Origin of the sequence: Sphingobacterium sp. UBA7625 (assembly GCF_002484085.1) — a bacterium.
In the GTDB taxonomy this organism is placed as follows: Bacteria; Bacteroidota; Bacteroidia; order Sphingobacteriales; family Sphingobacteriaceae; genus Sphingobacterium; species Sphingobacterium athyrii.
In genome coordinates this window covers 1-49,330 of the sequence record NZ_DLJD01000034.1, presented here as the reverse complement: position 1 = coordinate 49,330, position 49,330 = coordinate 1, and the positions used below count along the sequence as shown (strand labels likewise).

At 38.4% G+C, this 49,330-nt stretch carries 45 protein-coding genes; 24 read left to right on the top strand and 21 right to left on the bottom strand.

Annotated features, from left to right (window positions below; all coding sequences use genetic code 11):
- Nucleotides 1–133 precede the first annotated feature (133 nt).
- Entirely contained in the window at nucleotides 134–538 is a 405-nt protein-coding gene (locus B4G94_RS16025) for a DUF5675 family protein (protein WP_286860091.1), read from the bottom strand.
- A 4-nt stretch (nucleotides 539–542) separates the two neighbouring features.
- On the bottom strand, nucleotides 543–1,304 hold the full coding sequence (locus B4G94_RS16020) for a hypothetical protein (RefSeq protein WP_286860090.1): 762 nt from the start codon (nucleotides 1,302–1,304) through the stop codon (nucleotides 543–545).
- Nucleotides 1,305–1,686: 382 nt separating this feature from the next.
- Here B4G94_RS16020 and B4G94_RS16015 point away from each other — a divergent pair, with 382 nt between their 5' ends.
- Nucleotides 1,687–1,887, top strand: a complete 201-nt coding sequence (locus tag B4G94_RS16015; protein ID WP_286860088.1) for a hypothetical protein — start codon at nucleotides 1,687–1,689, stop codon at nucleotides 1,885–1,887.
- Between the two features lie 98 nt (nucleotides 1,888–1,985).
- Here the strand turns inward: B4G94_RS16015 and B4G94_RS16010 are convergent, their stop codons facing one another.
- Nucleotides 1,986–2,822, bottom strand: a complete 837-nt coding sequence (locus B4G94_RS16010; protein ID WP_286860086.1) for a hypothetical protein — start codon at nucleotides 2,820–2,822, stop codon at nucleotides 1,986–1,988.
- Between the two features lie 318 nt (nucleotides 2,823–3,140).
- On the opposite strand from B4G94_RS16010, the gene B4G94_RS16005 reads away from it, so the two are divergent.
- The 3 genes from B4G94_RS16005 to B4G94_RS15995 all read left to right on the top strand — a co-directional run bounded on the left by B4G94_RS16005 (nucleotide 3,141) and on the right by B4G94_RS15995 (nucleotide 4,575).
- A complete protein-coding gene (locus B4G94_RS16005) occupies nucleotides 3,141–3,515 on the top strand; it encodes a hypothetical protein (protein ID WP_286860085.1) in 375 nt (124 codons plus the stop codon).
- 10 nt (nucleotides 3,516–3,525) lie between these two features.
- Complete coding sequence (locus B4G94_RS16000; RefSeq protein WP_286860083.1) at nucleotides 3,526–4,065, top strand: hypothetical protein; 540 nt, start codon at nucleotides 3,526–3,528, stop codon at nucleotides 4,063–4,065.
- A gap of 288 nt (nucleotides 4,066–4,353) precedes the next feature.
- Nucleotides 4,354–4,575, top strand: a complete 222-nt coding sequence (locus tag B4G94_RS15995; RefSeq protein WP_286860081.1) for a hypothetical protein — start codon at nucleotides 4,354–4,356, stop codon at nucleotides 4,573–4,575.
- A 58-nt stretch (nucleotides 4,576–4,633) separates the two neighbouring features.
- On the opposite strand, the gene B4G94_RS15990 is transcribed toward B4G94_RS15995, so the two are convergent.
- From B4G94_RS15990 to B4G94_RS15980, 3 genes are read right to left on the bottom strand one after another with little or no spacing between them, the layout of a single operon-like run.
- Complete coding sequence (locus B4G94_RS15990; RefSeq protein WP_286860079.1) at nucleotides 4,634–5,878, bottom strand: TlpA family protein disulfide reductase; 1,245 nt, start codon at nucleotides 5,876–5,878, stop codon at nucleotides 4,634–4,636.
- A 26-nt stretch (nucleotides 5,879–5,904) separates the two neighbouring features.
- Nucleotides 5,905–7,260, bottom strand: a complete 1,356-nt coding sequence (locus B4G94_RS15985; RefSeq protein ID WP_286860077.1) for a RagB/SusD family nutrient uptake outer membrane protein — start codon at nucleotides 7,258–7,260, stop codon at nucleotides 5,905–5,907.
- Nucleotides 7,260–10,619 carry a SusC/RagA family TonB-linked outer membrane protein gene (locus tag B4G94_RS15980; protein WP_286860076.1) on the bottom strand — a complete coding sequence of 1,120 codons (3,360 nt, stop codon included), beginning with the start codon at nucleotides 10,617–10,619 and terminating at the stop codon, nucleotides 7,260–7,262. The genes B4G94_RS15985 and B4G94_RS15980 overlap by 1 nt, the downstream gene beginning before the upstream one ends.
- A gap of 936 nt (nucleotides 10,620–11,555) precedes the next feature.
- Here B4G94_RS15980 and B4G94_RS15975 point away from each other — a divergent pair.
- The 5 genes from B4G94_RS15975 to B4G94_RS15955 all read left to right on the top strand — a co-directional run bounded on the left by B4G94_RS15975 (nucleotide 11,556) and on the right by B4G94_RS15955 (nucleotide 17,140).
- Nucleotides 11,556–11,813 (top strand): helix-turn-helix domain-containing protein, encoded by a 258-nt coding sequence (locus B4G94_RS15975; RefSeq protein WP_286860075.1) that lies wholly within the window; start codon nucleotides 11,556–11,558, stop codon nucleotides 11,811–11,813.
- Between the two features lie 165 nt (nucleotides 11,814–11,978).
- Nucleotides 11,979–12,512, top strand: coding sequence for a GNAT family N-acetyltransferase (locus B4G94_RS15970; protein ID WP_286860074.1), 534 nt, complete (start codon nucleotides 11,979–11,981; stop codon nucleotides 12,510–12,512).
- A 310-nt stretch (nucleotides 12,513–12,822) separates the two neighbouring features.
- Entirely contained in the window at nucleotides 12,823–13,122 is a 300-nt protein-coding gene (locus tag B4G94_RS15965) for a hypothetical protein (RefSeq protein ID WP_286860072.1), read from the top strand.
- Nucleotides 13,123–13,184: 62 nt separating this feature from the next.
- On the top strand, nucleotides 13,185–13,769 hold the full coding sequence (locus B4G94_RS15960) for a hypothetical protein (RefSeq protein ID WP_286860070.1): 585 nt from the start codon (nucleotides 13,185–13,187) through the stop codon (nucleotides 13,767–13,769).
- A gap of 74 nt (nucleotides 13,770–13,843) precedes the next feature.
- The gene (locus B4G94_RS15955; protein WP_286860069.1) at nucleotides 13,844–17,140 is read left to right on the top strand and encodes a DEAD/DEAH box helicase; all 3,297 of its coding nucleotides are present in this window, start codon (nucleotides 13,844–13,846) and stop codon (nucleotides 17,138–17,140) included.
- Between the two features lie 491 nt (nucleotides 17,141–17,631).
- On the opposite strand, the gene B4G94_RS15950 is transcribed toward B4G94_RS15955, so the two are convergent.
- From B4G94_RS15950 to B4G94_RS15930, 5 genes are all read right to left on the bottom strand, one after another.
- Nucleotides 17,632–18,528, bottom strand: a complete 897-nt coding sequence (locus B4G94_RS15950) for an HNH endonuclease (RefSeq protein ID WP_286860067.1) — start codon at nucleotides 18,526–18,528, stop codon at nucleotides 17,632–17,634.
- Between the two features lie 169 nt (nucleotides 18,529–18,697).
- Complete coding sequence (locus B4G94_RS15945) at nucleotides 18,698–20,500, bottom strand: UvrD-helicase domain-containing protein (RefSeq protein WP_286860065.1); 1,803 nt, start codon at nucleotides 20,498–20,500, stop codon at nucleotides 18,698–18,700.
- 2 nt (nucleotides 20,501–20,502) lie between these two features.
- Nucleotides 20,503–22,644, bottom strand: a complete 2,142-nt coding sequence (locus tag B4G94_RS15940) for an ATP-dependent nuclease (RefSeq protein ID WP_286860063.1) — start codon at nucleotides 22,642–22,644, stop codon at nucleotides 20,503–20,505.
- 70 nt (nucleotides 22,645–22,714) lie between these two features.
- Entirely contained in the window at nucleotides 22,715–22,900 is a 186-nt protein-coding gene (locus B4G94_RS15935) for a heavy metal-binding domain-containing protein (RefSeq protein ID WP_286860061.1), read from the bottom strand.
- Between the two features lie 1,118 nt (nucleotides 22,901–24,018).
- Nucleotides 24,019–24,915 carry a helix-turn-helix domain-containing protein gene (locus tag B4G94_RS15930; protein ID WP_286860059.1) on the bottom strand — a complete coding sequence of 299 codons (897 nt, stop codon included), beginning with the start codon at nucleotides 24,913–24,915 and terminating at the stop codon, nucleotides 24,019–24,021.
- Nucleotides 24,916–25,111: 196 nt separating this feature from the next.
- Between B4G94_RS15930 and B4G94_RS15925 the strand changes: the two genes are divergently transcribed.
- The 5 genes from B4G94_RS15925 (at nucleotide 25,112) to B4G94_RS15905 (ending at nucleotide 28,998) form a co-directional block, all read left to right on the top strand.
- The gene (locus tag B4G94_RS15925; protein WP_286860057.1) at nucleotides 25,112–26,092 is read left to right on the top strand and encodes an aldo/keto reductase; all 981 of its coding nucleotides are present in this window, start codon (nucleotides 25,112–25,114) and stop codon (nucleotides 26,090–26,092) included.
- Between the two features lie 140 nt (nucleotides 26,093–26,232).
- The gene (locus tag B4G94_RS15920) at nucleotides 26,233–26,619 is read left to right on the top strand and encodes a nuclear transport factor 2 family protein (protein WP_286860055.1); all 387 of its coding nucleotides are present in this window, start codon (nucleotides 26,233–26,235) and stop codon (nucleotides 26,617–26,619) included.
- A gap of 10 nt (nucleotides 26,620–26,629) precedes the next feature.
- Nucleotides 26,630–27,613: an aldo/keto reductase gene (locus B4G94_RS15915; RefSeq protein ID WP_286860053.1), complete on the top strand. Its 984-nt coding sequence runs from the start codon at nucleotides 26,630–26,632 to the stop codon at nucleotides 27,611–27,613.
- Between the two features lie 68 nt (nucleotides 27,614–27,681).
- Nucleotides 27,682–28,527 carry an aldo/keto reductase gene (locus B4G94_RS15910; RefSeq protein ID WP_286860051.1) on the top strand — a complete coding sequence of 282 codons (846 nt, stop codon included), beginning with the start codon at nucleotides 27,682–27,684 and terminating at the stop codon, nucleotides 28,525–28,527.
- A gap of 84 nt (nucleotides 28,528–28,611) precedes the next feature.
- Nucleotides 28,612–28,998, top strand: coding sequence for an alcohol dehydrogenase catalytic domain-containing protein (locus B4G94_RS15905; protein WP_286860049.1), 387 nt, complete (start codon nucleotides 28,612–28,614; stop codon nucleotides 28,996–28,998).
- A gap of 150 nt (nucleotides 28,999–29,148) precedes the next feature.
- Here the strand turns inward: B4G94_RS15905 and B4G94_RS15900 are convergent, their stop codons facing one another.
- Entirely contained in the window at nucleotides 29,149–30,054 is a 906-nt protein-coding gene (locus B4G94_RS15900; protein ID WP_286860047.1) for a helix-turn-helix domain-containing protein, read from the bottom strand.
- A gap of 188 nt (nucleotides 30,055–30,242) precedes the next feature.
- Here B4G94_RS15900 and B4G94_RS15895 point away from each other — a divergent pair, with 188 nt between their 5' ends.
- The 3 genes from B4G94_RS15895 to B4G94_RS15885 all read left to right on the top strand — a co-directional run bounded on the left by B4G94_RS15895 (nucleotide 30,243) and on the right by B4G94_RS15885 (nucleotide 32,992).
- Complete coding sequence (locus B4G94_RS15895; protein WP_286860045.1) at nucleotides 30,243–31,220, top strand: aldo/keto reductase; 978 nt, start codon at nucleotides 30,243–30,245, stop codon at nucleotides 31,218–31,220.
- Between the two features lie 112 nt (nucleotides 31,221–31,332).
- Nucleotides 31,333–32,373 carry an alpha/beta hydrolase gene (locus tag B4G94_RS15890; protein ID WP_286860043.1) on the top strand — a complete coding sequence of 347 codons (1,041 nt, stop codon included), beginning with the start codon at nucleotides 31,333–31,335 and terminating at the stop codon, nucleotides 32,371–32,373.
- 16 nt (nucleotides 32,374–32,389) lie between these two features.
- The gene (locus B4G94_RS15885; RefSeq protein WP_286860041.1) at nucleotides 32,390–32,992 is read left to right on the top strand and encodes a flavodoxin family protein; all 603 of its coding nucleotides are present in this window, start codon (nucleotides 32,390–32,392) and stop codon (nucleotides 32,990–32,992) included.
- Between the two features lie 120 nt (nucleotides 32,993–33,112).
- On the opposite strand, the gene B4G94_RS15880 is transcribed toward B4G94_RS15885, so the two are convergent.
- The 8 genes from B4G94_RS15880 to B4G94_RS15845 all read right to left on the bottom strand — a co-directional run bounded on the left by B4G94_RS15880 (nucleotide 33,113) and on the right by B4G94_RS15845 (nucleotide 38,569).
- Nucleotides 33,113–33,475 (bottom strand): DUF6122 family protein, encoded by a 363-nt coding sequence (locus B4G94_RS15880; protein ID WP_286860039.1) that lies wholly within the window; start codon nucleotides 33,473–33,475, stop codon nucleotides 33,113–33,115.
- Between the two features lie 54 nt (nucleotides 33,476–33,529).
- The gene (locus B4G94_RS15875) at nucleotides 33,530–34,048 is read right to left on the bottom strand and encodes a zinc-binding dehydrogenase (protein WP_286860037.1); all 519 of its coding nucleotides are present in this window, start codon (nucleotides 34,046–34,048) and stop codon (nucleotides 33,530–33,532) included.
- Nucleotides 33,981–34,532 (bottom strand): alcohol dehydrogenase catalytic domain-containing protein, encoded by a 552-nt coding sequence (locus tag B4G94_RS15870; RefSeq protein ID WP_286860035.1) that lies wholly within the window; start codon nucleotides 34,530–34,532, stop codon nucleotides 33,981–33,983. Before B4G94_RS15870 ends, B4G94_RS15875 begins: the two co-directional genes overlap by 68 nt.
- A 9-nt stretch (nucleotides 34,533–34,541) precedes the next feature.
- A complete protein-coding gene (locus B4G94_RS15865; RefSeq protein ID WP_286860033.1) occupies nucleotides 34,542–35,183 on the bottom strand; it encodes an NAD(P)H-dependent oxidoreductase in 642 nt (213 codons plus the stop codon).
- Nucleotides 35,184–35,220: 37 nt separating this feature from the next.
- Nucleotides 35,221–35,913, bottom strand: coding sequence for an NAD(P)H-dependent oxidoreductase (locus B4G94_RS15860; protein ID WP_286860032.1), 693 nt, complete (start codon nucleotides 35,911–35,913; stop codon nucleotides 35,221–35,223).
- A gap of 150 nt (nucleotides 35,914–36,063) precedes the next feature.
- Nucleotides 36,064–37,131 (bottom strand): alpha/beta hydrolase family protein, encoded by a 1,068-nt coding sequence (locus B4G94_RS15855; protein WP_286860031.1) that lies wholly within the window; start codon nucleotides 37,129–37,131, stop codon nucleotides 36,064–36,066.
- A 19-nt stretch (nucleotides 37,132–37,150) separates the two neighbouring features.
- On the bottom strand, nucleotides 37,151–37,579 hold the full coding sequence (locus B4G94_RS15850; RefSeq protein WP_286860029.1) for a DUF1330 domain-containing protein: 429 nt from the start codon (nucleotides 37,577–37,579) through the stop codon (nucleotides 37,151–37,153).
- Nucleotides 37,580–37,699: 120 nt separating this feature from the next.
- A complete protein-coding gene (locus B4G94_RS15845; protein ID WP_286860027.1) occupies nucleotides 37,700–38,569 on the bottom strand; it encodes a helix-turn-helix domain-containing protein in 870 nt (289 codons plus the stop codon).
- A gap of 391 nt (nucleotides 38,570–38,960) precedes the next feature.
- Between B4G94_RS15845 and B4G94_RS15840 the strand changes: the two genes are divergently transcribed.
- The 7 genes from B4G94_RS15840 (at nucleotide 38,961) to B4G94_RS15810 (ending at nucleotide 48,994) form a co-directional block, all read left to right on the top strand.
- Nucleotides 38,961–39,566 carry an RNA polymerase sigma factor gene (locus B4G94_RS15840; RefSeq protein WP_286860025.1) on the top strand — a complete coding sequence of 202 codons (606 nt, stop codon included), beginning with the start codon at nucleotides 38,961–38,963 and terminating at the stop codon, nucleotides 39,564–39,566.
- A gap of 133 nt (nucleotides 39,567–39,699) precedes the next feature.
- Nucleotides 39,700–40,812 (top strand): FecR family protein, encoded by a 1,113-nt coding sequence (locus B4G94_RS15835; protein WP_286860023.1) that lies wholly within the window; start codon nucleotides 39,700–39,702, stop codon nucleotides 40,810–40,812.
- A 198-nt stretch (nucleotides 40,813–41,010) separates the two neighbouring features.
- Nucleotides 41,011–44,601, top strand: a complete 3,591-nt coding sequence (locus B4G94_RS15830; protein WP_286860021.1) for a SusC/RagA family TonB-linked outer membrane protein — start codon at nucleotides 41,011–41,013, stop codon at nucleotides 44,599–44,601.
- A 13-nt stretch (nucleotides 44,602–44,614) separates the two neighbouring features.
- Nucleotides 44,615–46,024: a RagB/SusD family nutrient uptake outer membrane protein gene (locus B4G94_RS15825; protein ID WP_286860020.1), complete on the top strand. Its 1,410-nt coding sequence runs from the start codon at nucleotides 44,615–44,617 to the stop codon at nucleotides 46,022–46,024.
- Between the two features lie 19 nt (nucleotides 46,025–46,043).
- A complete protein-coding gene (locus B4G94_RS15820) occupies nucleotides 46,044–47,165 on the top strand; it encodes a TlpA disulfide reductase family protein (RefSeq protein ID WP_286860019.1) in 1,122 nt (373 codons plus the stop codon).
- Nucleotides 47,166–47,471: 306 nt separating this feature from the next.
- Nucleotides 47,472–48,551: a TlpA family protein disulfide reductase gene (locus B4G94_RS15815; RefSeq protein WP_286860018.1), complete on the top strand. Its 1,080-nt coding sequence runs from the start codon at nucleotides 47,472–47,474 to the stop codon at nucleotides 48,549–48,551.
- A gap of 122 nt (nucleotides 48,552–48,673) precedes the next feature.
- The gene (locus tag B4G94_RS15810) at nucleotides 48,674–48,994 is read left to right on the top strand and encodes a DUF6122 family protein (protein ID WP_286860016.1); all 321 of its coding nucleotides are present in this window, start codon (nucleotides 48,674–48,676) and stop codon (nucleotides 48,992–48,994) included.
- A 38-nt stretch (nucleotides 48,995–49,032) separates the two neighbouring features.
- Here the strand turns inward: B4G94_RS15810 and B4G94_RS15805 are convergent, their stop codons facing one another.
- The gene (locus B4G94_RS15805) at nucleotides 49,033–49,155 is read right to left on the bottom strand and encodes a heavy metal-binding domain-containing protein (RefSeq protein ID WP_286860014.1); all 123 of its coding nucleotides are present in this window, start codon (nucleotides 49,153–49,155) and stop codon (nucleotides 49,033–49,035) included.
- Between the last annotated feature and the right edge of the window lie 175 nt (nucleotides 49,156–49,330).

Below are 49,330 nucleotides of genomic sequence, written 5' to 3'. Positions count from 1 at the left end.
GACTGCCTATCGCTGACGCAAGCTGACGATAGCATAAATCACTGTCTGAGCGCAGCGAGTTTGATTTATGCCGTCAGCTTGCTAAGAAGATGGCACAAAGGAATGCAGTAGTCAATTCATGTCCTCCTCATTGCTATCGAATACTCAAATACACTTCATCACCCATATCCCACAAGCAATACACCAGCGCTTTGAGCTTGGCCAGGGCCTTACCACTTTCTGTGCCCTGCCCCTCGCCGGTCAGGCTGATGACCGGAGCGATACAGCCGAGCAGTTCGTCCTTAGCGTTATTTGCCGCGTGGATCAAGATCCCTTCACGGTTCAGCACATGCGGGATACCGATCTGCTCCCCGTGTCGCTGGTAGCGGATCTTCTCCAGTTTGTACTGACCGATCGGGATGCAGCTGATCCGCTTGATGTTATTGCGATCCGGCAGCTCGATCGTGTGGCAGATATGCTCGCCCTCGAAGGTAATTGTTCCATTTGTTCCCTCAGCCCCATATTTACGGAGGAGCTTAAGGGTATGCCTAGTTTTCATAAGCCTACGGTTGGATTACTTGGACAAATGTTAAGGCATTGTACATGCCATTAGATAAAGGATAGTACCCACCATTGACGAATTGGAAATAACTTATTCCCATCATGATCAGCACAGCAGCGCCAGCCTGTGGTACCAACTGTATGCTTAGCACTTCAGGAGCCGAAACATCGCTTTTACCAATATCCAAATAAGACGAACGAGCAATATCCACCTCATCAGCTTCTGGATTTTGTGCATCAAACTCAGTTGCTACCAGCTGAACCTGTACATGTGTTGCTCCATTCAGTCCTTTGATCACGTTTTTAGCGATCATTTCCGGGATTGCAAAGGAACCATCGCCTGTAGCTCGATCATAGACAGGACGGATTTTAAGGAAGAATACGTCCTTGAGCTGCGCCTTAAGGTTACATTCCAACCCCACCAGTGGGCCCAGATTGGAAGAGAGTACTTGGCGGTCGCCCCTGCCATTTACTTCATCCGCACGGATGATACGATTTAGACGGCCGGTGAGGCGATTGGCAAATGCAGCATCTGATCCCTGATTGAGTAGCTCGCGCAGCTGTTCACGCAGTTTTTTGGAGGCATTTGCTGCCCGACCGAATTCCTGGCCGTTTTCTTTGGTTCGCTGGAACCGCGGATCAGAATTGATCTGATCTTTAGTTGGGCCACCTTTCATGCGAGCCTGATAGCCGCGCTTGTCCTTGTAGAAGGAAAGATCCCCGATCTTACCTTCAAATTTTACTAAACTTACTTGTCTTGCCATGATTGTTTATCATTGGATTACAGCACAAAGGTGCACATGCAAAAATCAGGTTCGGTCCCAAATGGGCTTTGGTGGGCTTATTTGTATCCAAATGGGGCCAAATGGGTTCATTTGTCTCTTTTACATGTGAAATAATAATTCCTAACTTTAGGTTAACGGCAACACGAAAGTTTTGCTGGTAAAATGCCGCTACAAATAACCCATATTCGCCCGACACAGACAAAGCACATGTTAAGCACAGATATAGCACTGTTGAAGCACTAATAATGTACATTGTGAAATGTGCTAAAACAGTACTACAGAAGTGCTTTGTAGGAGTAAGATGATAAACGGACAATAAGCCGATTAATAAGTAATTTTTAACAATTAAATAAATATAATTATGAGCAATCAACGTGTCTGCATCTATGCTAAAGATGTCAGTATTCTCTTGGGAAAGAGTTACAAACAGTCTGTCCGAATACTTCGGACAATCAAAGATGCCTATGGAAAGGATCTCCATCAGTACATTACGGTAGAAGAGTTTTCTTCCTATACCGGTATTGATGTAGAAACCATCCGAAAACAATGTCTCCGCAATTGATCTAATCCCTTATTTATCAAGGCTTAGCCCATGATCTGTTGGTCTGTTACTTCATGTTCCTTTTCTAAAAGTACAGTTGATGTGAGTTGGGTAGTAAATTATAAATTTTTAGATGCTTCATACCACTTCCAAAATGCCCCTTTTTTTTCCTTATTTACGTTGACGTACCCTTTTATTGGAGGTTTAAAATAAATCTTTAATGCCCTGGTATCACTATCATTTTCTACTTCTGCTATTCCCACATATTGGACAATCCAATTCCCTGTAGAAAAAAACCTAAAATCTTTGTCGGTAATTTTTTTTATCTCTTTCAATGTTCTGAAGGGCAACTTATGTTCCATTCCATGCTGGTCCACGCCAACTGCACGTCTTTCCACTAACTCGATTTTATAGAATTTCCCAAATTGATCATCAAGATCCTCTTCACGATAGGACTGATTTTCAAGCACAGGTCGTTGTAGTTTTAGCATGCGGGCATTTCGGGTCAAAACCATACTATAGTACATCCCGAACAAGATAAGCTCAAAACTAACGAAGATAAAAATTACCAAAAGTGAAATCGGGAAAATAACTTTGGAATAAGTTGATAAACTAAATGGCTCCCCGAAAATAGAGAAGTAAGTATAAGACAATATTAGCAATACAGTCACAGGGATCAAAAAGCCCTTTAGAAAGAGGAATACCCAACTCTTAGCACTATATTTTAATTTTGAAACCATGGGACGCTGCCAGTTCATTAGCCAATTGATAATTAACGAAAGCAGATAGAATCCAATCGTATTTATTGCAAGCTGTAAACAAAAGTCAGGTTCGTAAAAGATCTCGAGAAACCCTTCGGGCTCACCATAGGAAAGTATAATGTAAGAGCCAATGAAAGAGACTACAAATCTGCCAATATAAAAAATAGGTTTCCGCCGTTTATACAAACGTTGCATAGAAAATTCTTTTAAAATTATTAGAAAAAGAGGACACTATTAGAATAGCGCCTTAGGCTAACCCGAAGATACATAATTAAGGGTTAATAATGATCTATGAATTTCGATTTTTAAGCAATGAATTCTAATGTATTTATAAATTTTATATACTATTAGCTACACAAAAGTGTAGGTATATTGTAATACACTGTCCGAATTTCTCCAAAAATGTCCGAATTTCTCCAAAAGAGAGACTTGAGTTTTAAGAGCCCATTGGTATTCTTTAGTTTTGGAATCCGTGAAAATCACGATCAGTTTTAAACATCAAAAAGCTAAACTATGTTTACAGAAAAGTACCCATTAACATCACCTGGTGTAGACCAAAAAATTTATGATCTCTATCAAAAAGAGGATAGCCAAATTGAATTGGAAGCCGATTATGTAGAAATCAATTTTTTTGATTGGATCATCTGCACTTTTATTCTGACCGAAGATCAGATTGTTTACTTGTATTCGCTCGGACTGGAGTTTGCACTGAATAATGGCCGTGTGCTCGCCTACTGTTTTCGGCACCGACTCGAGGTCACTTTGACTAAGGGAGATATTGCCCAACGCAGTTCAAAATTTATCCGTCGTGAGGAAAAAGTGGAAGTTACCGCACAGCCGGAACAGGATGATTTTGTCTCTGGCGGCGTCAACTATTTTATCAGCTAAAAGAAAGATTATGGATAAGGAACCGACGGCGAACCTCATTAACACCATTCTGCAACATGTATCCCTACTTCCAGAGATGCAAGAACAGTTACTGTCCCATATTTTTATCAAACGTATCAACGGAGGTCATTATTTATCACTGCACGAGAAGGATAGCTTCTTTCTCCATTCGGGGATTCTGAAAAAGGAGAATCAACTAACTGGTGATATCGCCCATTTTATGCTTGAGGGAGATTTTGGCATATTTCCGGCGGACCGAAGCAATTATAGTTTTGTCAGTGTGGAGCCCTGTGTTTTGTTTGTAATAAGGGCGCGAGACTTAGACGACCTCCTATCTCAATACAAGCAGCTGATTTCCCCTTACAGAGATTTGATTTTTGAGTGGGCAAAGCAACGGCAACGGCGTATTGAGCTTATGCTTTTGCCTGCAGCGGAGCGTAAAGCAGCACTCGTAGAGCGTTTGGGCTGGTCTTATAACCGCATCCAAAATAAAGATCTGGCCAATTATCTACATATGAATGTGAGCTATTTCAGTCAGCTACCACTGTAAAAATTGATATTCATCATTATCAATTTTTACATCCAGGTCTTCGGATATCCAAATTGAATGTGGTAAATCTCTTACGAACTTAGTGATAAGAAAAAGGAACATAAGTAATACAGCTACCGACATCACGAACTTGGGAGACAAAAGTTCAAAGGGTAAAAAAAACGGTCTGGCAAAAGGAGTACCCCGCCAGATCGTTAGTTACTAGCAAAGTAACTATTATGGGGGCCGGTATGACTGCAGCGTACTGAATTATAAACTTAATTATGAACACCAAAAACTAACGTGATTATGGCTTGGTTTAGCTTTACAGGGTCAAACCCTACGAATCCAGCACATTATACTAACGTTGGGAGTACACCGCCAGCCTGTTCAGGGGACAATAGCATCTGTGCTATACAAACAAACCCTACTGGCTCGGGTCAACCGCAATTGACAGACGCATTGAAAAATGAGATGATTATTGCATTAAATGACCGTACTTCATCCAGTAATGTGCAGTTGAAATCTTAATCAATATTGATTTATAGGTTAAAAAAGACAAGGGGACTATTCGTCCCCTTATTTCTTTTTAGATTTCTTCAAACACAACTACTTCGATCTCCCGCTCTTCCAGAGTTAATTGCATACCATAAGCGAGCAATTGCTGGTTTAACTCAGCAATATTTTTGAATTCTCCCACAGCAATATTCTCTTTGCTCTTCACCTCATCGATTACTGGAGGATATTCCTTCGTGTAGTCTATAACAAATGCGAGTACAGAAGTGCCTTCCAGATTCTGTCGATTTTCTACTTTTATCCCCCCAGTTTTATCTATAGGAATCTTCCGCAATACCAAACATTGGCGTTTTGCTTTTCCATAGTATACATTCAGTCCAAAAAAGTTGTTCATATCGTTATACACTACCTTGGCCTGCTCCTGTTCAGTCCGCTGGATGTTATCGATCCGTTCATAACAAATCGCATTTTTCTCCATCCACCTGGTGGGTTCGTTCTCCTCCGATCCATAATTATAACGTGTTTTGTCCTTGACTTTCCATTCTACTCGGTCTTTTGTGATCAGGTATTCTTTTCGCTGCATTTTCCCAAGTAATGAAAGATAGATATTGAATAGCGGCATGTTATTGTAAGATGTGCGATACTTTTGTATAGTACTATCCAATTGATAAGTAAAGCCATTTTGCTTAAGATCCGCGTTAAATCCCGAAACTTTACTAAAGGCAATGTTGTTAATCCCTAATTCCTCTTTACTTGCCAAGGGTAGAAAGTCGTCTTTACGGGGAAGATTGATTTTTCCATTAGTCAATAGTTCCTGTATATTTTTACTGTTCAAAACATCCACAGCCGTAATAGCTACAGCTTTTCCCTTGTAGATCCATACCACATGTGGCGATGATTGGTGCGGGAATAACTTATGCAAAATACTATCTGAAACAATAGCCGTGGGATAAGCCTTATGCTCTTTCAGGAACTTATTGGTGCGGAAAAAATCCTGAATAGTTTTTTTATCCTGCCAGGTAACCTGTATTAATTTTACATTGCTTCCAAATTCCTTTTGCAAGGCCACGACCTTTGGCATATTAGCGATGCAGGACGAACAAAACGTATCAAAAAAATCAAGCACCAATAGATCCTCCTTATAATTTGCAAAGTCAAATTGAGGCTTTTTGTCATTGATGACTTCTACGGTCTTATTGTATTTAAATTCATCGCCAATATGAAGACCCTTACTATGATCAATTTTAGGCTGAGCAAAACTATCTATTGAAATAAATAGACATAACATACTACCTATTATCAAATTATATATTTTCATTTTATTTGTTTTTGTTATATAGCTATTTATCTTTTATTCTGAACCAAACCACCAACGTTTATTGCACTCAAAGGCAATAAGATACCATACGAGAGACTGTTGGGTTGTAGTTGATACACCGTTCCGTTGAGGTTCCTTATTAGCATTTTTTCATATGTTGGATCCATGTTCAACCTCTTTAGATCCGGCCAGCGTAGCCCCCGAAAGACCAGTTCCTTTCTTCTTTCTTTTAGTATCAAAGCAAGCAATCTGTCAGGATCTGTTTCATCGATGGGTATGTAACTATTCTTTTCCCAACGTTTTTCTAATAGACTATTCATCGTTGCATTAGCAATATTAAGCTGGTTATTTCTCGCAGCACACTCTGCCCGGATCAGATAGATTTCTGTGGTGGTTAGCCCAACAAAAGGACTTCCGAAGGAATTATCATAAGAACCTTTAAAAGTCATGTAATCGGGATCAGTCGGCGAAGTTTTATAGAACAGCACCTTCCGTAAGTCATCCGATTGATAAGACGCATATAATAGCGTATCTGTAAAGCAGTAATATTCACCAAAAGCTTCACTAAAGGATGCTGTCGCAGGGAACAGCACCTCTTTACCAAACCGAGAGAAAGGCAGATCAGTATTTGGGTCAACATCATTGTAATCCAACACAAAATCATTTTCACTTAAGGCTGAATCAGCATAATTTTGCGCCTGACCGTAATCCTGCATATCAAGGTATACCCTCGCCAGAGCCGCATAAGCTGCAGCTTTACCTGGCATACTTTTCCCAGCTGCCACATGGGGAAGGTTATACGCCGATACCTTGAAATCCGATATCACCTGTTCATAGGATGCTTCCAGCGAAGAACGCGGCGCACTTTCGTCCATATTTGGTGTCACGCGTATGGGGATACCTAGTTCCATCGCGGCAGTTTCCTTTTTGAATGCAACGGTATATGTAGACAGTAGCTGCTGAAAGGCGAAGGCCCTATAAAAATGAGCCATTCCATGGACTTGCTTCCATTTTGCGGCATTGACAGTCGGATCCAATTTGTTCAAGAGCTCAATGACCTGATTGGCAATATAAACTACTTTATACGTCGTTTGCCAAGGCATTGTATTGATTAGCGTTTCATTGTTCCAGCAATATAGATTGCGATGGTCTATTTCAGAGATTGACAACCAATTGTCGTAGTTCAGAAAATAATCGTCACTCGAAATTTCGCCCTGATTGGGATAGCCCATATTCATATCCGAATAGTTATTGAGCAAAAGTTCGGCATCTTCCAGTGTCGTTGGAATAGCCATTTTAATATTGGGTTTGTAATCTAGGTAATCTTTACAAGAAACACTTAAAAACCCTATTAATAAATATGTTAGAACTTTATTCATCATTATTGAATTGTTAGATTAACGCCTAATGAAATAGCTAAAGGATCAGGCCAATTAGCACCAAATTCGGGATCAATACCATATTTATTTGCCCGCCATATGGTCCCGATATTTTGTGCATATGCATAGACATTTAAATTTTGAATGTTTAGCTTTTTTAACTTGCCAAATGAATAGCTCAATTGCAGATCGCGGAGTTTTATCTGGTCTGCTGGGGTGACCAAAGCAGATGAAAATGCATAAAAGTTTGTCGCATACATATTGGCTGGATAGCTCAGTGCTGGCACATCGGTATGCATTTCATCTCCCGGTTTTTGCCAGCGTTTTGCAAAATCCGCATGTCCCGCTCCCATATTGACAAAACGATAATTTTCAAATGATGTACGTTGAAATTTGTGCCCCAACTGATAGCTGATATTAAATGAAAACTCCAGTTTACTATAGCGGAATGTATTCCGCAACGAACCAAAATAAACCGGAACTGCTGATCCATTATTATCCATATCCCACACTGCTGTGTTGCCATAGAGGCTGATATAGTCTTTTGAGACCTGCCCATTCACATACCCTTGTGGAGCACCGGTCTGTGGGTCAAGTCCAGCCCATTTAAAACTTAAAAGGCTATAAAGATCCATCCCCTCAAAAGGCGTTATTATTGGATTGGTACTCACATAGCTATCTCCTAGTATATTTTCATTATAGGACTTCTTGACAATATTTCGGTTGTAGCTAAACACCAGATTGGTCGACCAGGAGAACAATCTCTTCTGTACATTGATGGACTGCACGGAGAGATCGACGCCTTTTCCACGGATGTTTGCCGAATTGAATAGCATGGCCGAGAATCCGGTACTGGGATCCAACTGCCCTAAAGCAATCAAGTCTTTGGCATCTTTCAGATAGTATTCCACGGAACCCGTGATTCTATTTTTAAATAGGCCATAATCCAGCCCGAAATTATAGGTACCGATCCGCTCCCATCTCAGGCTGGGGTTTGGTGGGGACTGTATATATGCGTAGGGTTCGTTAGAGATGTAATGCGGCATACTTTCCCTGTACATAATCGGATACGCAGCGGTCGAATTATTAATATTTCCGTTGTAGCCGTATGTCACCCGTAATTTGAGCAGATCAAATAAGCTGGGCGCAAAATTCTCTTTCGAGATCAGCCATGCACCGCCGATTGACCAAAATGGCTTCCCTTTGTCGTTGGTCTTTACCCCAAAAAGGTTAGAAGCATCCTTACGAATGGAGCCAGAGACCATGTAGCGGTCTCTATAAGCATAGTTTGAATTTAGAAACAGTGCTGTATATCTATTCGTGAATCCTGAAATAGTACTAAAATCTCTCAATATACCCCTGCCACCCATACCATTGAGCAAGGGCACAGATTTGCCCCATTGCACGGGAGTAAAGTTGCCATCTGCGCGGCTGTATCCATAGTATACATTGTTGGTACCGTCACTTTTTACCTGCCTGAACTCTGCTCCTGCCAGCACATTCAGCCGATGATCTTCGTTCCATAGCTTTTCGTAATCTGCCTGCAACCTCCCCATTTGAGTTGTATTATCCAGCTGTTGCTTATTCATAAAGTCGCCTAAAGGCAAATTATAAGTCACTTGATTTGCATCCCATGAAGCATAATAATTTAGGTATGCACGATGTTCGACCGATCCGAGTCCCCGCCATATCTCCGTTGGCTGGCTAGCCCGCTGATAAGCATAATTGGCAGAAAGATTTAGTTTGGGCAGCAGTTCGTACTTGATAGCGGCATTGAACAAGATTTCACGCACTTTGCCGATTCTGCTGGTTTCATTCAGTTCCTCCAATGGCCTGAACTTCCAGTCCAGTAATCTTCCACCGGCAACAGTGTCCCTAAATGTAGGGTTGTAGCCAATTGCATCGACGACCAATGAATTCCCATTTTTGTCTGCCAGTTCCATATAGGGGAAATTGCCCATCCCTCTTCCCATCACATTATAATCCCAAAATGCATCCGCATCTTTCGTTTTCGAGTCGGTGTAAGTTATCCCAAGATCCAACAGCAATCTATCAATTGGCCTTATCTGCGTATTGTTCTTTACGGTCAAACGCTCATAAGAAGATGTCAGGAGATTTTTAAGATTCTTGTCGTAACCGAGCGATACAAGCGTATTCACCTTTTCGTTTCCACCTTTGAGCTGAAGATTGTATTGCTGGTTTACCGAAGGCCGATAGATGTATTTTAGAAAATCCTCACGCATATCTATCTTTCTTAAGCGATCCAGTTCCATATCAACCTCAGCTTGGCTAAGTTGTCCTAGCTTCTGCTTTTTAAGCAATTGGATGACTGGCGTGATATTATAAGAATAACGGTTCATGTTGGTATTGTAGTAACCCTTATTAAAAAGAAAAACTTCTGCATCGATATAATCAGAGGTATTCATCTGCGGCATATAATAGAGATCGGGTTTTTGCCCTATCGTGAGATTACTATTAAAATTTAGTTGAAGCGGCTGGTTAAACTTTCCTTTTTTAGTCGTGATAACGATTACCCCATTACCAGACTGTGCACCCCATATGGAAGCAGCCGCAGCATCCTTTAATACCGAGATATTTTCGATGTCATTTGGGTTGATATTATTGAAATAACCCGTTAGATCATCAAAGTTATTGACATAAGGAACACCATCGATCACGATCAAGGGCCATATATTCGAGTTGATGCTACTGACTCCCCTAACATTGATATTGGGCAATTTACCCCGACTTGAGGTAGAATATTTAGATGTTGAAATACTCGGCACCACATCCTCTAGCCTACTGATAAAATCAGTCGACACCTTACGATTGAGAAGCTTGTTGTCTACAAACTCGAAGCTTCCGGTAGCCCGCTCCTTTGGAATCTTTTGATATCCTGTAGAGACTACCTCCACCTCATCCAATTGATTCTCCAGCGGTATCAACTTTACTGTTAACGATACCCCAGCGGAGTAAGGTATTGCTAGAGGCCAATAACCGACATGGCTAAACTTGATAGTCCCTGTAGATGCTAGCACTGACACTGAGAAAGAGCCTTCACTTTTGGAGGATGCTCTCCCCTTTTCATCTTCGATACGAACCGATACCCCATGTATCGGTTTACCATCTAGTGCCGAAACCACTGTACCAGATACTGTTAAAGGCCCATTAGCCCCGCTGTCCTTGCGGGGCGTCTGAGCCGATAAACTAAACATATGAAATACAGCAATGCATGTCAAAAGCATTGTTGTATTCTTTAATGCCTTTGAAAGGCAAATAAAATCATTTAAAATATTAAGAGCCAGCTTACTGACAGCTCCTAACAAATAGGCAATACGCTCCCCGTTGCAAAATTTTTGCATGTTAAAAATGTGTTGTGCAAAGGCCATAGCTATGGCTAATGCTGATCCAACAATAAAGAATTAGCTTATCCGAAAAGCGCCGTCAAAACGGTTACAAGGCATTGATTAGGAATAATTATGACGCTTCCTACCGGAATAAAAGACAAACCGACCCATAACATACTATTGTATTACAATAAAAAGTAACGGTAAAAAGTTTGGATTCAATAAAACTTTGCTTAATTTTAAAGTGCAAGATTAAAACAAGCTCATTTCATTGGCCATTATTACCTTTTATGCAATCATCTAAATGTATAGGTCGGTGACAGGGATATAAAGAGGGAAATTAAGCTGAACAAGGTTCAGTACCTTTTCATTTGTAAGGAAAGTCAAATCCTCCCCTTTTTATTGCTCTTTATAGCCTGTTTTTTTCTACAGTGTGTCTTATTCAGGCGCACGAAAAATGTTCTTTAAAAGTGACTTGCGGGAATACCTCGTCAGTCGATCTCTGATCGAAGGCGGGTAATGGGCGTTGTTTTTTGTGTTCGTTCTCATAATCGTTTTGGTTTTATGTGAACGAGTTCCAAAATAACGAAGGAATGAAACCTTGCCTTTCCCCACTCTTTCGCTAAAGCCCGAAAGCATTAGCTAGGCCTTAAGTAAACTTAAGGTGGTACCCGGAAGCGGCTACTCAGCAAGGCTCATTCCCGCGCGTATGCAAAGATACAATATTCGCAGGTAATGAGCTAACCTTACCGCCTCCTTCCCAGGTACCAAGTGGAAAGTTGGAGACTCGTCAATAATATCAAAGTGTTTAAAACACTTAATATTTCAAGTTAACTCAATGCCCCAACAATTAAGGGCATAAATAAAAAATCAGATAGCATATTAAAACTTAGCTATCACTAAGCAAATATAAGAACTTAGCTATAGCTATGCAAATAATTTAAAAAAATTATGGCTGAAAAAATACCAAAAACTAAAATAGAATGGGAAATCGTTAAATTGGTGAGAGAAATAAGGAAAGCAAAAAAAGTCAGTCAAGCGAAACTTGCTAAAATACTTGGAGTAACTTCAGGATACGTAGGCCAGATTGAAATAGAAAACTCTCCGAGTATGTACACCTACGATCAGTTAAACAAACTGGCAACGGGATTAGAGTGTAGCCTAAAGGATTTTATGCCTGAAAAGCCTATTAATATTAATTTCGGCTAGAAGCTAAAAAAGAAGTGAATACAAAGTTTTAACTTTCTCCAAGCAAAGAAATCGGATATCTTACTAATCTTAAATTTCCTGATTTACGAATCAATACCGAAGAGGGGTATATTCTCAAATTGAAACAGATTCCTGTAAATTAAGAATTCCGTCCAAACAGATCAAATGAATTTAAAACTCATTGTTATGCCACTTGAAATTCAGACAGATAGATTAAAATTATTACCTTTTACAATACAGATTTGTGAGGAAGCATTATCAAGCTCAACTTCACGTCTTACAGATTTAGGTATTATGCCTACTAGAGATTGGCCAGATCTGGAAACTTTGGATACATTGCCAAGAATTATAAATAATTTAAACAAAGTACAATCGCCTACCGGATTTGAATCATGGATGGTTATTCATAAAAATACAAATATATTAATGGGAGATATTGGATTTAAAGGTGCTCCTAATGAATATGGTGAGGTTGATCTTGGATATGGCATTGTTCAGACCGAAACTAAAAAAGGATATGCAAAAGAGGCTGCCTTAGGATTAATAGAATGGGCATTTAAACAAGCAGGAGTTAAAGCGATTACAGCCAATTGTTCAGAAGATAATTTCGCTTCACAAAAAATATTAACTTTTCTAAATTTCAATGTAGTTAAAGAGTATCAAGGGATGATCTATTGGAAGTTATTGAGCACAAACTAGTTTTTGCTTACTTGGCTTGTATTGCAGTTAGTGGGGCTATATAGGTAAAGAAGAGCCAAGGAAAAAACGGATAATGTTCTTTATGGGACATATGTTCTTTTGTACGTTGATAATATTATTTGTCATGGCCATAATTAAGGACATGTGGTGAATAACTGATATTAAAGTTTGCGATATAAGTCATAGAAAAAGAGCAATAAATCAATAGCTATAAATAATATGCGTAAAAGCGTTTTTTTATTGAATAAGTTAGTACCCAGGTACTTGCTTAATCCTTAAATTTAAATTAAAAATTATATAAGATCATATTATGAAAGAATCTATAATAAAATTGACAACCGACGCAAAAGGAATACAAAAATGTATTAAAATCGATTATTTAAAAGTAGAAGATGATGATAATGAATATGCAGAATTCTCATCGTCGCCATATGACATGGAATATTTTAATAGAAATGAAATTCAATTAAAAGACGGTGACTATCCAGTGTCAATGTTTGAGGAAGTAATAGTTGCTGCCCCCGTTATCCGTCAAGGAGATCCATTGCCTATTATTACCTATAGAGGAATGCAATTGAAGAAAGAGTTCAGAAAATACAGAGAAGAATAATTGAATTACTCTTATTTTTAATATTTAGCAAATTTAAGAAAGCTTTTTTAAATCAATACTCCATGATAACGTTTCAAACCCCTAAACATCACTGGAATTATTTTCTTGCAATCGAAAAAGACCTGGAAAACCTTTCTCGCTATATAGAGTTTGCGAATGCAAATCTTGGAACTTATTCAATAGAATTGACTCATATTTTATTGTCTGCCTCTTCTGAAGTTGATGTAATAATGAGACAATTGTGCCACCTGCTTGACCCTTCGCAAACAGCAAATAATATTAATGATTACAGAAATATTATTCAAAACCAACTTGGTACATTCGTCAATGAAGAAATATGTATTGATCGATTTGGCATTTCTTATAAACCATGGGATAATTGGAATGGAACACAAAATCCAGATTGGTGGCGAAGTTATAATAATGTTAAACATCAAAGAAATAATCACTTTAATGAAGCTAATTTACAAAATACTATAAATTCTGTGGGAGCACTACTATTGACTGTAGTTTATTATTATAAAATAGCATTTTCAGGTGAAGCTGGTAACGAAATTGATTTTAAAGAAACTACTCGCCAATTACAACCCGAATCATCGTTTATGAGGATTAATAGTAATTATTATTATCACCATCTAATTGTATGATTTTATACCGCTCTCCAAGCTATACCGATATTGCTATTTTTTGTTATATTTAAAATATAAACCTTAATCTCATTATGCCAATTAACCAATTATCCCCTGGAGATTCTATTAACTTACCAGCAATATGTTCTGGCAAGTTTAAGCAAGCAGTTGGATTTATCGAACATATTATTGAAAATAGCAAAACAGAAACGATTCAATCCATCGGAGAAATCAATGTTTCACCACGCATAAAAGAACCTTTACTAACGCTTTCTGACGGACATAAAATTATTTTAACGCGGAGAAAAGTTAAGAATATTCCTGAAGGCGCAGATGGTGTTCTATCAATAGATGAGAAGAATAAATATTATTGGCAATCACATCAACGAGCTCAATTATTCAGAGAAAAAGTAACCAAAAAAGGACTTGCTGAAATAGCCAATGAAATAGAAGCAACCTGGATTGACAGTTTTAAATATATAACTGAAAAACAAAATGCTGATGGTACTATTTTTAAAAAAGGCCTTCGTTCACCGCAAATAGCAGGTTTATACGCTATTGGAGGGCATTGGACAATGAGCAATCAATCAGCAACACTAGTCATGCCAACAGGAACAGGTAAAACTGAAACTATGCTTGCAGGTCTTGTTGCTTTTCAACCAGGAAAGATTTTAATAGTAGTGCCATCTAAAGCACTTCGTGACCAAACTTTTAGGAAATTTACAACATTAGGATTGCTACGTTTCCTTAATGTTGTTTCTCCAAACATCGTTAATCCGATAGTTGGAATTATTCAATCAGGACCGAAGAAGAATGAAGATTTGGATATATTCGATAAATGTAACGTGGTGGTTTCTACCATGGCTGTTTTAACTGAACCACAGAATGTCCGATATCATTCTTTAATTGCTCAAAAGGTAGATACGCTTATAGTAGACGAAGCGCATCATATTGCTGCAAAAGGTTGGTCAGCATTTAAAGAGTATTTTAACAATAAAAAGGTTCTTCAATTTACTGCTACACCATTTCGGCGTGATAGCAAACTGGTTGACGGTAAAGTGATCTATGAATACCCGTTACAACAAGCTCAAATAGACGGCTATTTTAAAAAAATAAATTTCCACCCTATTCATGAGATCGACGTGATGGCTGCAGATGAGGCTATTGCCAAAGCAGCGGTAGATCAGTTGAAAAGAGATTTGGAAAGATTTGATCACATTCTAATGGCACGGTGTTCTGATACATCAAGGGCAGGTGAAATATTTAAAATATATCACAAAATTGCCCCGGAATATAATCCTGTTTTAATACATTCAGAAAAATCAGGTAGTGATCGTTCTTTGGCAAAACTATTTAATCGTGAAAGCAGAATCGTGGTATGTGTCAATATGCTCGGTGAAGGCTTCGATCTCCCCCAATTAAAAATTGCAGCTGTTCACGATATTCATAAAAGTCTGGCTATATTATTACAATTCACAGGTCGCTTTACTCGTTCTGCGGCGCAAGCGATTGGAGAAGCAACAGTTATTGCCAACATTGCTAAAGCTGAAGTTTCCGAAGCATTAGAACGCCTTTATAGTGAGGATGCGGATTGGAATTATCTACTAAGCGAGATGAGTTCCCGAGCAGCTCGAGCACACGCTGAACTCATCAGCTTTCTGAATGATTCTAAAAGATTAGATAAGGTTGATAACAGCGAAGACTCCATCGAAATTTCAAACCACTTATTAAGGCCTACCTTCAATACAACTGTTTACCAGTGTGAGAATTATGAACCCAAACGTTTCCACGAAGGAATATTGGATAATATGTCAGTGGAACAGGTGTGGATACATGATGCCTCAAGAACAACCTATTTTATTACGAAAAATGAATTTGCTTTAGCTTGGACAAAATCCAAAGCGGTAAGAGATAGAGAATGGCATCTATTCGTTCTTCATCATGATGAAAAGAGAAACCTGTTGTTCTTTTCCGCAACTGACAAATCTGCCACATATTCAAAATTATTAGAGGCTGTCGGCGCAACAAAAGCGCTCGATGGCGAGGTGATTTTCCGTTGCCTTGGCAGAATAAATCGGTTGATTTTTCAAAATATTGGAGTTAAAAAACATGGCCGGAGAAACTTGCGGTTTGCGATGTATGTGGGTGCGGATGTTGTACAAGCATTAACGTTAACGGAAAAAGGTGGTTCCAGTAAATCAAATCTTAGTGGCACCGGTTGGGAGGACGGAAAACCAATCACTATTGGGTGCTCCGCCAAAGGGCGTGTCTGGGCAAGAGATCCTGGAACCATACCAGAACTGATTAAATGGTGCGAAAATGTTGGCGATAAATTAGTCGATTCCACGATCGACCCGTCAAAGATTATTGACAATGTTCTTATACCTGAAGAAGCCGAGAAACTGCCGGAAGCACTTATTTTAAGTATCGATTGGCCAATCGAATTATTGCGCCGCTCTGATGAAAAGATACTGTGCTATGACGGTATAAGAAACACGCCTCTTTCTATGATCGATATTGTTGCTACTCCTCAAAGAATAAGTGATACAGAATTACAGTTTTCTCTAAGTGTTGCAAACGTAGATAATTGGGTGACTTACACGTTGCGTATAGGAGGTGAAGCAGGGTATATAGTGCAAAGGAAAAGCGGAGCTGAGATCCGTCTAAAAATGGGAAAATTAGACTTGTCCCTAAGCGATTATCTCTCCGAATATCCACCATTGATCCGATTCACGGACTTGTCAGAATTAGATGGTAATCTTTTAATAAAACCACAAAACCCACAAACACTAGTTTTGCCAGATGAATCATTTGAAATTTGGGATTGGGGCGGTGTGGATATAAAAAAGGAATCCATTTGGAAAGAAAATATTAAAAGAACAGACTCTATTCAAGGCAAAGCGGCAGAAGCATTTGTCAACGGGGGTTACCAAATGGTTTTTGATGATGATGCTCCAGGCGAAGCGGCTGACATTGTGGCAATGAAGGAGGAATCAGATCATATTCTACTGAGCCTCGTACACTGCAAATTTTCGGGCGGGGTTGATGCGGGAGAAAGGATAAAAGACGCGGTAGAGGTCTGTTCTCAAGCCGTGCGTTCAACCAAGTGGAAGTGGAAATTTAAAGATCTTTGTGTGCATCTTTTGGGCAGAGAAAAAAGATTGGCGAACGCACTCAGGCCAACCAGATTTATTGTTGGTAGCAATGTCGATATCAATAAATTCAGTCAAGCCAGCCGTTTCAAAGAAGTTAGGATGCAGATTATCATCGTTCAACCTGGGATTTCGGTCAAAAACAAATCTAAAGATCAAATCTCCGTTCTTGCTTCAGCGCATAATTTTTTAAAAGAAACGGTTGGAATAGACTTAGAAATAATTTGTAGTGCTTAATTAAAAAATATTACCGCAACTGAAATTTGGTTATTAAATATTCCATAGGAAGAGAGAAACTCGTTGTTACTCAAGTTAAATAACATATGACATCTAACACTATTGTAAGGGGAGTGTAATTCCAACTGTGTCATCGGATAATTAACCTAAATCTAAAAAATCTCTTTCCAGTTTGAGTCTATCCTCAAACCTAATAGACAGTTGGGATATGGTCAAGCCCCAGTTATGTAATGGCATTTCCATTTCTTAGAAATATCCTTAATAACCAGATAAAAATCAGCTCTGATTATTAAATTTTCCCGCGCAGAGTATACCAAGTATCTCTGCTGAATGCCAGTTTTATATTATAAACAACATAGACGTGATGGCGGTTCGTACACCTTCGCATAAAAAGCATTGCTNNTCCGTTACGGTATAGAACGGATCGTTATTCTATTTTAACATGAGGGCTGGAGTAATGATAAATAGGCATTGTACCTGAATAGTTACTTTTATTGCACCTTAGTAAATGTTGACGTTAACTTTTCTATAAATTGCTTGGCCATTGCCCTATCAATATATGAAATAGAATTTTCTGAGAAACCAGACGAAAAGCTTAAATACGATTGAATATATGATATAACATCAATTAACAGGCTATCCGAATCTGTATGAGGAAGTTGTATGCCAAAAAATATCTCAGAGTGATGATATTTTAACTTAAGAACTACGCAAATAAACTTTATACCACCTATCTCTGAAAAATATACACCCTCCTGGCCTGGGATGAAAGCATCCCGCAAGATTGTATTTTCGAAATATATCTTGTCATCAGGATTTAGCAACTGCTCACGTACTATATCATAATTTGAATTAAAGGCAATCTCATAACCGATCATCTCAAAAGCAAACAAATATGCAGATTTTAACAATCCCACATTTAAAAGGTGTAAATCCACTTTTGGAACAATTGGTATAAAATTCAGTATACTTCCTTCGCGTACTGTCCCTATAAATGTTTCTAGCTTACTAGGATGATTATTTTTCTTACTGTGATGCATAGTGAGCGTCCCATCTTCATTAGTAGAAACGTGACCTTGAAACATCTCCCCTGTTTGAGAAAACAACCTAATCTTCTGTTCTTTCAATGATAAAAAAAATGTTTTTTGATTTAGCTGAATACCTTTCAATAAATGACTATCAGCTTTTGCACCAAATGTATTATTGCATGTAGAGCAAGTATAGCATTTTACTCCCCCGCCTAACGAATGTGGGGGCACATGCTCTTTGGTTAACCCCGCCGGCATTTGACCTTTGATGACAGGAAATTCTTTTAAACATATAGGGCATGCATATATATCATCTTTTCCTGTAATATCTTTATAATTTGAAACAAACTTGTTAAGCATAAATTAGATTTAAAAATGTCTATCGATTCTTATGATAAAGAGAATGGGATGGGCAAATAGCTATATTCTGATTTCCAATAGGTGTTTGCATTGTGGCAAATTCATACCTTTATACTTGTTCATCTTGTTTAGATTTTTTTATGAAAGTTGTTGGCGATAAACTTAACATTCATTTATTTGAATATTTAAAATTGTATTCAATTAAATGAGAAGTCGGCGGTTTCCCTTCGGGTGCATAATACCAATGAACATTTCTTTTCCTTTCTGAAATCAAGTGTAAATTTTTTCTTGCCCTTGAAGCTAAGACATACAACAACTTTTTAGAGTTTTCCACACCATTATTATCGTTAAAATGAGGCACATATCCATCCAATAAGCCAAAACCAATTACCGTGTCGTATTCCTCACCTTTTGTACCATGAATGGTGGAAACTGTAATGCCGTCCCTTTGCCTGAATACTTTTTTAAAATTTTCGATTTCACCAATAAACGGATTACCGTCTTCTATCAGTCTTTGAATTCTACTTTCAGAACTGGCAAAAAATGAATTGAAGTGTTCGTTCAGTAAGGGGAAATTGGTCAGTTTGATTTTAAGGTATTTGCAGATTTGAGTAAAAAACAATCTCAAATAAGTTAACCCATCCGTTTCGATGATCTCAAAAGAATTACAAGTTTTAAGGAACTTTTTGTTTGTTGTGCTTGATACATCAACCCCGGCCGAATCCAATTCGCTTAATATTTCCCTAGCCCATCTCAAACGTCTAACGTACATATGTGGGGACGGCTCAGTCAATGCAATTCTTGAAACCTTAAACCAAAAATTATCGATATCCCTGGAAAACGGTGCCATTCCTGGTCCGTCAAAACTGAAATCAGGAAGACGTACCATAAGTCTCCTTGTAATGCTTGCGATATGTACCCATTGTGGTGCGGTAATGCAAATTTCATTGGGATTAATTCCCAAATCCTCAATATTAAGAAGTATTAATTGGGCCAGCTCTTCAATTAACTCATCTACAGAAACTCCGGAATTAAAGGTGATTAAGCTGGGATAATCCTTATCACTACCGACCGCAATAATTGGGGTTTCAAAAGTTTTGTAATAGTCAAAATATTCAATTATTGCAGCTGATGATCTGTAATTTTTATCAAGACTTAAAGGCACTAACGGAAAACCCAACAACTTCTCAAGTTCATCTTTTGCCATTGGATATCCACCTAAAGATTCATAGATAGACTGATTAGGATCACCTACGATAAGTGTCTTTGAAGCGCCCTTATTTGCTGCCAAAATTTTAGAGATGATATGGTACTGTATTTCCTTAGTGTCTTGATACTCGTCAACTAAGATAAATGGGAACAATTTGCAAAGAATATTTGCAATAATTGGCTTTGTATTAATCAATTCGTAGGCGTAAAATAAGATTTGTTCAAAATCAATTTGTCTGTTTTTTTCGAGGATATCGAAATATTCCCCTAGGATTTTTTTTAAGGATCTGTGCTTTTGAGTATTGAGACAAGTCAGATAAAATGCATCTGTTTTGGCAAGAATACCACAATCATAGTATGTTATCTTTTCTTTTTTATAGGGTGTACACAACGCCGTCAAAATTTTTTCAGAATCAAATGAATTGATCACTTTGAATCCGTTCTTTAACCTCTCTGAATATAAATGGTAAGGTTTTAGAATCCACTCGAGACAAAAGGAATGAATAGTGCCTATCCATAACTGTGTGGTATCTACGCCTAATAGTTCAACCCGCTCTTTAATCTCATCCGACGCACTGTTGGTATAAGTTATTGCGATTACAAATTCCCTGTCAGACTTTAATCTGCTTAGTTCATAAGCGATTTTATACGTTAAGGTCCTTGTTTTACCGCTACCGGGGCAAGCGACAAGCAGTACACTACCATCTTCAAGGATTGCATCTTGTTGTTCCTTATTAATACTATTTCCTTCCCAAACAAACATCACTACTTCAATTTATCAATTACGGTCATAACCTGGTCGTTGGGAATAACGAGGTCGAAATAGAATGCTAAATCTTCCAATTTTATTTCTTCACTTCTATACCTCAAAAGTTCTTTCCTACAACCAGTAAAATCCGATGTACTGTCATCTTCTAAACACTTTTTGATTCGGTAGTCGATTATATCTGCTACAATATTAGAGGAATACGTATCCCTTGCGAAAAAGATAGCATCTAGAATATATTTTGGTATTATAGTCTTATGGGAAATGTGTTTGCCCAACATAATGGCGAACCAACCTTTTCCCTCCTGCTTTGCCATCGTGAGTACACGTTTTCCATATACCGAAACGTCATCTTCTTCAAGGTCCGTCAAAGATTGATCCCTTGTAGGCTGGTCTACATAAACTTGATCTATTATTTGTATGACTTCCCTAGCATTTCCTTCGGTAACAAAGTCAACTTCGAAGGTATGCTTTGCGTAAAATGCTTTGACCCAAGAATTTCCTATCTCAAATGCATCTAATACAGTTTTTCTTTCTAAACCTTTTTTTTGCGAACCAGCAACTCTCTTCTTATATTTTTGCATGGTAGCACTGTCACCAGGTTGTACAATAGTGTCGCAAATGGCGGCATCCAAATCTGTAAGTATTGCGCACTTTCTTTTTATTCTATCCTGATGAAATAGCTGGGCAACGTTCTCAAATCCTGTGCTTCGAATATTTATCAAACTTATTCCAAGTTCATCGAGACTGACACCCAGTACCTTCTTAACCATTATCGGAATCAAAATTTCTTCTGCATCGCCTTCAACTAAAATTACGCCCTTGGCAAAAAGCAAATTCGTCCTTACAGCGTCCAAATAACGTTGAATTTGATTTATGCTTTCTGCATTCAATCCCGTTGAAGGCTGGTAAACTTCAGCATAATTTGATTTTTTCGCTAGGATATTTATATTCTCTACGTTGCTCACCTCGGAGATTTGCGTAGAATGGGTTGAATAAATAATCTGGGTGTCGCCATAGTCCAACTTATCAAATAAAGTTTTCTGTATGTGATTATGGATATGGGCCTCAGGTTCTTCAATTATCAAGAAATTGGCAAAAGTATCCTTTGATTTACGATACTTAAACTCCAGAAGCTTTAGGGTTAAAAAAATAAGATTTGCTCCACCTAAACTTAATTCATGTATTCCACCTTCATATTCTTCCCCCGGCTCACCGATAAACAATTTTAAAGATTGGAGCAATTTTTCTGCTTCATCGGGTACACTGGATTTTATCGACAAGGATGACGGAGAATAAGTCTGTCCAACGGCATCTTGTATTGTGGATCTTATATCTAATCTGATGTTTTGTACATCAGGAAGGGACTCGATTCTTTGATTCAAATCGTTTACCAGATCGCTTATCGGTTTGTACTCTGCTTCATTGATCTCACCACTTTTATTTTTCAATAGTCCGAGCAATGGATTAGTTCTGTTGTTATGAAAATCACTGACAACATCGCGTAGGGCCTGAATGAAGGTAAACGAAATCTCTTTTGCCACAGAAAGCTGATGCGGAATTTTAGATCCAAATTTTGAGGCATCAATCGTTGGGGGGAAAATAACATTTTCAAAGTCACCGACAAGCTCCTTATATACGGCTGGATCACTAAAATCAGCAGTACTTTTACCCGTGAAAAAAGTTTCGTAATTATCGAGCACGGTAATTTCATTGAGCACGGTTTGAAGTCCGACCAGATCTCCCTCTGCTAACTCTGATAGCTTCTGCCTTATATCTGCCTTTGGACAAAAAAAAAGATTGTAGGTAGCTTTTTTAACGTACTTCTCTTCAGCAATACCAGCACCATGAATAAATAAGGATTGAATTGCCTCATCATCATTTAATTCATCAAATTCGATACTGATTATGATCCAATGTCCTTTCCACCTTCCTTTATCTAAAGTTCTATTGAAATCTCCTTCAGTGAGTTTATAAGCGTATGGTAGAGAAACATCTTCCAACAGCAATCTTATGGCTTTGAATACATTAGTTTTTCCAGAACCATTTTCGCCTATGATGGTATTTATCCCTTTGTTGAAGTAAAAATTTGCATTCGCAAAGTTTCTATAATTGATGAGGCTAATTTTAGATATATACATTAAAAATAAGGATTACTAATTTCAATTCTAAATACTGTTTTTTCAGCTATCAATTTATCGAAATCGAAGTTTACAATGACGTCGATAATCTATATGTGCTCTCTTTGTTAATTTTCATTTTGTATTCCAAGTAAGCTACATAGCCCGCCCCTATATCACTAAAGATATTGGTGCCGATGACAACGTTAGCTGCTATTGGGTCATTATATCGTGAAATCTCCCTCCCTTCGATGGAATTGGTCGTGGTTACTATCATGGCATGCTACTTTTCAATCGGGCATAGTTAATACCCAAGCCGAATATAATTATTTATTTTGAATTAATATGTTTGTCAATATTAACTATCTAGATTATTACACACTTTGTAAGGCTAAGCTAGTGGTTTATAAAAAAGGTTGGTTACGGGAAACCGTATAAGCATATTGATAACAAAATAACCCTACTGACTGATCACTACTCCAGCTATGAGAGGTAGACTCCTCCCCTAGCTAAAAGTCGAGATCGCGCGCTCACGAATCTCCGAAACATTCAAGCCGGCCTCTTCCAATTTCTGCGAGGCCTGCTGCTCGATTAAATCCCTTAACAAGACAAAGGTCTGGTCAAATTGGACATGTTTGCCGATTACAAAAGAAAGATCATACTCAACCTCCTCCCAGGTAGAGATATCAGCATGATTGTGCTGTAGCTGTACCTCTAATTTGTCAATGGCATTGGCGATACCTCCATATTGAACTATATGTCGAAGATTGGATATGAATTGGTAAATTCATTCAATTTAACTGATAACTATAATGGATCCGGAAGAACTTCTGGAATTATTTATACTATGAAAATAGCTAAGTAATAATCGCTATAGATCGTGAGACCAGCAAACTATAATTAAGAATTATCTCAGTCATTGTAAATAAGTCATAAATGAATTGGTCATATGTTTTTAAACATTGGGGCAGCACTTTATTTCGTGGTGCAATCTGAAAGATTTTTGTTCACACCCCATACCAGTCCCCTGATAGCCAAAATCCAGCGATGCAACCCCTTTGCCAAAATATATGGCTATGCACCATTCTCACTTCACATTTTATCAAACAAGGATGCGATCTGTTTTTATAAGGACATTCATTATCCTTTTCTTTGTTTTTAGCGAACTTCTTTTCTTTCCACATCTGCGACCAAAGAAAAGAAGCAAAAGAACGTCGCTTGATTATCGTTGGTTTTTATAATTTAGATTGCTGAAGGTGTTTTTATCCAATAAATTTGCGTGCAATTCTGAGAATAAATTAAACTAATTAGCAAATTACGTGTTCATTCTACTGTGTAAGAAACCACAGAATAGCAAGAATCGTGAGCTAGGAATCAGATAGTTTAATGATTAAACTAATTCAAACTTCTGTATTCAACAGGCGACATACCCGTCTTCTGTTTAAATAAACGAGTAAAATGCTGCGGATATTTAAACCCCAATTCATAAGCAATTTCACTAATACTTTTATCAATATTAAAAATCCTTTCTTTGGCTAAATCTATTACTTTGGATTGTATGTATTCTTGTGGGGATATACCTGTTTCCTTCTTAACCAAATCTCCAAAATAGTTGGGTGACAAATGTAGTTGCTCAGCACAATAACCAACAGATGGCAAACCGTTATTTTGTGGCTTATCGGAAGTGTAATAATCGTTCAACAAATGTTCAAACCTTTCTAAAACACCTTTATGCTCATCATCTCTTGTAATAAACTGTCGGTCGTAAAAGCGAGTGCAATAGTTCAAAAACAATTCAATATTTGAAGCAATTAACTTTTTGCTATGTTTGTCAATGGAATGATCCATTTCATATTGGATTTTAGCGAAGCAATCCAACACTATCTGCTTTTCTTTTTCTGACAGATGCAAAGCTTCACTAGAAGCATAAGAGAAAAAAGAATACTCCTGAATGAATTTTCCCAAAGCGGTTCCCTTTATCAAATCGGGATGAAAAAGTACCGCCCATCCTTTAGGATCTAATATCTTTGTTCCGGGTTGTACACCCAATATCTGACCAGGAGCAATGAATACCAATGTGCCTTCCTGAAAATCATAATTATTTCTGCCGTATTTCAATTCACCACATTTCAGTTCTTTCAGAAATATGGCGTATAAACCAAAATGAAAGGTTTGTGCAGGCATCGGTTCAGCTTTTGACAGATCGATTACCGTAATCAAAGGGTGCAAGGTTTCTACGCCACGCAGCTTATTATATACTGTTACATTATCCAGTTTTACTATTTCTTCCATCTCTCTTTCGTTTTGCTAAAACAAAATTACACATTCTTGTATAGCTACAATGCTTATTTATAGCCAATCAGTAATAATGGTATGTAAAGCAGTAATTGATATAAGTATGCACCTATTTAAAGTTCTGAAATTTGTATTGGGAAAAAATGGTAAAAGTCAGAGCCATTTTAAATGTGTCATTAATAAAAATTTAACAATGAAAAAGAGAACGTTAGGAACGCAAGGATTAGAAGTTTCAGCAATCGGGATGGGTGCTATGAACTTGAGTTTTGGAACGGGTAAGCCAACAGCTATATCAGAAGCAATTAGGGTAATTCACAGTGCTTATGAAAAAGGAATCAATTTCTTTGATACTGCCGAGGCTTATGGACCATATACAAATGAAGAATTAGTGGGCGAAGCGGTTAAGCCATTCCGTAAAGAGGTAATTATTGCTACTAAATTCGGAATGATTTCAGATACAGGAATTAACAGCCGTCCAGAACATATCCGTAAAGTAGCAGAAGCATCATTGAAAAGGTTAAAGACCGATTATATCGATCTCTTGTATCAACACAGAGTTGACCCGAATGTGCCTATTGAAGATGTTGCAGGAACGGTAAAAGATTTAATCACCGAAGGTAAAGTGAAATATCTTGGTCTTTCAGAAGCTGGTGCAGAAACAATTGCCAGAGCACACAAAGTACAGACAGTATCTGCTGTTCAAAATCAATACTCTATATGGACAAGGGAACCAGAAGCCAAAGTGCTACCACTTTGCGAAGAATTAGGAATAGGATTTGTTCCTTGGGGTCCAATTGGTACTGGCTTTTTAACTGGTAAAATTACGCCTGATACAAAATTTGACAGTGATACAGATTTGCGTGCTGTGTTTCCACGATTTACACCAGAGGCAATCAGGGCAAATATGCCAGTAGTGGAATTATTAACAAAAATAGCCAATCAAAAAAGTGCAACACCTGTTCAGATTGCCTTGGCTTGGCTATTGGCTCAAAAGCCTTTTATCGTACCAATTCCCGGAATGGATAAAATCGAGTATTTGGATGATAATATACAGTCTGTCAATATAGATCTTAGCTCGAAAGACGTACAGGAAATAGAAAATGGATTGGAAAAAATCACATTCCAAGGTGCAAGACTGAATGAGGATCTTTTAGGGTTATCGGAAGCTCAATAATGTTGCAATGCTTATATCAAAGGCTTCAATTGTTTAAAAACGAAACAATTAAGATTAAATTTTTCCAAATGCTGATTTTGCTGTCTTTCATATTTCATTTAACAACAGCCTGTTCGCAAACAAATTCAACATCACAAACTATGGTACATAATGATAAATATAGAAATGACGAAGCTGAAATTCTATTGGTTACAAAACAGCTCACTGAATTAATGATTAAGAAAGACTCCGCAGCAATCAGTACAATTTTAGATGCAGAATTTACACTTACGCATATCACAGGGTATGTACAGCTCAAAAGCGATTGGCTTGCTGAAATAGAAAGTGAAAGTATGAAATACTATTCCTATGAAGAGGTGAAAACTTCAGTAACCATTATTGGAGATAAAGCCTCGTTTGTAGGTCAAAATTTATTGGATGCACGTATCTGGGGCACAAGAAACACTTGGCGCTTACAACAAAGAATGGAGCTTGAAAAGAAAAACAATAAATGGATTATTCAAAAATCGGTAGCAACTACATTTTAAGATAAAACATATGAAAACAAGAATATTAGGAACGCAAGGATTAGAAGTTTCCCAATTGGGACTAGGTTGTATGGGGCTAACCTTTGGTTACGGACCTGCAACGAATGAAATCGATGCCATTGCATTGATACAAAAAGCCTATGAATTAGGCATCACATTTTTCGATACAGCAGAAGCCTACAGTCAAGGATTAAACGAGCAGTATTTAGGAAAGGCTGTGAAATCTTTTCGGGACAAAGTTGTGCTTGCGACAAAATTTGGTTTTAAAGATGGTGATGCCAATAAAGGTTTGGATAGCCGTCCTGAAAGAATTAGAGCCGTTGCAGAAGGATCGCTGAAACAGCTCAACACCGATGTTATTGATCTGTTCTACCAACACAGGGTTGACCCGAATGTTCCGATGGAAGACGTTGCAGGAACAGTGAAAGATTTAATAAGAGAAGGTAAAGTAAAATACTTTGGAATGAGCGAAGCGGGCGTAGAAAGCATTCGGAAAGCTCATGCTGTACAGCCTGTTTCCGTATTACAAAGTGAATATTCCCTATTTTTTCGTGAACCGGAAAAGGAAATCATACCTGCATTAGAGCAATTGAATATTGGTTTTGTACCATTCAGCCCATTGGGGAAAGGATTTTTGACCGGAGGGATCAATGAAAATACACAGTTTGATAAAGATGATTTTAGAAATATCGTTCCAAGATTTTCAGAAGAAAACAGAAAAGCAAATCAGACTTTGGTTGATTTATTAAAAGCTATCGCAAGCGAGAAAGAAGCAACTGCTGCTCAGGTTGCTTTAGCCTGGTTATTGGCTCAAAAACCTTTTATTGCCCCAATTCCCGGAACTACAAAAAAACATCGTTTGGTGGAAAACGTCGGTGCTGTAAATATCGAGCTATCAACAGCAGATTTACTGAATATAGAAATCGCATACAAACAGATTGAAATTGTAGGTGAACGTTATCCAGCCCACTTAAAAAGTAGGGTCGGAAAATAATAACAATCATCCATACGCACGAAGTTTCCGTTTATTGACAGATACAGAAATAAAACAATGAAATTAAAATGAATAACATAACGTTAAATAACGGCATAGAAATGCCGATTTTGGGATTAGGTGTTTATCAAATACCAGATTACGAGGAATGTAAAAAAACAGTTTTAGATGCCATCAAAATAGGCTATCGCTCTATTGATACCGCAGCAGCTTACCAAAACGAAGAAGCTGTTGGCGATGCGATAAAAGAAAGTGGCGTAGCGAGAGAAGAACTTTTCGTTACTACGAAACTTTGGATAACTGATGTAGGTTATGAGAAAACAAAAGAAGCTTTTGAACTTTCTTTACAAAAGCTACAATTAGACTACCTTGATCTGTATCTGATCCACCAGCCTTTTGGTGATGTTCACGGTTCCTGGAGAGCTATGGAAGAGTTGTATAAAGAGGGAAAGATTAAAGCTATCGGCTTAAGCAATTTTCATCCAGACCGTGTAGTAGATATTATCGTAAACAACGAAATTGTGCCTGCAATTAACCAGATTGAAACAAATCCTTTTTACCAACGCTCGGAAGACCAGCAAATTTTAGAAGAAAATGGTGTGCAGATTGAGAGTTGGGCATCATTTGCTGAAGGCCGCAATGAACTTTTCACGAACGATACCTTGTCAGCCATAGGCAATAAATATAATAAGTCGGTCGCACAGGTAGTGCTTCGCTGGCTCATTCAAAGGAATGTAGTGGTAATTCCAAAATCTGTCAGGAAAGAGAGAATGATTGAAAATATTGACGTCTTTGATTTTGAACTTTCGGAAGAAGACATGACACTGATTCAAGCGATGGATACTAAAGAAAGCCAGTTTTTTAGCCATAGAGACCCAGCAATTATCAAATGGTTTTCGACAATGATTAAATAAATAACGAAATAAATGTAATTCAATATAGATACAAAACAAGTAAAAGCATATGGTACAAAATCGGCTACATCACCATTACAGGAAATGACCATCAACCGTAGAAATGTACAAGCTCATGATGTAGAATTTGAAATTCTATATTGTGGAATTTGCCATTCAGATTTGCATCAGATAAAAGATGATTTTGGTGGTACAATGTGGCCAATAGTTCCCGATCACGAATTGTTGGGAAAAGTTACAGCAATTGGTCATCACGTTAAAAACTACAAAGTTGGAGATTTAGTTGGTGTTGGTTGTATTGCAGGTAGTTGCGGACAAACTCAGGAGATGTTAGACTTTTGTTTCAAGCATAATATCACAGCCGATAGTGAAATTATTAATATCCAGGATGTAAACACAGCTTTTGACCGACTAGAAAAGGGAGATATCAAATATCGTTTTGTGATTGATATGGCTTCCTTAGAAAGCTAAAATAGTTGTTAGTTTAAGTGTATCAAAAAAGCATTTCCTCGCTAAGGCTGGAAATGCTTTTTTGCTCTAACCATAGATGTGGTACGTGAGCATTAAGGAATTTCATGTCAGTTCAAATTATTTTGTAAAAAGTTCCTAACAGAATTATTATTAATTCGCTGAAATTGTCTGTCTGAATTCAGTAGGGCTGATCCCTACATGCTGTTTGAAAAATCGGGTAAAATGCTGGGGATACTTAAACCCCAGCCCATATGAAATTTCGCTTAATGATAGATCGGCGTCATATATTTTTTCTTTAGCCTCTTCCACAACCTTTGCATGAATGTATTCCAGGGCAGTTTTACCAGTATCTTTTTTTATTAAATCGCCAAAATAATTGGGTGACAGGTGTAACTGTTCTGCAAAATAAGCCACAGATGGCAGGCCTATCTCTTTTGCACTACCGGAACTGAAATAGGTTTTCAAAAGATTTTCAAATTTTGAAAGGATGTTTTTGTTTACATTTTCCCGGGTGATAAACTGACGGTCATAGAACCGAATGCAGTAGTTCAGAAACAGCTCAATATTGGAAACAATGATTTCCTTACTATGCTTATCGATGGATTGTTGCAGTTCATATTCTATCTTTGAAAAACAATCCAGAATAAGCTCACGTTCACGTGCAGAGAGGTGCAAAGCCTCATTTGAATGGTAATTAAAAAAATGGTATTGATCCATCTTTTTTGCAAGACCTGTTCCCAACATCAGGTCCGGATGAAACACCAGTCCATGTCCCTTAGGTTGGTAATAAGTACCGTCATTAACTATGTCGATAATTTGACCCGGAGCACAGAACACCAAAGTACGGTCCTGATAATCGTAAAGCTCACGTCCATATCTAAGGTCTCCGCAATCCACCTCCTTTAAAAAGATGGCATATATACCAAAATTCATTCGGCTACCCGTCCTTGGATCAGCTTTTGAAAAGTCAAGTACACTGACCATCGGATGCAATGTTTCATGCTTATTGAAATCATTGTATTTATGAACCGTGTCAAAGTTGAATGAATTTGCCATCCTTTCCCATTTTATATACTACAAATTTACGAATTCTTCTTTACGCTGTATCGACGGCAAGATCAATCCGTTAAATTGGTAAGTAATACCGTAATCCGTATAACTCAAGAGCCGAAACTTAAGCCGAAATTTGTATTATAAATTAACTGGCAGATTGCCGGTTGATACAAACAATTAAAAGTGTAATTATGAAACATATCAAAATTGGGAACCTTGAAGTGTCCCGTTTAGGATTGGGTGCCATGTCGATGTCAGGTTTTTATGATATAGGCACAGGAAGTGATGAAGAGTCAATACGTACCATCCACCGTGCTCTGGAATTGGGGATAACCCACATCGATACAGCAGAAATCTATGGTCCTTATACCAATGAGGAACTGGTGGGTAAAGCCCTTAAAGGGAGACGCGACCAGGTTGTGATCGCCAGCAAATTCGGATTTATTTCGCATGCTGGAGGTGGCGTCGGTGTTATGGATAGCAGTCCGGCAAATATACGTACAGCTGTTGAAGGTTCATTGAAGCGATTGGGTACGGATTATATAGACCTCTACTACCAGCACAGGGTAGATCCCAAAACACCTATCGAAGAAACCGTAGGTACATTGGCGGAGCTGGTAAAAGAAGGTAAGATCAAATACATCGGGCTTTCAGAGGCTGGAGTGAATACCATCCGCCGTGCACACGCCGTACACCCGATTACTGCACTTCAGACAGAATATTCGCTATGGACCCGTGATCCGGAAGCGGAACTGCTTCCCTTGTTAAGAGAATTAGGTATAGGTTTTGTCCCGTATTCACCGCTGGGTCATGGTTTCCTTACAGGTCAGATTACCTCGCCTGAACAGATTGCAGACAATGACTGGCGTAAGAACAACCCACGTTTCATGGGAGAGAATTTCCAACGTAACCTGGGAATCGTAACAGAAGTAAAAGCCATTGCTGACGAACTTGGAGCTACCAATGCGCAGATCGCTCTTGCATGGCTACTGGCACAGGGCAATGATATTGCACCGATACCCGGTACAAGGCGGGTAGCGCGTGTGGAAGAGAACACAGCTGCCGATAGCATCAATTTAAGTCCTTCTCAATTGGAACGCCTGAATAACCTTACCCCAGCTTCCGGCGAACGCCACAATGAAGCGAGCATGGCTGCAATCGACCGCTAATATTGTCTATTTGAAATACTATTGTCTCTGCCCGTCAAATCATGGGCAGAGACAATAGTTACTAGGCAGCTTGACGCAAACAATTGATACATGTAAACAAAATTAGAAAGAAATGAAAAATATAAAGATAAGATCGTTGGGTATATGCATGATGATGTTGGGTACCTTACCAATGGCAGAAGCACAAACTAAAGCAGGTACGAAGAAAGTCACAAATACTGCAAATGCGATACCGACTACGACAACCATGGAAAGGGTAACTTTTCCCAATAGGGACATCACGATAGTGGGAAACCTCTATCTGCCAAAAGATTTTGATAAGCACAAAAAATACCCTGCGATCGTAGTAGGACACCCGAATGGTGGAGTTAAAGAACAGACAGCAGGTCTGTATGCACAGAAATTGGCTGAAAAAGGGTTTGTCACGCTGGCTTTTGATGCTTCCTATCAGGGTGAAAGCGGTGGCCAGCCACGCTTTTTGGATGATCCGGAAGCACGTACCGAGGATTTTCGTGCCGCTGCCGATTACATCACCATACAAGATTACATAGACCCTGAAAAAGTTGGCGTGCTTGGAATCTGTGCAGGCGGAGGCTATGTTATCCACGCGGCACAGACCGAACACCGCTTCAAAGCAGTAGCCACCATCAGTATGGTGGACGGTGGAGATCTTCGCAGAAATGGTATGAATGGCTCTTTGACATCTACCATTCAGCAAAGACTGGATGACGTAGCAAAACAAAGAACTATCGAAGCTAATGGCGGAGAAAAAAGATACAACAATTATGTAGCGAATTCGAAAGAAGACCTACCGGCCAATGCCAATAGAATGTACATCGAGGGCTATGAGTATTATAGGGTTACACACAAACAGGAAACAGCTCCTAATAAATACCTTTTCACAAGTCTGGATAAACTGATGAATTTTACCGCGCTGGACCACGTTGAATTGATTTCACCACGACCATTGCTCCTTATTGCCGGAAGCATTGCGGATAGTTATTATTTCAGCGAGCGTGCCTATAATTTAGCAAAAGAGCCAAAGGAACTGTATAAAATAGATGGTGCTACGCATATAGATCTGTATTGGAAACCCGAATATGTCGCACCGATCGTAGAGAAACTGACCGATTTCTACGGAAAGAACCTTTAAATATTAAATCAGTAATATGAGAATAGCTTTTTTAATCCCCGCACTGATACTGATTTTCCTTTCATCAGGATGTGCACAGGCACAAAAATCGACTTCAGATAAGAAGATACTGATCGTGTACCTTTCCAGAACGAACAACACAAAGGCTGTTGCCAATCTGATCCATAAAAATGTTGGCGGAAAATTGGTAGCCCTCGAATTGGAAAAACCTTATCCCGAAGATTATAAAGCAACCGTAGATCAGATGTCAATGGAGCAGCGGACTGGATTTTTGCCTCCCTTAAAAACAAAAATAGACAGCATCGACAATTATGATGTGGTATTTGTCGGATTCCCCACATGGGGCATGAAACTTCCACCTCCAATACGTAGTTTTTTAAAACAGTATAATCTTAGCGGAAAGACCGTAATACCATTCAACACAAATGCTGGTTACGGTGTAGGAAGTACTTTTGATACGGTTAAGGAGCTCTGTGCGGAAAGCACCGTTCTGGAAGGATTTACGATCCTGGGCGGTAAGGAAAAAGATGGTATCCTGCTTGCGATAAAAGACAGGAAGGAAATAGAGGCTGATAAACAGGTAAAGACCTGGCTTAGAAAGATCAATCTGTTGCAGTAAAGCAGGCTCCTGAGCAATCTGATATTATTTTACACATTGTTACAAAAGAGGGTTCCATAAATTGGAACCCTCTTTTGGTTGACCTGCATCTTAAAATACAGCCTATCTATTTTTTTTACGCTACTGTCTATGTGAACTAAAAAAAGCAGAGACGAGATCTGGAAAGTAACAATCCTGCCAGTCGGTAAAGATGTGAAACAAAAGTCCTACTGCAATGATCCTTGTTTTTTTGAACAGCAGTAATATAAAGTAAACTACAATTGCATAGTAGCTGTGCAGGGGATGGAACCCAACGCTGCAACGATTAGGGTCAAAAATAGGGGTTGCAAGCAGGTGATCCAGATCGATCAACATCGTTGCAAGCATGATCAGCCACGCCCGCTTCCATTGGGACCGAAAAAATAAGTATGCAAGTAGGCCCGGTGCTAAAAAATGCAGGCTATAATGCACTATCGTCTGTATTAATTTAAAATTTTCATCCATTTATAAATTCAGTTCCATATGAGAACTGACGAATTACATTAAATATTTAGTGGATTAAAACTGAACAATCACCTTGCCAATATGCTTTCCTTCATCAAAATGGCGGAAAGCTTCACTGGATAGAGACAACGGGAATACCTTGTCGATTACGGGTTTGATGTGACTGTTCTCGATAAATTCGTTCATGGCTTCAAAAGAAGCTTTTGAGCCGGCCTGTACTCCGGTTATGGAAATGCTTTTCAGCATTACATCCAGTACGGATATTTCAGCACTGATACCGCCAAGCATACCGACAACGGTAATTCTGCCTCCAAATTTTGTAGCCTTTAAGGTTTGGGAAATTCCTGTCCAGGACATTTCCAGTGCCAAGTCTACTCCTAAACCGCCCGTTGCATCAAGCACTTTCTCGGCCCACTCAGGTTCCGAAACATAGTTAATGGTCACATCTGCTCCCAGTTCTTTTGCCGTTTTCAATTTTTCATCACTGCCCGAAAGGATCACTACCTTAGCTCCTTTTGCCTTTGCAAATTGCAGGGCGAAGATGGAAACACCACCGGTACCTTGCAACAGCACAATTTGTCCCGCCTTTAGTTCTCCGACATTTGAAATGGCTTCCCAAGCGGTTACACCCGCCAAAAGGCGTAGCAGCAACCTCCTCAAAGGTCAGATTGGATGGTGCGGCGACCAGAAATTCTTCCGGTACTGCAATATATTCCGAAAATACGCCACGTTGCTCAATACCAAGACGTGTTTTCAGGTCTTCGGGTTTTAATTCTCCTTTTTGCCAGCCCTGTATGTAGTGTGTGGATATACGGTCGCCCGTTTTAAAGGCCGTGACCTTGCTGCCGATTTGCTCCACAACTCCTACAGCGTCTGATCCTAGTATATGTGGCAGCGGTTTTTCAAAGGCTCCCTTGGCCAGCATCAGGTCTAATTGGTTTAAAGACACGGCCATTACTTTGACAAGTATTTCACTCTCATTTATTGATGGGATATCTTGCGCCAACAGTGAGATCCTATCAACCCCATAACCTCCATTTACAACTATTGATTTCATTCAGATTAATTATTGATTTATAATTTGTTCGGAATTTACCATTTCTTCTACAGCAAAAACCTTTGCTAAATGCGAAGGATAGTCCTGTAAACTTTTTTTGATATCGCCATCTTTGAAGATATCAAAACAGTTGTAATCTTCCACAATATCCACACCACAAAAACGGTAGTTGCTGGTAAACTGTTTAAAGAAACCGGCAGTGGTTTCCCCTTCGAAAAGCCTCTGTGAAGGATTGCCAAACGATTCTTCGGGGGCATTCCAGGTCGCACTGACCATAAATTTTTTACCCTGCATTTTACCGCCCGTTCCATATTGCCTGCTCGCATCTTCTTTCGTGCGTCCATCTCCCGCAAGGAATTTTGCACTGTGCAGACCGCTATTGAAGACTTCATCTACGTATTTTTTGTAGATCCAAGGGGCTCCAAACCAGTTGATGGGTGTTTGTAGTATTATGATATCTGCCTTTAAGTGCTTTTCTACCTCTTCATCCGCTTCATATCCGTTTTCAATGGTAGTTTCTAAAACCTGGTATCCTTTGGAAAGGAAAAATTCTTTTGCTATCGCGATGAATGAGCGGTTCAAAGTTCCTTCCGACCAGTTTGGATAGGTAAGATGTGCATTGATCAGCAGTACGTTTTTTATTGTCTCCATGTATTAAAATCTTTGATTGTTCTTTTTAAAATTTAGTTTAAAGCCCAAGTACTTTTTTAAGGTGGGCCGGATAGTTGTCCAGGTCTTCTTTAATACGCTTGCTGCGGAATATATCGAAACAGTTGTATCCCTCAAGGATATCGAAACCTGAGAAACGATAATTCGTAGTAATGTTATAGAAAACATCCGCAGGCCCCTTTCCCTGGAAAAGATATTGTGATTTGTCATTGAAATCCTTTTCAGCGGCATTCCAGGTTGCTGAGATCATGAACTTCTTGCCCTGCATTTTTCCACCTGTGCCATAATGCTTGCTGGGGTCTCCTGCAACACGGCCGTCACCAGCAAGGAATTTCTTACTGTGCAATCCGCTGTTGAAAACCTCATCCACATATTTTTTATAGATCCAGGGCGTACTGATCCAGTTAACAGGTGTTTGGAGGATTACGATGTCTGCCTGCAGGTGCTTTTCAACCTCTTCGTCAGGATTATAACCATCTTCAATTTTCGTTTCCAAAACTTTGTAGGATTGGGAGACAAAGTATTCCTTTGCTTTATCCACAAAAGATCTGTTAAGCGTACCCTCGGACCATCCCGGATAGGTCAAATGTGCATTGATGATCAGTACCGTCTTCTGTTTGGCGGTATCACCCTTGTCCTGATTTTGTGCAAGCACTTTCGTGCTGATTGAAAACAGCATGATAGCCATTATAAAAAACATTCTTTGTCTCATTATTTCTATATTTTTAATTTGGTAAAATTAAAAGGTATCACTGACCATTAAGGAAACAGATTACCACTAAAAAAGAAACAAATTACAGATAATAAAAAAGCGCCCTTTTTGTGGACGTTCTTTGTATGATGAAGGATTCTTTTACCTATGTTAACCCATGTGTTTTTGGAGCCAGTCCAATATCAGTTGCGGGTTTTTACCGAAATAATTATACCCTTGGAAACGTTGATCGGTCCCTTCGATCCAAAATAGTGTTTTGTCTTTTGCAGACATCTTATCATATATTTCCTGAACATTTGACTGCCTTGTTGACAAGTCGTCCTTAACCTGTGCAACAAATGTTGGCAGGGTCACTGCACTGGAATAATCGATTGGCCATACGTCAGCAATGTGAAAGCCTGTTTTTATATGGAACGCTGTATCGAACAGTTCCATCCCGTTGGCAATTTTTTGGTTTTCCACCGCCTTTTGAACGAATACAGCAGGTGTTACAGGTTGCAGAGCGATCAGTCCTTTGACATGTTTAAATTCTTCTGGATGTTTCTTCATACCTACAATTGTCGCATTGGCACCAAGACAGCGGCTATATAGTACCACCTTCATTTTTTTTGTATCCGGACGGGATTTGGCATAGCGTAGTGAACCTATGACATCACGGTACTCCAACAGTCCGTGACCATTTACACCGCCACTTCCTATACCGCTTCGACCATGGTTACGCATATCGTAGGTCAGGATGTTGTATCCTGCATCGTGCAGGATCTTGTATTCGGGAAGGAAATTCACTTCAAAGCCGCCAAAGTTTTTCCATGGGTCAAGATGCCCCGGATAACCATAGCGGTTGCAGGGCATCGGGTGGTTGAATATGAGTAGTTTATCTGAGGTGCCCGGTATGAACCATCCTTCGATTGTTACGCCGTCCATAGCCTGGAAAAAGATTTCTTCATGCTCCATGCCATATTCACCCGGCGTCCTCAATATAGGGGTACGGGTAGAATGTGCCATCATTTCTGCCATTCCATTGATGAAATCATCCGAACCTGTCCCCGGATTATTTTCTATTGGTGTGCTATCAACTGTTTTGGCAGAAGCTGAAAGCCAAGAGAATGGTCCTAGAGCAAGACCGGCCCCGATCAGAGTAGTTCTGCTCATAAAGCTTCGGCGGTTCAGACCGCCCTGCTCATTTTCCTTTGCTGTATTTTTATGATTGTCTTTCATGTAATATTTTTTTAAATGATTATTTGGATAGTGAACTTGCAAGTACGGTGATGCTGTTCTCTGTTGAGGCAATACGGAATTTCTTGGCGGCAGTATATTCGGGTGAATTGTAGAATTTCTCTGCATCGGCAGGTGAAGAAAATTCGGTAACGTCAATGACAGGACTTGGATTTCCTTCCAGTGTTTTTACATTTGCATCGTAAATGATGGTTTTACCATTGTACTTTGCAAGAATCGGCTCCGTAGCTTTTCTGTATTGGAGATAACCTGCCTGATCGCTGATTGTGTAGTTGCCGACAAGATACCCATGTGCCTGTTCGGTCACCGGCTCGTTGGAAGAATCTACAGCGGTCTTATCTTTTTGGGAACCTTGGTCACAAGAAGTAGCCAAAAAAACAACTGCCATTCCAAAAATGGCAGACAGAATAGATTTGCTGTTATTTTTCATTTTGTCTGATCGTTTTAAAAGTTAAACTGAGTCAGACAAAATTAGAACGGTATCCTAAAAGCTTAGGAAACAAAATACTACTAAAAAAGAAACAAACTACTGATAGCGAAAGATTACTGTTTAGAGAACTCTGTTTTTTACAATAGCTTGTTGTCTATATTCCTTAGGCGTCATGTTAACTTGCTTTTTAAAGAATTTTGAAAAATAGTTAGGGTATTCAAATCCCAGATCATAAGCTACTTCTGTCGTATTCATTTCTATATTCTGCTCCAATAGTTCTTTAGCTTTTTTAATCACAAACTCGTGGATGTTTTCAAGAGCAGACTTCTTGGTAAAATGCTTTACTATGTCGCCTAGATAATTTGATGTAAGTCCCAATTTGTCTGCGAAGTACTGAACGCTTGGCAGTTGGGAAACTGGCTGGTTGTAATAATGGATTAACTCATGCTGAAAATCGGTAATTATACGATTGTACATTTTGGGGTCGGTAGAAAATTGTCGTTTGTAAAATGCCTCTACCAATGAAATGAGTAGATTTACATAAGACAGTAATACTGTAAAATTTCTATTTTCCCTTTCATAGTATTTGATCATTAAATGAAATACGGTGCTAATTTCTTCTACCTCTTCGTTGGTCAGATACAATGCTTCGTGCTGTCCGTAGTCAAGATAGGTTTTGAAAAGATTCCGGTTCTCTTCGATTATTTTTTTTGAAAGTTGCACATACATACCTGTGTAGGTTGGAACAACATCCCAACCTACAGCAATTTCCGGGCTGTTGAAAAATACTGCATTAAAAGGTTTTGCTTCAGAGTCAAATTTATTTACATACCCAATTTTTATAGAAATCCTGTAAAAATCGACTATGATCGGTTCTGATTTTAGTAGCATTTTTTCAGGAGCGTAATAGCCTACGTCGATATCATTGTTCAGCGGGCTATCTAAACCAAGATATTGATTATAAGAATGGAAGTCTACAAATTTTTTCATTACACAAAGTTACAAAATTGAGTTTTTGCATTGAATAATATTTAAGTTATATCAGTAAAAATTCAGATGAAGCCTTTACCATATTTGATTTCTGTATTTTAGAAAATGATTTACAAAGAATTTTTGGATTAGCAGATGCCGTACGCATCATTACTGAGTCTTTAACTGATAGATCTTTGATCAAATTAAATTATTTTTTTAACAAATTTATTTTTTGTAATATTTTCATCGAAAAACACGATAAATTCAGTATGGTTGATAAAATAATACTATTTTAGAATCCCAAACACAAAAATTGTCTTATAATTTTCTAAATTTACATTGCATAGGTGAAAAATCCAGACCTGCGAACAAATAAAATAATTACAAAAGTTGGAATGAAAAGATGATAATGCTCACAAATAAAATCAACTACAAAGACCTTTCAGATGGTGAGCTTATATCTTTAGTTAAGAAACAAGATCGTCTTGCTTTCACAGAAATATATGACCGTTACGCCATCACCATTTATTACAAAGTTAATAGCATTCTACTTGATGAAGACTCTTCGAAAGATATAGTCCAAGACCTATTTGCTTCGATTTGGGCGAGGACTGATAATCTCAAAAGCGAAGAAAATCTTGCCGGATATTTATTTATTGCTTCGCGAAACAAGGTTTTAAAGCTTATTCAAAAAGGAAAAACAAGAAGTGATTACCTTAATGAATTGGGTAAATATTGGACTTTGGCAAGCTACGATACAATAGACAAATTGGATGAAAAAGAATTAATGATGCTTGTCACCGAAGAAATCGCCAAGCTTCCTTCTAAGATGCAAGAAGTCTTTCAATTAAGTCGTGTCCAAAATCTTTCGCATAAGGAAATTGCGCAGCGATTAAATATAAGTGAGACAACTGTAAGAAAACAAGTTCAAAATTCGCTTCGTATCCTACGAACACGACTATCGAACTATAACACCTATGGATTGATTTTCTTGGCTCTATTTAGAAATCTGTAAAATTACTATCGGCCTCTTATCACCTTATTATTAAATTAAAATTACTTTTTTTTTAATTCTTATACTCCCTTGATCTCCTTCAAGGGTATTACTTAATATATGACAAACAATTTAGATGTATAACTAAATTATTATGGACAATAAATCCGGACGCGATCTTTTATCCAAATACTTGGAGGGTAATGCCAGCGAGCTTGAAAAACAAGTTGTTGAGGAATGGTATGCAAAAAAAATGTTATCAAATATTTCCAAACAAACTAAGGATGAAAATTACGAAAGAATTAAATCAGAAATGTGGACAGCAATTATTCCTGAATATAAACGCCCAACCTTTAAGCTTGGTATTTTTAAAGTTGCTGCAGCATTATTGATAATCTCAAGTATTAGCATTCTTTACTTTTTGATGAAACAGAAATACGACTCAGAAGCTAAGGATTATGTCAAACAGGAAATTCTTCCGGGTAAAAACGGAGCTACTTTAACACTCTCTAGCGGCCGGCAGATCAAATTAGCAGAACTAACTATTGGGAAAATCACAAAGGACGAAGGCATCTCCATTTACAAGTCACAGGATGGTTTTTTAGTTTACGAGAATTCATCTCATGGTACTGAGGCAAGTAGTATTAATAAATTATCCACTTCAAACGGTGAAACCTATATGGTGATTCTTCCAGATAAATCCAAGGTGTGGTTGAACGCAGCGTCGAGTTTGACTTTCAATACAAATTTTAAACATAACGGTATACGCAAAGTAATCCTAGAAGGAGAAGGATATTTCGAAATTGCTAAAGATCGGCTTCCTTTTTTGGTTGAAACTGCCAAACAGAAAGTACAGGTTACAGGTACTCATTTCAATATCAATGCCTACCAGAAAGATAATATTAAAACTACTCTGTTGGAAGGTTCTGTAAATGTCTTAACACATACAGAAACACGAAATTTGAGTCCAGGCCAGCAGTCGATAAACCATAACGGTCAATTAGCAGTTCGTAAAGAATCCGTCGAAAAAGTCGTTGCATGGAAGGATGGCTATTTTACTTTTGATGGAGATCTTGAAACAACAATGGCCATGCTGGCCAGTTGGTATGATGTAGAAATTGAATTCACATCGTCCGCGCCAAAGGGTCTAAAATTATGGGGTCGTGTTTCACGAAATAATACTTTACAGCAAGTACTTTCACAGCTAGAACGTACCAATAAAGTAAACTTTATTATAAAGGAGCGCAAAGTATATATCACTCAATAAAAACCTATGTTTTACATTAACAACCTAAAAATTATGAAAAAGAAAAGAGAAAGACCTTAAAGAATCAAATGCGTAAGATGTACTTGACAAAGCCGTAAAGTGTACCACCACTTTACGGCCAAATGGTTAAGTAAATCTATACATTTAATTGACCAACTAACCCAATTTTAGTACAGAAACTAACCCATTATCAAAGGTATGGAAAATACTTTTATTTATTCAGTTCGGTATATCGTAAAGCCAGCTAAAGTATTGCTCATTATGAAATTGATCGTTGTCTTAATGACTATTTTTATAACCCACGTGTCCGGGAAAACCTTCGGACAGATTGTTTCTATAAATAAGAAAAATGCCTCCCTGGAAACTATCATCGACCAGTTACAGAAACAGACAGGTTATGATTTTGTATTAGACCGGGAAATATTTAACAGATCTGAGAAAATTGATTTGAATGTAAAAAATATAAGTCTGGATGAAGTTCTTAAAAAAATTACTGTAAATACGGACATCAGTTATTCTATTCAGGGACACTCTGTCGTATTTTCAAAGAACAATCCTAAGCCACGGGAGCAGAAGATGAACCCATCACGACAACAGGAGTTCTTTGGAGTTGTTACGGATGAACGGGGAGCTCCCTTGTCTGGCGCTACCGTGAAAGTTAAAGGAAAGCAAGTTGTTTCCTTAACCCAAAAGACCGGTGCCTTTTCGCTACGTGATTTGGTTTCTGGAGATGTTCTAATCGTCACTTTTTTAGGATATGAGTCACGCGAATTTACTGTATCATCTGCCCACCTTACTGGGAAAGATTATTTAATTATTCAGTTATCTGCACTCGTAGGGACCTTGGAAGAAGTTTCCATAGTCAATACCGGTTATCAAAAGATTAGTCGGGAAAACGTTGTTGGATCTGTGGCAACGATGAATCGAAAAGAGTTGGAGAAACGTAATGCGGTAAATATTTTAGATAATCTTGAAGCAACTGTCCCTGGACTAATTCAGTATCAAGGCGTAACAACAATTAGGGGCGTGAGCACAATGCAGGCCAACATGGGTGTATTGGTCGTCGTGGATGGACTGCCTATCGAAGGGTCAATTGCGGATATCAATCCCTATGATGTTGAAAATATCACTATATTAAAGGATGCTGCCGCAGCTGCGATATATGGGGCACGAGCGTCGAACGGTGTCATTGTAGTAACTACAAAAAATGCCAACCAGGTTGGTAAAACAATTGTTGAATTAAATTCAAACTTAACAGTCACGAACAAGCCCGACTATAGTTATCAGAATATGATGACAGCGTCTGAACAGGTGGATTATGAAAGGAAATACAGCGAATGGTGGTTCAATGGTGCCGGAGGCACAATTCAGGATCCCATCGGTTCATTTGAATCTTCTGTTGCACAAGGTCGTATGATTACACCCATCCATTACGCCTTTTACAGATTTAAATCAGATCCTACAAAATTCAGTCAGTCCCAGCTAGATGAATTACTCAACAAGTATAAAGAAAATGATTTCTTGAAGGACTACAAAAAATATGCGCTGCGTAATGAATTTTTACAACAGCATAATATTGCAATAAGGACGAATTCGGGGAAATCGCAAAATAATCTAGTCATAAACTATCGAACAGACAATGGCGGCATTATAAATGCCTTCGATCGACAGTTCAATCTTTTCTACAAAGGCTCGTACAAGTTTGCCAATTGGTTTGATGTAGAATACGGCGTGAACAGCGTTATCGGTAAAACGAGACAGCACAATAGTAGATTTGCTATTGACCCTCTAAGTGCGCCAGCATATATGAGCCTATATGATGCGGATGGAAATCCGTCGGATCTAAGGATTTATTATAATGCATACAACAATATCACTGAAACTACTCCTGAGTTGTTTTCAACACATTTCAACCATCTGGAAGAACTCGGTCGCGATTTTAACACTATTTCAAAATTAAACACACGCTACCATATTAATTTCAATATTAAGGTAGTTCCGGGGCTGACGATACGTCCAATGCTGCAGTATGAAGACAACCGTACGGATAATTCGTCTTACGCTGAAACCGAAAGCTACCAGATGCGGTGGTTACATAATGTATATACCCAACGGACGGGGACTCCAGGGGCATATACCTACACCAATCTATTGCCACGGGGAGGTATGCTCACAACTATAAATGCCAAGGAAAGCAGCTATACTGCTAGAGGGCAGGCGGATTATGTTAAAGAATTTGGTAAACATTCAATAAATGCATTAGTTGGAGCAGAATTTCGTGAAACACGATATGGTGGTACTAGAGGACTTTTGTTAGGGTATGATGAGCAGTTACAGATTCATAGTACAGCTAATGTAAATTTTGGCGACTTGTATAATGTTACTTCCAGTTTCCTGACACCTGGCTACAATCCGCAACAGTTTGACTATCCAACACTGGCAGAAAATTTAGGTATTATTGTAGAAGATTGGCACAAATTCGCATCCGCGTATGCAAACCTAACTTACACTTTCGATGGAAAATATAATGCATTTGGTTCTGTTCGAAAAGATTATGCTGACTTATTTGGTGGGGATAAAAAATATCGTGGAAGACCACTTTGGTCTCTAGGAGCTTCCTGGATAGCCTCAAAAGAGAACTTCATTAACCAATATTCGTTTATAGATTTTTTAAAGATTAGAACTTCCTTTGGACTCACCGGTAACATGGACCCCACGACACCAGCCATACTAGCTGCAAGCACTGGAATCAATGAAGAAACGAGACTACCAAATGCCTCCGTTTCAACGCCGCCCAATCCTTTTCTGCGTTGGGAAAAAACAGAGACTATTAACTTGGGAATTGATTTTTACCTATGGAAAAGTAAAGTAAAAGGTACTATTGATTGGTATAGGAGACGTGGTACAGATCTCTTAGCCAATAGAAGAATGGATCCATCAGAAGGCTTTTCATCCATGGTCATTAACAATGCTAGTATGGTAAACAACGGAATTGAGGGAAGCTTGGGGTATGCTTGGTTCCAACCCAAAACAAATGATGATTTCTCTTGGGCTACAAATTTAATTGCATCATATAACCGTAATAAAATAACATATGTGGATCAAGTGACTAGGGCACCGATTGCCCTCGCAATGGGAGAAGGATTTAAAGAAGGCTATCCTGTACGATCTCTTTTCTCCTTTCCTTTTGCAGGATTGAATGATCAAGGAGCACCGCAATGGTTTAATGCAAGCGGAGGTACAACTACACAATCACTAAATGCATCGGATATTGATGCTATGGTATTTTCTGGAGGAACTGATCCGAAAATCAATTTAGGGTTAAATAATGACTTAAATTACAGAGGCTTCTCCTTAAGTGTTTTTGCTGTTTACTACGGTGGTCATTTTTTCAGAACACAACCTTACCCTACTCCAGAGCTGATGCAGGGCCCATATAACAGGGCATTACCAAACTATTTACTAAGGAGTTGGACACCTGAAAACACGGACACAGATGTACCTGGAAGTGGTGAGTATTATCGGGAGATCTCCTCGACAACTCAATATCAATTTGCAAATATAGGTGTACGTCCATCAGATTTCATAAAGATCCGAAATATTGTCCTTGGTTATAGCCTTCCGCAGTCGTTGATCTCAAAAATAAAAGCCAACACTGTTAAATTTAGATTCCAACTGAACAACCCAGCAACGATATGGACAAAAAAGAATGGTCTGAAAATCGATCCTGAAACAATGGGCATGCCGGTTCCGATCTCTTATGTAATGGGTCTAAGTGCTAACTTTTAACAAAATATATAGAATGAAAAGTTTCATAAATATCGTATCTGCCGCAGCAATGCTGTTATTTTTTGGCAGCTGTGAAAAATATACTGATATATCGCCAAAAGGTAAAAACCTGCTATCTACCGCAAATGATTTAGATTTATTAATGAACGTTAATTACTCCGGTAGCGGATTTAATTCGCTTAATCAGTCTGTTTTGATAAACGACATGTATCCACAAGCCGCTAATGTTCCAAATATAATCAATGGCAATGTAAAAAACCTCAATTACGCCCTATTGACCTATGATGAATCCATCAATAGAGCTGACTTAACGGGAACTGATGGGGCATATGAAGGACTGTATGAAATTATCTCACGCGTTGCTAATATTGTGCTGACTAAAGCAGATGAAGCAAGTGGAGATCCAAATTTAATCCGCCAGCTAAAGGCGGAAGCTTTAATCGTCAGAGCTTATATGCATTATATCCTAGTCAATATTTACGCAAAAGCTTACGATCCAGCCACAGCGACCATAGATGGAGGAATTCCCTATGTGGAAGATATAGCTCTTAGCGAAACAAATACAAAAAAAACAGTGCAGGAAGTCTATAACAAAATGGTAGCCGATGTAAATGCAGCACTGGATTTACAATCTTTACCCGATAAACCAAAAAATAATATGCGTGTGGGCAAAGCATTTGCTTATGCGGTGAAAGCACGTATTCTTCTGTCAATGCGTGATTATGCTGGAGCCTTAGAGGCAGCGGATATTGGACTAAAATATAACAACGTATTAGAAGATCACCGTCCTTATTTGCCAACCAGCAATGGAGGATCTGGTCTTGAGGTTGCCCGTGATGGGTTAACTGCCCCCGATAATTTATTATATGCCTATTTTGGTAAAGCTTGGCCAAATACCTTTTCACCGACCTATGAAATCTTAAATAATTACTACGAGCCGGGGAATATAATAAAAGACCATACAACTACATATGATTATACTTACGGACAGATACTTTCCGGACTTCCGGGTATACCCATGTTTTTCGCTATTGCTTATCAGCAAAATGCCGCTGGAATGACGACTTCAGACTTAAAACTCATTAAAGCCGAAGCACTTATCCGTATGGAGCAGATTTCTTCGGCAATGGATATTATAAATGAGATCCGTATCCGAAGAGTCTTTCCTTACAATCCCATTTCAGCATCAAATGAAGCTCAAGCAATGCAATTGCTACAAAAAGCAAATCGAATCGAATTCTTATTTACCTGGAGAAATTTTGCCGATATCAAACGCTGGAACAAAGAGGGAAAATATTCGGTACAAACGCAACGTACAATAAACGGGAAAACCTATAGCTTGTCCCCAACATCTGCAATGTGGATCTTTCCTTTCCCACAAAGTGCGACAAACTTTAATCCAACATTACAACAAAACTATTAAACGACATAAAAACAGTAATATGAAAAATAATCTAAAACAAATCACTATTGTGAAATTGAGCATGATTTTGATCGGACTCCTATTCTTTGCTAGTCTACATGCACAAGAGAAAGCCAAGCTGGCTGTTGGATCTAAATTACCACCACTGCGTTATGCCAAATGGATTAAGGGTAAGGAAATCAAGGAATTTAAAGAAAACCATGTCTATGTTTTTGAATTTTGGGCAACCTGGTGCGGTCCATGCGTTGCTGCCATGCCACATCTCTCCGAGCTGGCTAAAAAATATGAAGGAAAAGCCACATTTATCGGCGCCAATGTGTGGGAAAAAGTAGGTAGCAAACCTTATGAGTCATCTCTGCCCGCCGTTGAACGCTTTGTAAATTCTAGCGGTGACCGCATGGCGTATAACGTTATTGCAGACAATAACGCTCAGGACATATCTAAAACATGGCTTGTTCCTGCAGGACAAGAAGGAATTCCTACGACCTTTATTGTTAAAAACAACATTATACAGTGGATTGGTCATCCTATGAAAATAGAGGAAGTGATCAATGATATTATCAGTGGTTCTTTTGATCCGATCGCCTATCAGAAAAAGCATGAAAAGGAACATTCAAAAGAACAGGAACAACGTGAAAAAATTAGTAGAATTTTTAAAGGTGTCAACGCCGCAGCTGAAGCAAAAGATTACGACTTAGCCTTTAAACTAATTGATGAAGGGGTCATTGAACTACCTGTTATGAAGTACGCACTGAAATTTCAGAAGTTTAAGATTTTACTTGATAATAAAGCGGAAGCAGATGCAATGAAATACGCAGATGAATTGCTAAAAGAAGACAGTTCTTCTTATGCCGCTATGCTTGCTGTCACCATCACGGATAAGGATGGATTGTCAAAAGAAGCTTACAAAAAAGCAGCACAATTATTTGAAGCTGAAAAACAAAAAGTATCCATGTTATTTGAAAAGCTTGCTCTGACATATAGCAAAATGGGTGACTATAAGATGGCCGTGGATGCAATGGAAAAAGCAATAAGCAAAGGACAGGAAGAACTGAAAGATCCTAACTTTCAAGGTCGCGTTTTCGATTATACAATCGAAGAATATAAAAAGAAATTAGTTGACTACAGATCAAAATTATAGAAGATGATTAAAAATTTTATAATCATCTTTGTTTGCACGCTTTGGATACAGCAAAGTTGTTTTGCACAGCAACTTAAACATGCTACTGCAGATCTTTTGGCTACAAAGGATCCCGCGGCGCTTGATCGGTCCATAGATTCTTTGCTCGATGGCTCTGAAGAGGATGCTAATTCTGTATTGCAGTTTTACAGGATCAAACAGGATATTGCAAATGTCAATAACGTTACAGATATCATATCAAAAAAATATCCCCACGGGGAAGCTGCAGCGATACAAGCGACTTTGCATCTTCATCAGCAATCTGATATGGTTGAAGTGGAAAGATTATTTGATGAATTTGTAAAAAGGTTTGATAAACAGCAGGTAATAAATCTTTACCCGGTAGTAGCTGACAGGGCAGCCAAGAGTAGAAGCCTAGAACATTTTATTAAGTATTGGGGCAAAATTGAAGATCCACAGATGAAAGATATGATCTTGAAATTATGTGGCCCTATGTTAATAAAGAGTGCCCCCCGGCGGATGAAGAGTCTTTTTGATAAAAAACTTGCTGAATTTAATATCGAGAAAGATAATCCGAAAGAATATTACGATTTATTGGAAATATATTCCGATATCCATATGGAATTACGGGATTACCCTAAAGCATTAAATGAGATAGAACGTGTCTTTTTATTCCGACAAGAAAAAAGTGATGATTTTTTGAATAAATATGCGAAGCTATTATCCTTAAACCAACAGTATGAAAAATCATTTGTTATTTTTGACAGCTTAATCCGTAAGGGTCAAGGGAATGACGAATTAAAAACTGAACTTGCGCTATCATTTAAAAAGCTTTTTCCGTCAAATGATTTTGATCAATATTTAAATGGTATCCAATCAAAGCTGAACGAGAAGATCGCGACGGATATCGCAAAAGATATTGTCAAAGAAAAAGCTCCTGATTTCAAAATAACGGATGCGAAGGGAAAAGTTTATAGTTTAGCAGATTTCAAAGGAAAATACATCATTCTGGATTTTTGGGCTACTTGGTGTGGCCCATGCAAAAAGTCTTTTCCTGCAATGCAAAAGGCAGTAGACAAATTTGCAACCGACCCAAGTGTAAAGTTCTTATTTATACACACTTGGGAACGATCGAAAAATCCAGTCCAAGACGCAACTAGTTACTTGAGAGAGAAAAACTACAAATTTGATCTTTACATGGATCTAAAAGATAACAAAACAGGTGTAAATCATACCATTTCACAATTTGGGGTAGATGGTATACCTGCTAAATTTATAATAGACCCAAAAGGTTTTATACGTTATCGCGGCACCGGCTTTGGAGGTGGTGACGATAAATTGGTCGCAGAACTTTCTGCAATAATTGAATATATTAAAAAGAACTAACATTGAAAACTAATAGCAGAAGTCTTTAAATTTAATTTATTTAGACTTCTGCTATTTTTGTTACTTAAATTTATGGAGAAGCTATCTTGAATTAGAGTTTGACGTTTTTACTGTTATCATTTATGAATATCGAAATTTTACAACCTTTATTACACTATAGCCTTCATTTCTTAGCCCCAGGGCTCGTCGCATTTGTTTTTTTTAAAGATCAATGGAAGCGCGCTTGGATTATTATGATTGCAACTATGCTAGTTGATCTTGACCATCTATTGGCTACACCCATTTTCGACCCTGAGAGATGCAGCATTGGTTTTCATCCTCTACATTCTTATTATGCAATCGCCGTCTACATTACACTGCTATTTTTCCCAAAAACTAGAATCATTGCTGTAGGCTTACTACTTCATATGATTACCGACTGGCAGGATTGCCAATGGCATTAACTTTTTACAATATTTTTGTGTTGCCGGGTGGGTTCTACCTACTTTAGGAAAATGATTGCATCACTAAAGATATTGGTACCGATGACAACATTGGCTGCTATTGGATCATTATATCCTGAAATCTCCCTCCCTTCGATGGAATTGGTCGTGGTTACTATCATGGGATTAAACTTTTCAATCAGGCATGGTTAATACCCAAGCCTAATATACATTATTTATTCTGAATTAATATGTTTGTCAATATTAACTAGCTAGACTATTACACACTTTGTTAGGCTACGATATTGGTTTATAATCGCTGGCCTGTAGTGGGTATTTATAGGGATACTTACCATA

Bases quoted from the DNA above. Each gene is read 5' to 3' on its own strand.
- B4G94_RS16020 (WP_286860090.1), bottom strand. From the start codon at position 1,304: ATGGCAAGACAAGTAAGTTTAGTAAAATTTGAAGGTAAGATCGGGGAT.
- B4G94_RS16010 (WP_286860086.1), bottom strand. From the start codon at position 2,822: ATGCAACGTTTGTATAAACGGCGGAAACCTATTTTTTATATTGGCAGA.
- B4G94_RS15805 (WP_286860014.1), bottom strand. From the start codon at position 49,155: ATGATAGTAACCACGACCAATTCCATCGAAGGGAGGGAGATTTCAGGA.
- B4G94_RS15995 (WP_286860081.1), top strand. From the start codon at position 4,354: ATGGCTTGGTTTAGCTTTACAGGGTCAAACCCTACGAATCCAGCACAT.
- B4G94_RS15950 (WP_286860067.1), bottom strand. From the start codon at position 18,528: ATGCTTAACAAGTTTGTTTCAAATTATAAAGATATTACAGGAAAAGAT.
- B4G94_RS16005 (WP_286860085.1), top strand. From the start codon at position 3,141: ATGTTTACAGAAAAGTACCCATTAACATCACCTGGTGTAGACCAAAAA.
- B4G94_RS15955 (WP_286860069.1), top strand. From the start codon at position 13,844: ATGCCAATTAACCAATTATCCCCTGGAGATTCTATTAACTTACCAGCA.
- B4G94_RS15945 (WP_286860065.1), bottom strand. From the start codon at position 20,500: ATGTTTGTTTGGGAAGGAAATAGTATTAATAAGGAACAACAAGATGCA.
- B4G94_RS15885 (WP_286860041.1), top strand. From the start codon at position 32,390: ATGAGAATAGCTTTTTTAATCCCCGCACTGATACTGATTTTCCTTTCA.
- B4G94_RS15920 (WP_286860055.1), top strand. From the start codon at position 26,233: ATGGTACATAATGATAAATATAGAAATGACGAAGCTGAAATTCTATTG.
- B4G94_RS15960 (WP_286860070.1), top strand. From the start codon at position 13,185: ATGATAACGTTTCAAACCCCTAAACATCACTGGAATTATTTTCTTGCA.
- B4G94_RS15910 (WP_286860051.1), top strand. From the start codon at position 27,682: ATGAATAACATAACGTTAAATAACGGCATAGAAATGCCGATTTTGGGA.
- B4G94_RS15985 (WP_286860077.1), bottom strand. From the start codon at position 7,260: ATGATGAATAAAGTTCTAACATATTTATTAATAGGGTTTTTAAGTGTT.
- B4G94_RS15980 (WP_286860076.1), bottom strand. From the start codon at position 10,619: ATGCAAAAATTTTGCAACGGGGAGCGTATTGCCTATTTGTTAGGAGCT.
- B4G94_RS16025 (WP_286860091.1), bottom strand. From the start codon at position 538: ATGAAAACTAGGCATACCCTTAAGCTCCTCCGTAAATATGGGGCTGAG.
- B4G94_RS15935 (WP_286860061.1), bottom strand. From the start codon at position 22,900: ATGATAGTAACCACGACCAATTCCATCGAAGGGAGGGAGATTTCACGA.
- B4G94_RS15820 (WP_286860019.1), top strand. From the start codon at position 46,044: ATGAAAAATAATCTAAAACAAATCACTATTGTGAAATTGAGCATGATT.
- B4G94_RS16015 (WP_286860088.1), top strand. From the start codon at position 1,687: ATGAGCAATCAACGTGTCTGCATCTATGCTAAAGATGTCAGTATTCTC.
- B4G94_RS15905 (WP_286860049.1), top strand. From the start codon at position 28,612: ATGACCATCAACCGTAGAAATGTACAAGCTCATGATGTAGAATTTGAA.
- B4G94_RS15840 (WP_286860025.1), top strand. From the start codon at position 38,961: ATGCTCACAAATAAAATCAACTACAAAGACCTTTCAGATGGTGAGCTT.
- B4G94_RS16000 (WP_286860083.1), top strand. From the start codon at position 3,526: ATGGATAAGGAACCGACGGCGAACCTCATTAACACCATTCTGCAACAT.
- B4G94_RS15835 (WP_286860023.1), top strand. From the start codon at position 39,700: ATGGACAATAAATCCGGACGCGATCTTTTATCCAAATACTTGGAGGGT.
- B4G94_RS15860 (WP_286860032.1), bottom strand. From the start codon at position 35,913: ATGAGACAAAGAATGTTTTTTATAATGGCTATCATGCTGTTTTCAATC.
- B4G94_RS15965 (WP_286860072.1), top strand. From the start codon at position 12,823: ATGAAAGAATCTATAATAAAATTGACAACCGACGCAAAAGGAATACAA.
- B4G94_RS15925 (WP_286860057.1), top strand. From the start codon at position 25,112: ATGAAAAAGAGAACGTTAGGAACGCAAGGATTAGAAGTTTCAGCAATC.
- B4G94_RS15845 (WP_286860027.1), bottom strand. From the start codon at position 38,569: ATGAAAAAATTTGTAGACTTCCATTCTTATAATCAATATCTTGGTTTA.
- B4G94_RS15870 (WP_286860035.1), bottom strand. From the start codon at position 34,532: ATGAAATCAATAGTTGTAAATGGAGGTTATGGGGTTGATAGGATCTCA.
- B4G94_RS15900 (WP_286860047.1), bottom strand. From the start codon at position 30,054: ATGGCAAATTCATTCAACTTTGACACGGTTCATAAATACAATGATTTC.
- B4G94_RS15970 (WP_286860074.1), top strand. From the start codon at position 11,979: ATGAATTTAAAACTCATTGTTATGCCACTTGAAATTCAGACAGATAGA.
- B4G94_RS15990 (WP_286860079.1), bottom strand. From the start codon at position 5,878: ATGAAAATATATAATTTGATAATAGGTAGTATGTTATGTCTATTTATT.
- B4G94_RS15880 (WP_286860039.1), bottom strand. From the start codon at position 33,475: ATGGATGAAAATTTTAAATTAATACAGACGATAGTGCATTATAGCCTG.
- B4G94_RS15940 (WP_286860063.1), bottom strand. From the start codon at position 22,644: ATGTATATATCTAAAATTAGCCTCATCAATTATAGAAACTTTGCGAAT.
- B4G94_RS15825 (WP_286860020.1), top strand. From the start codon at position 44,615: ATGAAAAGTTTCATAAATATCGTATCTGCCGCAGCAATGCTGTTATTT.
- B4G94_RS15915 (WP_286860053.1), top strand. From the start codon at position 26,630: ATGAAAACAAGAATATTAGGAACGCAAGGATTAGAAGTTTCCCAATTG.
- B4G94_RS15890 (WP_286860043.1), top strand. From the start codon at position 31,333: ATGAAAAATATAAAGATAAGATCGTTGGGTATATGCATGATGATGTTG.
- B4G94_RS15975 (WP_286860075.1), top strand. From the start codon at position 11,556: ATGGCTGAAAAAATACCAAAAACTAAAATAGAATGGGAAATCGTTAAA.
- B4G94_RS15865 (WP_286860033.1), bottom strand. From the start codon at position 35,183: ATGGAGACAATAAAAAACGTACTGCTGATCAATGCACATCTTACCTAT.
- B4G94_RS15815 (WP_286860018.1), top strand. From the start codon at position 47,472: ATGGTTGAAGTGGAAAGATTATTTGATGAATTTGTAAAAAGGTTTGAT.
- B4G94_RS15830 (WP_286860021.1), top strand. From the start codon at position 41,011: ATGGAAAATACTTTTATTTATTCAGTTCGGTATATCGTAAAGCCAGCT.
- B4G94_RS15850 (WP_286860029.1), bottom strand. From the start codon at position 37,579: ATGAAAAATAACAGCAAATCTATTCTGTCTGCCATTTTTGGAATGGCA.
- B4G94_RS15810 (WP_286860016.1), top strand. From the start codon at position 48,674: ATGAATATCGAAATTTTACAACCTTTATTACACTATAGCCTTCATTTC.
- B4G94_RS15895 (WP_286860045.1), top strand. From the start codon at position 30,243: ATGAAACATATCAAAATTGGGAACCTTGAAGTGTCCCGTTTAGGATTG.
- B4G94_RS15855 (WP_286860031.1), bottom strand. From the start codon at position 37,131: ATGAAAGACAATCATAAAAATACAGCAAAGGAAAATGAGCAGGGCGGT.
- B4G94_RS15930 (WP_286860059.1), bottom strand. From the start codon at position 24,915: ATGGAAGAAATAGTAAAACTGGATAATGTAACAGTATATAATAAGCTG.